This window comes from Vibrio sp. YT-19(2023), from assembly GCF_033337395.1.
The window spans coordinates 57,672-115,342 of record NZ_JAWOQN010000013.1; the positions used below are offsets into that span (position 1 = coordinate 57,672).

The 57,671-nt window shown below is 44.9% G+C and carries 47 protein-coding genes (1 of these 47 only partly in view); 22 read left to right on the plus strand and 25 right to left on the minus strand.

From position 1 onward, the window contains the following. On the plus strand, positions 1-845 hold the 3' portion of the coding sequence (locus R7E78_RS11785) for a GntP family permease (RefSeq protein ID WP_005375369.1). 649 nt of this gene lie to the left of the window's left edge; only the last 845 of its 1,494 coding nucleotides appear in the window; its start codon lies off the left edge, out of view; it ends in the stop codon at positions 843-845. A gap of 266 nt (positions 846-1,111) precedes the next feature. Here R7E78_RS11785 and rcnR read toward each other — a convergent pair whose 3' ends face one another. Next, positions 1,112-1,384, minus strand: a complete 273-nt coding sequence (gene rcnR, locus R7E78_RS11790) for a Ni(II)/Co(II)-binding transcriptional repressor RcnR (protein WP_005375370.1) — start codon at positions 1,382-1,384, stop codon at positions 1,112-1,114. A 135-nt stretch (positions 1,385-1,519) separates the two neighbouring features. On the opposite strand from rcnR, the gene R7E78_RS11795 reads away from it, so the two are divergent. Together R7E78_RS11795 and R7E78_RS11800 are read left to right on the plus strand one after the other, a co-directional pair. Continuing rightward, positions 1,520-2,596 (plus strand): nickel/cobalt efflux protein RcnA, encoded by a 1,077-nt coding sequence (locus R7E78_RS11795; protein ID WP_171344147.1) that lies wholly within the window; start codon positions 1,520-1,522, stop codon positions 2,594-2,596. A gap of 550 nt (positions 2,597-3,146) precedes the next feature. After that, the gene (locus tag R7E78_RS11800; RefSeq protein ID WP_017635256.1) at positions 3,147-4,706 is read left to right on the plus strand and encodes a methyl-accepting chemotaxis protein; all 1,560 of its coding nucleotides are present in this window, start codon (positions 3,147-3,149) and stop codon (positions 4,704-4,706) included. A gap of 147 nt (positions 4,707-4,853) precedes the next feature. Here the strand turns inward: R7E78_RS11800 and R7E78_RS11805 are convergent, their stop codons facing one another. Beyond that, complete coding sequence (locus tag R7E78_RS11805) at positions 4,854-5,753, minus strand: LysR family transcriptional regulator (protein WP_005375376.1); 900 nt, start codon at positions 5,751-5,753, stop codon at positions 4,854-4,856. Between the two features lie 141 nt (positions 5,754-5,894). Here R7E78_RS11805 and accD point away from each other — a divergent pair, with 141 nt between their 5' ends. After that, positions 5,895-6,758, plus strand: a complete 864-nt coding sequence (gene accD / locus R7E78_RS11810; RefSeq protein WP_005385089.1) for an acetyl-CoA carboxylase, carboxyltransferase subunit beta — start codon at positions 5,895-5,897, stop codon at positions 6,756-6,758. Between the two features lie 31 nt (positions 6,759-6,789). Here accD and R7E78_RS11815 read toward each other — a convergent pair whose 3' ends face one another. Further along, on the minus strand, positions 6,790-7,767 hold the full coding sequence (locus tag R7E78_RS11815) for a hypothetical protein (protein WP_203345624.1): 978 nt from the start codon (positions 7,765-7,767) through the stop codon (positions 6,790-6,792). Positions 7,768-8,214: 447 nt separating this feature from the next. Between R7E78_RS11815 and R7E78_RS11820 the strand changes: the two genes are divergently transcribed. Together R7E78_RS11820 and R7E78_RS11825 are read left to right on the plus strand one after the other, a co-directional pair. Next, entirely contained in the window at positions 8,215-10,641 is a 2,427-nt protein-coding gene (locus tag R7E78_RS11820; protein WP_203345625.1) for a M9 family metallopeptidase, read from the plus strand. A 283-nt stretch (positions 10,642-10,924) separates the two neighbouring features. Then, positions 10,925-11,155 (plus strand): PAS factor family protein, encoded by a 231-nt coding sequence (locus tag R7E78_RS11825; protein WP_005375384.1) that lies wholly within the window; start codon positions 10,925-10,927, stop codon positions 11,153-11,155. Between the two features lie 77 nt (positions 11,156-11,232). Here R7E78_RS11825 and R7E78_RS11830 read toward each other — a convergent pair whose 3' ends face one another. Next, positions 11,233-11,610: a carboxymuconolactone decarboxylase family protein gene (locus R7E78_RS11830; protein ID WP_042521541.1), complete on the minus strand. Its 378-nt coding sequence runs from the start codon at positions 11,608-11,610 to the stop codon at positions 11,233-11,235. 58 nt (positions 11,611-11,668) lie between these two features. Next, on the minus strand, positions 11,669-12,025 hold the full coding sequence (locus tag R7E78_RS11835; RefSeq protein WP_203345626.1) for a MerR family transcriptional regulator: 357 nt from the start codon (positions 12,023-12,025) through the stop codon (positions 11,669-11,671). 520 nt (positions 12,026-12,545) lie between these two features. Here R7E78_RS11835 and R7E78_RS11840 point away from each other — a divergent pair. Next, positions 12,546-13,895 carry an alpha-amylase family protein gene (locus R7E78_RS11840; RefSeq protein WP_203345627.1) on the plus strand — a complete coding sequence of 450 codons (1,350 nt, stop codon included), beginning with the start codon at positions 12,546-12,548 and terminating at the stop codon, positions 13,893-13,895. A 108-nt stretch (positions 13,896-14,003) separates the two neighbouring features. On the opposite strand, the gene R7E78_RS11845 is transcribed toward R7E78_RS11840, so the two are convergent. Next, a complete protein-coding gene (locus tag R7E78_RS11845) occupies positions 14,004-14,297 on the minus strand; it encodes an ArsR/SmtB family transcription factor (protein WP_047101698.1) in 294 nt (97 codons plus the stop codon). Positions 14,298-14,542: 245 nt separating this feature from the next. On the opposite strand from R7E78_RS11845, the gene R7E78_RS11850 reads away from it, so the two are divergent. Then, positions 14,543-14,836, plus strand: a complete 294-nt coding sequence (locus R7E78_RS11850; protein WP_005375389.1) for a hypothetical protein — start codon at positions 14,543-14,545, stop codon at positions 14,834-14,836. Between the two features lie 92 nt (positions 14,837-14,928). Here the strand turns inward: R7E78_RS11850 and R7E78_RS11855 are convergent, their stop codons facing one another. The 3 genes from R7E78_RS11855 to R7E78_RS11865 all read right to left on the minus strand — a co-directional run bounded on the left by R7E78_RS11855 (position 14,929) and on the right by R7E78_RS11865 (position 18,099). Further along, positions 14,929-16,893, minus strand: a complete 1,965-nt coding sequence (locus R7E78_RS11855) for a monovalent cation:proton antiporter-2 (CPA2) family protein (protein ID WP_005375390.1) — start codon at positions 16,891-16,893, stop codon at positions 14,929-14,931. After that, entirely contained in the window at positions 16,890-17,507 is a 618-nt protein-coding gene (locus tag R7E78_RS11860; RefSeq protein WP_318057893.1) for an NAD(P)H-dependent oxidoreductase, read from the minus strand. Before R7E78_RS11860 ends, R7E78_RS11855 begins: the two co-directional genes overlap by 4 nt. Positions 17,508-17,673: 166 nt before the next feature. Then, entirely contained in the window at positions 17,674-18,099 is a 426-nt protein-coding gene (locus R7E78_RS11865; protein WP_005375398.1) for a universal stress protein, read from the minus strand. 445 nt (positions 18,100-18,544) lie between these two features. On the opposite strand from R7E78_RS11865, the gene R7E78_RS11870 reads away from it, so the two are divergent. From R7E78_RS11870 to R7E78_RS11900, 7 genes are all read left to right on the plus strand, one after another. Continuing rightward, complete coding sequence (locus R7E78_RS11870) at positions 18,545-20,116, plus strand: ABC-F family ATP-binding cassette domain-containing protein (protein ID WP_318057894.1); 1,572 nt, start codon at positions 18,545-18,547, stop codon at positions 20,114-20,116. Between the two features lie 206 nt (positions 20,117-20,322). After that, positions 20,323-22,482: a prolyl oligopeptidase family serine peptidase gene (locus tag R7E78_RS11875; RefSeq protein WP_186585163.1), complete on the plus strand. Its 2,160-nt coding sequence runs from the start codon at positions 20,323-20,325 to the stop codon at positions 22,480-22,482. Positions 22,483-23,011: 529 nt separating this feature from the next. After that, on the plus strand, positions 23,012-23,803 hold the full coding sequence (locus R7E78_RS11880; RefSeq protein WP_005375405.1) for a hypothetical protein: 792 nt from the start codon (positions 23,012-23,014) through the stop codon (positions 23,801-23,803). A 90-nt stretch (positions 23,804-23,893) separates the two neighbouring features. Next, on the plus strand, positions 23,894-25,036 hold the full coding sequence (gene vmeP, locus R7E78_RS11885) for an efflux RND transporter periplasmic adaptor subunit VmeP (RefSeq protein WP_140112298.1): 1,143 nt from the start codon (positions 23,894-23,896) through the stop codon (positions 25,034-25,036). 10 nt (positions 25,037-25,046) lie between these two features. Further along, a complete protein-coding gene (vmeQ, locus tag R7E78_RS11890) occupies positions 25,047-28,187 on the plus strand; it encodes an efflux RND transporter permease subunit VmeQ (protein WP_318057895.1) in 3,141 nt (1,046 codons plus the stop codon). A gap of 120 nt (positions 28,188-28,307) precedes the next feature. Then, complete coding sequence (locus R7E78_RS11895; RefSeq protein ID WP_318057896.1) at positions 28,308-29,393, plus strand: OmpP1/FadL family transporter; 1,086 nt, start codon at positions 28,308-28,310, stop codon at positions 29,391-29,393. Positions 29,394-29,555: 162 nt separating this feature from the next. Further along, positions 29,556-30,350: a hypothetical protein gene (locus R7E78_RS11900; protein WP_130545832.1), complete on the plus strand. Its 795-nt coding sequence runs from the start codon at positions 29,556-29,558 to the stop codon at positions 30,348-30,350. 47 nt (positions 30,351-30,397) lie between these two features. Here the strand turns inward: R7E78_RS11900 and speG are convergent, their stop codons facing one another. Further along, positions 30,398-30,937 (minus strand): spermidine N1-acetyltransferase, encoded by a 540-nt coding sequence (gene speG, locus R7E78_RS11905; protein ID WP_005375417.1) that lies wholly within the window; start codon positions 30,935-30,937, stop codon positions 30,398-30,400. 246 nt (positions 30,938-31,183) lie between these two features. Here speG and R7E78_RS11910 point away from each other — a divergent pair, with 246 nt between their 5' ends. Next, entirely contained in the window at positions 31,184-31,336 is a 153-nt protein-coding gene (locus R7E78_RS11910) for a hypothetical protein (protein WP_005375418.1), read from the plus strand. A 111-nt stretch (positions 31,337-31,447) separates the two neighbouring features. Here R7E78_RS11910 and R7E78_RS11915 read toward each other — a convergent pair whose 3' ends face one another. From R7E78_RS11915 to R7E78_RS11945, 7 genes are all read right to left on the minus strand, one after another. Then, positions 31,448-32,497 (minus strand): sensor domain-containing diguanylate cyclase, encoded by a 1,050-nt coding sequence (locus tag R7E78_RS11915; RefSeq protein WP_053303796.1) that lies wholly within the window; start codon positions 32,495-32,497, stop codon positions 31,448-31,450. A 282-nt stretch (positions 32,498-32,779) separates the two neighbouring features. Beyond that, positions 32,780-33,631, minus strand: a complete 852-nt coding sequence (locus R7E78_RS11920) for a carbenicillin-hydrolyzing class A beta-lactamase CARB-42 (protein WP_005375420.1) — start codon at positions 33,629-33,631, stop codon at positions 32,780-32,782. Between the two features lie 326 nt (positions 33,632-33,957). Beyond that, on the minus strand, positions 33,958-34,524 hold the full coding sequence (gene copI, locus R7E78_RS11925) for a copper-resistant cuproprotein CopI (RefSeq protein ID WP_318057897.1): 567 nt from the start codon (positions 34,522-34,524) through the stop codon (positions 33,958-33,960). A 77-nt stretch (positions 34,525-34,601) separates the two neighbouring features. After that, positions 34,602-37,781 carry an efflux RND transporter permease subunit gene (locus R7E78_RS11930; RefSeq protein ID WP_318057898.1) on the minus strand — a complete coding sequence of 1,060 codons (3,180 nt, stop codon included), beginning with the start codon at positions 37,779-37,781 and terminating at the stop codon, positions 34,602-34,604. 2 nt (positions 37,782-37,783) lie between these two features. Next, a complete protein-coding gene (locus R7E78_RS11935) occupies positions 37,784-39,502 on the minus strand; it encodes an efflux RND transporter periplasmic adaptor subunit (RefSeq protein WP_318057899.1) in 1,719 nt (572 codons plus the stop codon). Positions 39,503-39,648: 146 nt separating this feature from the next. After that, positions 39,649-41,040, minus strand: a complete 1,392-nt coding sequence (locus tag R7E78_RS11940) for a TolC family protein (RefSeq protein WP_104029242.1) — start codon at positions 41,038-41,040, stop codon at positions 39,649-39,651. A gap of 135 nt (positions 41,041-41,175) precedes the next feature. Further along, positions 41,176-41,598, minus strand: a complete 423-nt coding sequence (locus R7E78_RS11945; protein WP_005375429.1) for a hypothetical protein — start codon at positions 41,596-41,598, stop codon at positions 41,176-41,178. A gap of 315 nt (positions 41,599-41,913) precedes the next feature. On the opposite strand from R7E78_RS11945, the gene fdhF reads away from it, so the two are divergent. Both fdhF and R7E78_RS11955 read left to right on the plus strand, forming a co-directional pair. Beyond that, positions 41,914-46,152, plus strand: a complete 4,239-nt coding sequence (gene fdhF / locus R7E78_RS11950; protein ID WP_318057900.1) for a formate dehydrogenase subunit alpha — start codon at positions 41,914-41,916, stop codon at positions 46,150-46,152. Positions 46,153-46,550: 398 nt separating this feature from the next. After that, a complete protein-coding gene (locus tag R7E78_RS11955; RefSeq protein ID WP_005375433.1) occupies positions 46,551-46,922 on the plus strand; it encodes a hypothetical protein in 372 nt (123 codons plus the stop codon). Positions 46,923-47,031: 109 nt separating this feature from the next. Here the strand turns inward: R7E78_RS11955 and R7E78_RS11960 are convergent, their stop codons facing one another. The 4 genes from R7E78_RS11960 to R7E78_RS11975 form a co-directional block, all read right to left on the minus strand. Further along, the gene (locus tag R7E78_RS11960; RefSeq protein WP_017635233.1) at positions 47,032-48,129 is read right to left on the minus strand and encodes an ABC transporter permease; all 1,098 of its coding nucleotides are present in this window, start codon (positions 48,127-48,129) and stop codon (positions 47,032-47,034) included. Then, the gene (locus tag R7E78_RS11965; RefSeq protein WP_054701300.1) at positions 48,129-49,055 is read right to left on the minus strand and encodes an ABC transporter ATP-binding protein; all 927 of its coding nucleotides are present in this window, start codon (positions 49,053-49,055) and stop codon (positions 48,129-48,131) included. The genes R7E78_RS11960 and R7E78_RS11965 overlap by 1 nt, the downstream gene beginning before the upstream one ends. Positions 49,056-49,059: 4 nt before the next feature. Then, a complete protein-coding gene (locus R7E78_RS11970) occupies positions 49,060-50,010 on the minus strand; it encodes an HlyD family secretion protein (protein ID WP_411913756.1) in 951 nt (316 codons plus the stop codon). Positions 50,011-50,217: 207 nt separating this feature from the next. Next, complete coding sequence (locus R7E78_RS11975) at positions 50,218-51,009, minus strand: PhzF family phenazine biosynthesis protein (protein ID WP_017821512.1); 792 nt, start codon at positions 51,007-51,009, stop codon at positions 50,218-50,220. 187 nt (positions 51,010-51,196) lie between these two features. Here R7E78_RS11975 and R7E78_RS11980 point away from each other — a divergent pair, with 187 nt between their 5' ends. Next, entirely contained in the window at positions 51,197-51,730 is a 534-nt protein-coding gene (locus tag R7E78_RS11980; protein WP_017821511.1) for a YbhB/YbcL family Raf kinase inhibitor-like protein, read from the plus strand. A 19-nt stretch (positions 51,731-51,749) separates the two neighbouring features. Next, positions 51,750-52,529, plus strand: a complete 780-nt coding sequence (locus R7E78_RS11985; protein ID WP_318057901.1) for a helix-turn-helix domain-containing protein — start codon at positions 51,750-51,752, stop codon at positions 52,527-52,529. Between the two features lie 36 nt (positions 52,530-52,565). Here the strand turns inward: R7E78_RS11985 and arsB are convergent, their stop codons facing one another. Together arsB and R7E78_RS11995 are read right to left on the minus strand one after the other, a co-directional pair. After that, positions 52,566-53,621, minus strand: a complete 1,056-nt coding sequence (gene arsB, locus R7E78_RS11990) for an ACR3 family arsenite efflux transporter (RefSeq protein ID WP_318057902.1) — start codon at positions 53,619-53,621, stop codon at positions 52,566-52,568. An 85-nt stretch (positions 53,622-53,706) separates the two neighbouring features. Continuing rightward, on the minus strand, positions 53,707-54,048 hold the full coding sequence (locus R7E78_RS11995; protein WP_005375451.1) for an ArsR/SmtB family transcription factor: 342 nt from the start codon (positions 54,046-54,048) through the stop codon (positions 53,707-53,709). Positions 54,049-54,318: 270 nt separating this feature from the next. On the opposite strand from R7E78_RS11995, the gene R7E78_RS12000 reads away from it, so the two are divergent. After that, positions 54,319-54,903, plus strand: a complete 585-nt coding sequence (locus R7E78_RS12000; protein ID WP_005375454.1) for an NAD(P)H-dependent oxidoreductase — start codon at positions 54,319-54,321, stop codon at positions 54,901-54,903. Positions 54,904-55,070: 167 nt separating this feature from the next. After that, the gene (locus R7E78_RS12005; protein WP_005375456.1) at positions 55,071-55,436 is read left to right on the plus strand and encodes a winged helix-turn-helix transcriptional regulator; all 366 of its coding nucleotides are present in this window, start codon (positions 55,071-55,073) and stop codon (positions 55,434-55,436) included. A 195-nt stretch (positions 55,437-55,631) separates the two neighbouring features. On the opposite strand, the gene R7E78_RS12010 is transcribed toward R7E78_RS12005, so the two are convergent. Further along, positions 55,632-56,315: a hypothetical protein gene (locus tag R7E78_RS12010; protein ID WP_054578682.1), complete on the minus strand. Its 684-nt coding sequence runs from the start codon at positions 56,313-56,315 to the stop codon at positions 55,632-55,634. A 512-nt stretch (positions 56,316-56,827) separates the two neighbouring features. Continuing rightward, positions 56,828-57,367 (minus strand): redoxin domain-containing protein, encoded by a 540-nt coding sequence (locus R7E78_RS12015; protein ID WP_318057903.1) that lies wholly within the window; start codon positions 57,365-57,367, stop codon positions 56,828-56,830. Positions 57,368-57,671: the final 304 nt, after the last annotated feature.

Below are 57,671 nucleotides of genomic sequence, written 5' to 3' on the forward strand. Positions count from 1 at the left end.
AGCAACTGATTAATGATCACAAAGAGTACATTGCAAGTAAAGAAGCGAAAGACCTACCATCTTTAAGTAAATCTATCGCTCCAATTATTATCCCAATTTTACTTATACTTGCGAAATCAGTGATGGGTTTATTAGAGGGGACTTTCGGTTTCGAAGGGCTGACTGCAACAACATTTGGTCAATTTATCGCTTTTATCGGCAGCCCTACTATTGCACTATCAATAGCGACGTTACTAGCGGTTTACACATTGGGTAATAACCTTACCAAAGAAGAAGCGAATGAAAAGATGGAACAAGGAATCTCCACTTGTGGCATCATTTTGTTAGTAACAGGAGCTGGTGGCGCGTTAGGTGCCGTATTGCGTGAAACGGGTGCGGGCGCAGAGATTGCCAACCAAGTTGCAGGGCTTCCTATTTCTGCGGTTATGATTCCATTTATTATTGCGACGTTAGTTCGTATTATTCAGGGCTCTGGTACAGTCTCCATGATAACCGCTGCTTCTATATCTGCCCCAGTTTTAGTGAATATTCCTGACGTTAACCTTTTATTCGCAGCGACGGCAGCTACGATGGGATCTCTATTTGCTGGCTACTTTAATGACTCGCTATTCCATATTGTTAATCGATTAATGGGGGTGACTGAGGTTAAGAAACAACTCATTATTTGGACTATTCCAACAACAATTGCTTGGGCTATTGGTGGTTCATTAGTCATGATTCTTAACTTATTCTTCGGATCTCATGGTTCAATCTTTGATCCTGTGTTACCACTTGCTGTACTTTTGGGGTGTGTTGCATTTACAAAATCTTACAGCGCTAAGCACGTCGAATTACAAGAGGTATAAAGGTTTACTTGTACTCTTCCATAAAGTAAAAACCTATCACAATATGTATTTTTATCAGATAGTTTAGAGTTTTTTAATAATATGAACGGCCCTATGTTTGGGCCGTTTTAGTTCTTATAAATAAACTATTTAAATTGAACCGATATAGGTTCCGTTTTCAACTTAATCAATATGAAATGGAATTGTTATTTCCCGCTTAGTAAGAGATTACCTATAAAGGTTCTATTCGAGTTTAACTCTAGTGATTTTACTCTAGCGAAGTAGGGTTACTTTATATAAGAGTCCAGTACTTTTAATACGACTTCCATATCTTTTTCACGTTGAGTTTTGTCTTCCTCAAGTACGACGTGTTCAAGTAAGTGACCTTTAATTACTTCTCGCATCAAACCATTTACTGCTCCCCGAATAGCGGCAATCTGCTGCAACACATCTTGGCATTCATGCTCTTCTTCCAGCATTTTTTTAAGTCCATTTACCTGACCCTGTATTTTACTGACTCGAGTGTTGAGCTTCTTTTGATCTCTGGTTGTATGCGACATGTCTTATCTTCTTTAAGTTACGGGCCGAGTTATTCTAACTGATAATGTAGCACTCAATTTATACTGGGGGGTAGTATTTAATACTAGGGGGGAGTATAGTTTGCGATAAATTAGAATCAACAACAGAGAACAACAATGGATTTTGTCGCGTTACTACAACAAGGTAATGGGTGGTTCTTTATTCCCAGTGCCATTTTGCTTGGCGCCTTGCATGGTTTAGAACCTGGGCACTCTAAAACGATGATGGCGGCGTTCATTGTCGCGGTGAAAGGAACGGTCAAACAAGCCGTGATGCTGGGTTTAGCTGCCACACTTTCTCACACTATAATTGTATGGTTAATCGCTGTTGGCGGGATGTATATTAGCCAGAAATTCACCGCTGAAGCGGCTGAACCATGGATGCAACTTATCTCTGGGGTCATTATCGTGACAACCGGCGTATGGATGTTTTGGCGGACATGGAGCGATGAGCGAGCTTGGAACAAAGCTCAGGATCATGCTCGCGACTGGACGACGCAAGTTGTGGATACAGGACATGGGCATGTTTCGCTTTCGATTACACAGGAAGGGGAGCATCACCGTTTCCAATTGCGAACACTCAGCGGTAAACCTTTAACTGCTGAAGGTATCAAGGTTTCGGTATCGAGTGATGGTTATCAACCTGCTGATATCTATCACTTTATAGAGCGTGATGGATACTTGGAATCGGCGTCTTGCATTGAAGTCTCTAATGGACTTTCTGTCACTTTGATCATCGGGCACCATGATCATACCCATGACTTTGATGTACATTTCCGTTCTGGTTCTCATTTAGAAAGCGAAGATAAGGAATATCAAGATGCTCACGAACGCGCTCACGCTTTAGACATTCAAAAACGCTTTGAGAATCGAGACGTGACGAATGGGCAAATTCTGCTGTTTGGATTAACGGGCGGTTTGATTCCATGCCCTGCTGCGGTAACGGTTTTGCTTATCTGTTTGCAGCTTAAGGCAATGACTCTTGGTGCGACTTTAGTTGTGTCATTCAGTATTGGCTTAGCCTTGACTCTGGTTGCTGTTGGCGTTGTGGCAGCAGTGGGCGTGCAAAAAGCGACATCTAAATGGAGCGGTTTGAATGATGTTGCACGTCGAGCTCCTTACTTATCGGGCGTCTTGATCAGTGCAGTTGGTTTATACATGGGTATGCATGGATACATATCGCTGACAAGTTAAACTCTGTGGTAAAGATTTTTTTCCTTTCTTTTTTTATGGGCAATGGCTTCATGCCTTGGTTTGCCTATTTTGCTGCCGATTCTTGATTGAGAATCACTCGATCTGACATCGCTGCCATATCTACAAACCAAGTCATTCTCGCTTCACCAAGCATCTCGGATTACAACCGCTGCAATTGTGGCTCTAATATCTGAACCTGAGATACTAAATGATAAAACGGGAGCACTGACCACAGTGCTCCCGACGGTCAAAACGCTAATTAGAAGTCTTTTCTTTAATGTTCGATACCAATTTGGTCGCATAGTTAAATTTAACTATGCAAACGTTTCCTTTTGCGTACTCGTCCCTTCGCCAAACCTCGTAGAAATGTGACGTTTTGAAGACTTTTTTTCCTTCTGTCTAAAGTAATCGGGAACCAAGCAGATACATAGTTATAAAGTTATGTCTTGCTCTGCCAAACAGATCCAAAATGCAGTTTGGTTGGTTTTGGAGAAGAAAGGCTTAGCGCTCGATTAATGAGCATCAATTGAATTGTATTGAGACAATTATAATGAAAAGAATCATCTTATTAGCAGTCTGCGCCATGTTTGGTATTGCTGTCGTGGCGAGTATGGCATCAACGTACCTAATTTCGAGTCAGAAAATCGATGACATCATCTTAAACAAATCCCAAGTTCAAGCTGAGTTTCTAGCGGGAAATGCGAGTTATATTTTGGAGAACTCAGCTAATCCAATGCAAGATTTACAATCGCTTGTTGAGGGGCTGAAACAACGTTCAGACGTGAGCTATGCCGTTGTAATTGATCGTAACGTGACGGCAGTAGCCCACAGTGATAAGCACAAGCTGAACAAAACCTATAACGATGAATATACTGTTGAAGGCGCGACGAGAGGTGTTCAACAGTACTCAAAGTGGTATGCCGATGTCCAGAAAGTATGGGTGTTTGACATCATGGCACCAATTTATGTGGATGGTCAGTTATACGGTACTTTTGATATCGGTATTCCTATTACTGAAGTGAGCCAAGCGACGAATGGAATTATTACTTACCAGTTGATCTCTATGGTGGCGATCTTCGTTATGTGTGTTTTGATTCTGTCACTTCTGCTAAATAAACTGATGAGACCGCTTTCTGCGCTTAAAGACGCTCTACAAGACATCTCAAAAGGAGACGGAGACTTAACCGTTCGTTTGCCAGCGAAAGGTAATGACGAAGTCGCGCAAATTTCTTCTGCTTTCAACGTTTTTGTTGGGAAAGTACATGAGATTATTACACAAGTTGTAAATACTGGTGTGGAGCTTAATAGTTCAGCTGTCGCTTTGCGTGGGCAATCTCAACAAGCGCTCACAAGAGGGCAAGAGCAGAACGAGCAAACCATGCTGGTTGTCACATCCATGAACGAAATGATTGCGACGGTCAATGAAATTGCCTCCAATGCTGCCGGAGCGGCAAATGCTGCGAGTGCAGCAAGTAATGAAGCGCAAGATGGCTACACGACGCTAGAAAGAACCAAAACGGCGATGACTAATCTTGAAAACGAGATGAACAGCACTTCCAACATTATCGTGAGTCTTGCTGAAAATACTCAGTCGATTGGTAGTATTCTAGAGGTGATTAGAGGTATTTCGGAGCAAACCAATCTATTGGCTCTCAATGCGGCTATCGAAGCGGCACGCGCTGGTGATGCCGGCCGAGGTTTTGCAGTAGTCGCTGATGAAGTTCGCAACCTAGCGACTAAAACGGCTCATTCTACCGATGAAATTGACAATATGATTCACCAGCTACAAACTGAAGCTCAAAGTGCGGTGAATTCAATGAGTAATAGTAAGACTCTTATTGAAGAAGGAACGGCAGAAACTGAGTTAGCTCGACAGGCTTTGGAAGCAATAGCTGCACAAGTGACGACTATTTCAGATATCAATACTCAAGTAGCAACCGCAACAGAACAGCAATCAACGGTAGCAAACGAAATTAATATGAACATGGATACCGTCAGCCACTCAGTGAAAAGTGCGCTAACAGCGAGTGAGCAACTAGAAGAATCAAGTCAACAACTCGCGGAGCTATCGCGAACACTCGATCGTCACGTAGGAGCGTTTAGAATCTAAACGCCAACTGACCCTCTTTAATAAAAGCCAGTAAATGTTAATTGCTGGCTTTTTTATTTGAAAAAATCGAGTCTCAAATCGCTTAGCGGTGTTTGTCCTTTCTAGACGATAAAACAGAATACGATAAATTAGTTGAGTAAAGCTTAGCTAGGCGTTAAGTTTTGCGTTTTGCTTTAAATGTTCAACAAACATAGATATTTTCTTAGCTACATGTTTTCTTGACGAGTAAAAGGCGTAAAGCACTAAATCCTCAGGTTCGTACTCTAGAGTGACGATTTCTAGCTCACCATTTTTGATCTCATTTTGGCATGACTCAATTGGCAATATTGCGTATCCAAGCCCTAATAACGCGCCATATCTGGCGAGATGACCGCTGTTTACTTTGAATGAAGATTGCACAGTTTGAGTAATATGGCCCCCAACAGGGTTTCTGAATACCCATGGTGCACCATTTACTGCGGTAAGCGTCGTGATGCAGGGAACATGACTTAGATCCGTAATTTTGTAAGGGGTGGCGTATTTCTCAATTAGTTGAGGCGCGGCTAAAATGGCACTGGGCCAGCGTTTTATCTCTCTCGCCACCCAGTTACTGTCTGACAAAGTCCCTCTATGAAAACTCAAAATGACATCAAAGCTGTCAATAACATCATCTTTAGGGTTTAGCGTTGTATCGCAAGACAAAGAGATTGACGGGTATTGCGTGCAAAAGGTGACAACCGCTTTGGCCAGTACAGGTGTGTCTGGCATAAGAATTCGCAGTTCCCCTGTTACCGTGTGCGAGTGGCGCGTTACCGTTTCTAGTGCGGCGTTGAGTTGCTCCAATAACGGACGAGTGCTGCTATAGAGCTCTTCTCCAGCCTCGGTAGGCGTCATTCGCCTTGTTGTTCTATTGAACAACCTAATGTTTAACTTTTCTTCAAGCAGGGCAATGTGTCGGCTGATATTTGATGTTGGTATATTCAAACACTCAGCGGCTCGCTTAAAGCTGTTGTTCTCATAAACACAGTGAAAACTTTTTAACCAGATTTGGTCAACGTTATCAAACATTTCATTATCCCACTTTATTGGATTATCAAGCCAGCATATCGCACTTTATCCCTGTACTAAGTTACATACAATTTTATTTACAAGTTTAAGCGAACAAACAACGAGATATCGCGCTAGAACGTAATCAATAGTGGTGAATTTATGAGCTGGTTAGAACGGTTATTTGAGAATAAAAATATAATAGGTTCGCGCAAAGCGTCTATCCCTGAGGGCGTTTGGACAAAGTGTCCTGAGTGTGAACAAATACTTTATCGTGCCGCGTTAAAAGAAAATTTGGAAGTATGCCCTAAATGCTCATATCACATGAGAATGGCTGCGCGTCAAAGGTTGATCTCTTTTCTGGACCATGGAACACAACAAGAGTTGGCAAGTGAGTTGGAGCCACAAGATATTTTGGGTTTTAAAGACTTAAAGCGATATAAAGAGCGAATTGCTTTAGCGCAGAAAACGACTGGAGAAAAAGATGCGTTGGTGGTGATGCAGGGCAAGTTATTGGGGCTGCCTGTTGTTGCGTGTGCATTCGAATTCTCTTTCATGGCAGGCTCGATGGGCGCAGTGGTTGGCGAGAAGTTTGTCCGAGCAATTGAAAGCGCAATTAATACAAAATCTGGGTTAGTATGTTTTTCCGCTTGCGGAGGGGCGCGCATGCAAGAGTCTTTGGTGGCACTCATGCAAATGTCAAAAACCAGCGCCGCGTTAAACCACTTATCTGAGCACAGATTACCCTATATCTCAGTATTGACGGACCAAACTTATGGTGGCGTCTCGGCGAGTTTAGCCATGTTAGGAGACATCAATATTGGTGAACCTAAAGCAAGTATTGGCTTTGCGGGAAGACGGGTCATTGAGCAAACGGTACGTGAAAAGCTACCAGACGAGTTTCAGCGAAGTGAATTTTTACTAGCGCATGGTGCGCTAGATATGATTGTCGATAGACGTGAAATGCGCGATCGCGTTGGCCGCTTACTGGCTAAGTTAACCAACGCGAGGGTGGTCTCAGAATAGGTTGTATTAAAATTAGACTTAGTACTTGCGTTTATTGAGCCGTAATCATTACAAACCGTTCATTTTGCCCCCATCTTGGTTCCGCATTCATTAGGCTGAGATCCAACGCCGTTTGGTATGGGTCAACAGCAAAATGGTTGCTTACTAACCCCCAGAGCATCCAGTTGATTGCGGTTTCATTCTCGGTAAGCTCTTCGAGTGGCGCTTGGAGGAAAAAGTACTCATCTTCGCCATCGTAACCGAGCCGATCATAGATAATGTTGCGTAGCTCTCGATCCAAATCATGTTGGAGGTTGATTGAGCCGTACAGTTGCTCTTCTGTTGGGCCATTCTCATGGTGATAAACATTGCGTTTTGACTCTTTGTGTAAAGTACCTGCGCCAGTTTCAATGCTTACTTTCTTTTGCGAGTGTTGCTCAAGAACTTGAATGATTTCATCCTCTAGTTGATCGAGTTTACTCAGCAAAACTTGATTGTTTATGTCACCAGCGGGGGAGGCCATCGTTTGGAAGGCTTTCACTCTCTCGTAGACTGCTTTCCCGTGAGGAAGGGCTGCAAAACACTGTTCTTGGAGCGCTTCATTGGCTTGCCAAATGCCCGAGTATAGCTCGTAATCATGTGTATATGGTGGAAGCTCTTCAGTATCTTCCCCTAATAATTCTCGCCAGTGCTTTTGCCACTGTTCTTCTTTTGCGTGTTTTACACGCGCGTATTGCTTAACCCAGCGGTTACGAAGTTTTACCCCAAAAATGGCAAGTCCCCATGGAGCGAGCAAATAAAAATAATAGTGAGAAGAGTTATCCCAAAAGTAACCGTAAACGTAAACACCAAAAGCAAGCACCCAAGTTCCAATAGTACAAGCAATAACCCCGGACATTATTGATGATTGGCGCTTTGTTTCTCTTAATGTATTACCTTCAGAACATAACCAAAAAATGCCGCCAAAAACAAAGGCAAACGTTGTCATGAAGTAGGCAATCCCCGCTCCCCAAAATCCCCAAAGTGACATGTATTATCCCTAGCCAAATATCTGCTTTATTCACTCATCAATGACTGGAGGAGTAAATGTGTTTGATTTGGCGGAGAATTTACCATTAATGCCAACCTTTTGATATGCACTCTATGACTTATTGGGTATGAGTCACAAATAAAAATAGATGGTATCAAGCATCAAAATTTAATTTAGAACCTTTGATTGTCGTGAACTCTATCTGGAAGAGTTAAGGGGGCGTTTAAGGGCAATTTTCCTCATAAAGTCGTTATTTAGAAAAAGGTAAATTAATGTTTTTATTGATAATTGTGAGTTTTTTTGGAGTGGGATTGCTCCCATTTAATTAGAGTAAAAGACCTATTTTTGGGAGCGGTTTCATAAATTTTATGATACTGATTTCACTGTTTGAGCTGTAAAGAATATAAACCCCCACTCAATGTATGTTAATAATCAATGAGTGTTGTTATGTCTCATATCCGTTTTTTCCCGCGCCATCGTTTGGCGCTTGCTTGTATGCTAGCGAGTGTGTCTGGCTTCTCTTTTGCACAAAATCAGTGTGCTGTTGCTGATTTACAACAATCGCGAGATCTGGCTACTGCCGTTTCTGGTGCTGAGTATGATTGCTACCACGCTTGGTTTTCAGCACCTTCAGAAACGCTGAATGATATCTATAGTGAAGCGAGCCTAAGCCGTATCCAAGTCGCGCTGGATCAAGAAATCGCTCGCTATCGTGGTGAAGCAGATCAAGCTCGTATTCTAGAGAACCTAGGCGAATTTATTCGAGCGGCCTACTACGTTCGCTACAACGCTGGTACTGGTACACCTGAGTTTTCGCAAGCGTTGAGTCAGCGTTTTGCTCAGTCGACGAACCTATTCCTAAACAACCCTCATGCTTTGGATCAAGGTCGTGAACAAGTTGGTGCAATGAAGAGCCTGACTTTGATGGTTGATAACGTTAAGCAGTTGCCGCTGACCATGGATAGCATGATGGCCGCGTTGATGCACTTTAATCGTGAAACCGCGCAGGACACGCAATGGGTCGATGGTTTAAACAACTTGTTCCGCTCTATGGCAGGCCATGCGGCGAACGATGCGTTCTACCGATACATGGCAAACAATACACACCATATTGATACGTTGGTGAAATTCGCATCTGATAATGCTTGGGCATTAGATACGGATGCAAGCTTTATCGTTTTCAATGCATTACGTGAAACTGGTCGTTTGCTCGCGAGCCCAGATCAGGAGACCAAACGCAAAGCATTGGCAGTAATGCAACAGGTGATGCAGCGTTATCCACTGGGTAGTGAGCATGACAAACTATGGCTTGCTGCCGTTGAAATGATGAGCTACTACGCACCAGAAGGCCTAAATGGTCTGAATATTGAGCAAGCCAAGCAAGATTTAGCTGCACGTGTAATGCCAAATCGTTTTGAATGTCAGGGACCTGCCATTATTCGCTCTGAAGATCTGACTGATGCTCAAGCAGCGAAAGCGTGTGAAGTGCTAGCGGCAAAAGAAGCCGACTTCCATCGAGTTGCGAATACGGGTAATCAACCTGTCGCTGATGATTTGAATGATCGTGTTGAAGTGGCGGTATTCGCGAGTAACGCTAGTTACGTTGATTACTCTTCATTCCTATTTGGTAATACAACGGACAACGGTGGTCAGTACCTAGAAGGTGACCCTTCAAAAGCGGACAATACTGCCCGTTTCGTCGCTTATCGCTACGCGAATGGTGAAGATCTCTCTATCTTGAACCTAGAACATGAATACACGCACTATTTAGATGCACGATTTAACCAATACGGTTCGTTCAGCGATAACTTGGCTCATGGTCATATTGTTTGGTGGCTAGAAGGTTTTGCTGAATATATGCATTACAAGCAAGGTTACCAAGCTGCGATTGAGCTGATTGCAGATGGTAAACTGAGCCTTTCCACTGTGTTTGATACCACGTACTCTCACGATACCAATCGTATCTATCGTTGGGGTTATCTAGCTGTTCGATTCATGTTAGAAAATCATCCACAAGACGTCGAAAGCTTGTTGGCATTGTCGCGCTCTGGCCAGTTCGAACAATGGGCACAGCAGGTGACGTCTTTAGGTCAACAATACGATGCTGAGTTTGAACGTTGGTTGGACACATTAAAAGTGGAACCTGAGCAACCTGGTACAGACCCAGAAGAACCAACAGAACCAACAAGCCCTGAAGCAAAAGTGACTGAATTGACGGCGAACCAAAGCCTTCAGCTCAGTGGCGAAGCATACAGCGAAAAACTGTTCTACGTTGATGTTCCAGCCAACACCGTTAACTTCAATGTATCTATTGAGGGTGCGGGTGATGCGGATCTTTACATGAGCTACAACAAAGTCGCGCATTACTATGATTTCGAAATGAGTCAATATGCTGATGGCAGCAATGAAGAGATTGTGTTTGAACCAGAGCAAGATGGTTACGTTAAAGCGGGTCGTTACTACATCAGCTTAACTGGACGTGATAGCTATGACTCAGTGAATCTTGTGGCTGCGTTAGAAGTGGAAGCGCAAACACCGCCAACCCAAGTGCAAGATGATTTAGCACCTGTGGTATTAGAGTCTGGTGAAGCCAAAATGCTTACCGTTCACAAGCAGCGTTATGCAGCAGTTTATGTGCCTGAAGGTGTTGAAGAGGTTCGTGTATGGCTAACGGCTCACTCTCAAACTGGTAATGTCGATCTATACGCGAGTAGGGAGCATTGGCCTACAGTAGAGCAGCACGAGTATGCGTCCAACTATGCAGGCAGCAATGAATACCTTGCGATTCCTATTACTGAAGCAGGGTACGTGCACTTCGCTCTTCAGGCTCCAGAGCAAGGCGATGACGTTGAAATGCTAGTGCACTTCAACTAAAAAAAATTCGATTAACTAAAGTCGAGATAAAACGTCGCTGATACAGCGACGTTTTTGTTTATATCGGACACGATTATAAACAAACAGCGGCGAATGCTAGTTAATCGGCTGATCTATCGAGTTATCAGTTGTCCTTTTTCTAAACGACTTTAAGTTTGTATTGCAATTTACCGAGTACATAAACTTTTTTAGCGACGCGTTCTGTGACCTAGCTTCTGATTTGTGCTTCCCAAATGGATACAATATATATGCACCCCGTGCAATAAAGTGAAAAGGGAAAGACATGAAAACGCTTATTTATGAAACGTTGATTAGCCTTGCTAACCAAGAACCAGAACAACATGCAAGAATCCGACAAAATCTCTATGAACAGTTGGATCTGCCGTTCGATAAGCAGCTGGCTTTGTATTCTTGTGCCCTTGGTCCTGCAAGTTCAGGCAAGTTGGAGAGCAGTCAAGGCATTAACAACGCGGTAGATTGCGCGGTTAAACTGCTTGAAACTCCTGAGCGCTAATTCACTCGTTGTTTTAATCACGGCCCGAACCCCAAGGGCCGTTTTTAATTGCGGTTAAATTGATTTCAACGTCGTTATTACTCTGCTCTTTCCGCTAGCACTTCTTTGAATGCAAACATGCCGTTTAATGCCGCGGGAAAACCTGCGTAGACGGACATCTGCAAAATGATCTCTTTAATCTCATCCTCGCTACATCCTACATTCAGCGCTGCATTTAAGTGCACTTTTAGTTGCGGCGCGCAATTCCCCATTGCCGTTAGCGCGGCGACGGTTGCGATTTCTCTCGATTTTAGGTCTAAGCCCGGGCGAGCATAAATATCGCCAAACGGATACTCAATGGTGTACTGAGCTAAATCAGGACAAATATCTTGTAAGCTTTCGATGACATTATGACCAGCGTCGCCATCAATTTGAGAGAGTAGTTCTAATCCTTTGTTAAAGCGTGATTGTTCCATTGGTATGTTCCTAGTGAATAAATGTAAACACACCTTAATCGTTAGAGTTAACTCTAAGTCAATGAACTTTTCCGTTTTTATACAAGGCAATTTTTTCTTCTAGAGCCGATAAGTGCTTTTTCTGCTGATCAATGTGGCGTTTGAGGTTTTCTTGGTGTTGTTCTAACAGAGCTTGACGTTGTGGTACAGATTGAGAGCCGACTTCCCTTAATTTGGCATACTCTAGAATCTCTTCAAGTGGCATTGCAGTTTCTTTTAAACGTTTAACAAAGCTTATCCAGTTTAGATCTTTCGAACTATACATTCGATGTCCACTCGCGTTTCTATGGACATGTTTAAGTAAACCGATTTTTTCATAGTATCGAAGAGTATGAGCAGATAGCCCGACGAGGTCAGAAAATTCTTTGATATTCATTATTATCCTCCAAGGTAGAGCATACCCCATAGAGATAAGCTAAGTTTCGCATTTTGAAGTCATTTCGGGACAGATACAAACAGAAATCTTTAGTCTTTTAACGCTAGGTATGGTGATTTACTGGATTTTTGAAACGCGCCAAACGTGATCCACCTGCCAGTTTCGTTTTATTAACAATTGATTACTCAACGGGTTGGCTTGGCTATTTTTATCCTTTGGGCCTATTTTAGGGCGTACGTAGGTCTTATATTTTATCTTTTTCAATTGAAATTTTTGTTAAATAAAACAATGACTTAGTGTTTTGTTGGGCTGTTTGGGGTGTATGTTGTGTGCCCGTTATTCACTCAGAACGATTTATCGCTGTGCAATGGATGAGTCGCTACGCCTTCGATTTCAGCCTTGAGTTAGTGCTAAAAGGGTGAGTGCCTCTGATGAATAGCTTTTATAATTTCGATTATTGAATTCACTCACAAAAAAATGCAAACAAGTAATCGTGAGTGGAAACGAGCAGGAGAACAACATGAGTGGCTCACAGGAAACACAATCATTCGGTGCAAACGTTATCTTACATGCGTTTGATTGGAAGTATGCTGACATTGCCCAACGAGCAAAAGAAATCCGCGAGCTTGGTTATGGCTCTGTGTTGGTTTCGCCACCAATGAAAAGCGCACACGATGAGCGCTGGTGGCAGCGTTATCAACCACAAGATTATCGTGTTATCGATAATGCCTTGGGTGATACCAAAGATTTTATTCATATGGTTCGTGAACTGGAGCAAGTTGGTGTGTGGGTTTATGCCGACGTAGTGTTTAACCATATGGCAAATGAGGCCCACCTTCGCAGAGACCTTCAGTACCCAAGACAAGAGGTCTTGGAGGAATACCAGAACGACAAACAGAAATATCAGTCGCTAGCGTTGTTTGGCGATCTATCTCAACCACTTTTTGATGAAGAGGACTTTGTTGAAGCATTCGGCATCAAAGACTGGAAAGATAAGTGGCAGGTTCAAAACGGACGTATCACAGGTGGGCCAACCGATCCTGGCTTGCCAACTCTTCGTGTTTGTGACCATGTCGTTGAGCAGCAGCGAGCGTACCTAAAGGCGCTGAAAGCTATTGGTGTGAAAGGTTTTCGTATTGACGCTGCGAAACACATGACGTTAGAGCATCTTAAGCGTGTTTGGACAGACGACATCACGCGGGATGTGCATATATTTGGTGAAATTATTACCGATGGCGGTGCGACGGAAGAAGAGTATCAGCTGTTTCTTGAGCCGTATCTACAGGAAACTCGCCTAGGTGCGTACGATTTCCCTTTGTTCTCAACCATGTTTAAGGCGTTTGCTAAAAAGGGCAGCTTCAAGTCTCTGATTGATCCCTATTGTTTTGGTCAGGCTCTGTCCCCCGGTCGTGCGATTACATTTGCTATCACACATGATATTCCTAACAATGATGTCTTTCTTGAGCTCATCATGGACGAGGAAAACGAATGGTTAGCTTATGCCTATATTCTAGGCCGAGATGGTGGTGTGCCGTTGATTTATACCGACTTAAACACTAGCGGTATTAAAGGTAAAAATGGTCAGCCAAGATGGCAGGGTGCATGGAGCGACCCGAGAATGGCAAAAATGATCCAGTTCCATAATATGACGCATGGCGAGCCGATGAGTGTTCTTGAAGGTAACGATGACATGCTCGTACTTAAGCGAGGTGACAAAGGTATTGTGGTGCTTAATAAATCACAGCGTCAACAGTCTTTGACACTAAAAATCGATGGTGATTGGGTTGATTTGATGACAGAACAAATCATTCCAAGTGACGGTAAGTTAATCGTACCATCTAAGTCGTCGATGTTACTCGTCGCGAACTAGAAGATGTACACACCGAGGTTAGCAATTTCGGTGTGTATGTTTATCATCGTCATTCACGTTCTGCTGAAATTCAATATAAACTCAAACTCTCTCGTTTTTGCTAGAAATTTATGAGCACTCGTTAACGCAACATTCTGCTTTTAAAAAAACAATTACGTCATCTAAGCACTGATATTCTGCAACACAAAAAAGGGTTCTACCCTCTCGGCGCTGGGTGAGAAGACCAGCTGAAGCAAGGCTCGAGATATGATGAGAGAGAGTGGATGCTGGAATGCCAAGCTTTTCTTGTACGCCGCCTACCGCGATACCTTTGTATCCCGCTTTGACGACTTCTTTGTAAATACTTAAACGAGTCGGATGCCCTAACTCTTTTAGTGCTTTAGCAACGGCTTCAAGCTCCATACTGACCTCTAAAGAATGACCACAGTAATTTTGTTTCGATAATAGGGAAAGTCTCAGTAAATGCCAACTATTACGATCTCAGAACAATTTAAATCAGATGAGATTCATACTGGCTCATGCCTTCATGACAACAGTTGTCTGTTCTAATGAGACAGATCAATCTTCATTATTATTTCACGCCACGTTCAAAATCCCTCGTCTACACTCAATGTTGAGTTGTCAGTTGGCAGACCAAGGAGGCGGCCATGATTGCGGTTCATAGAGATTATTGTTTGTCTAACAGTTCGGAGTTACATGCCCACGTTAAAGTCAATCCTGTCGGTAAATTAGAAGTTGAGATTGTTGAACTTCAAGAGCGCCACACCACAGAGTTTGATGATTTGTCTTTTGAGAGTCGTGGGTGTGAAACTCGAATCTGTGGTAAAGAAGACACAACTCCGTGGCAGTTCAATCTTGCAGTTACTGATGCGTTAGAGCTTTCTCATTTAGTGGAAGAAGCAAACGAAGAGTATGAGATTTTAATGAATGATCTTATGTAATATCGAGAAGATCATTTTATCCTGCACGGCGTGTGGCTCTGTACTGAAAAAATAAAAACCTCCCAAGCGGGAGGTTTTTAATATGGAGTGCGTTATCGTTGGATAGGCTCTTCTCTTGGTGGTGTTAGCTCTTGGACGTTATCTTCATTAAAGTCATCGGCGTAACCTTTAGGTGGCGGTGTCCAACCACGTTCTGACCGCGATAGTTTGTCATGACGATCTTTTTGCATCTCTTCCGCCATTTTCTCCTCTAACTGAATAAACAGTTGTCGGAAATTGTTGTCATAGCGTTCACCTTCAGAATCATCTTCCCAAGCTTTGTAGAGTATTTCTGACTTACGTGCTTCAACACGCTTATATGTCGCCTTCTGCTGTTCAACAAAGAAGGGGTGAATGCCAAGGGCTTTCATTGTGTGACCGCCCATCTCCAATGCAGAATGGTAGGTCTCTGATTCAATAATATCAGCCCCCGCTTGACGCAAAAGATAGCCATGTCCACGGTCAAAGGCACGTGCAATCACTGTTACTTTTGGGTACGTGTGCTTAACGTACTTCACCAGTTCTACACTCGATTCTTGGTTATCAATCGCCACAACCAACGCAGCGGCGTGCTCAATGCCGGCTGTATGTAGCATATCTGGTCGAGTCGCGTCGCCAAAATAGGCGCGAGTGCCAATCTGGCGCATGTTATCGACTTGGTCAGATTGATGGTCAAGTACCACGGTAGTCACGCCGTTTGATACCAACAGGCGATTCACTATTTGTCCAAAGCGGCCGATGCCGGCGATGATCACCGTGCCTGTTTCCTCAATCGTATCGCTTTCGCGTTCATTTGACTGGCTTTCAAAGCGCGGCAGAATCACTCTATCAAACAGAATAAACAAACCTGGTGTCAGGAACATCGAAATCGCAACCACTAACGCAAGAGTTTGTGAAAGTTCAAATGGGATGACGTGGTTTTGCACTGAAAAGCTTAGAAGCACAAAGCCGAATTCACCTGCTTGAGCCAAGCTTAGGGTAAACAGCCAGCGGTTGCTGCCTTTCACCCTAAATATCAGTGCAAGAATAAACAGCACCAAGGCTTTCAAAACCATCACGCCAATGGTCAATGCCATGACCAACCAGAAATCACCAAAAAGGACCGAGAAGTTGATCCCTGCGCCAACGGTAATAAAGAACAGACCTAACAATAAGCCTTTAAATGGTTCGATGTTGGATTCTAACTCGTGGCGGAATTCACTGTTCGCCAATACAACGCCAGCCAAGAAGGTTCCTAAGGCAGGAGATAAGCCCACTAAGCTCATCAGCGCAGCGATACCAATGACCAGCATGAGTGCAGTTGCGGTAAAGATTTCTCGCAAACCAGAGCTAGCCACATAATTGAGCAGAGGTCGACTTAAAAAGTGTCCACCAACGACGACGATTGCAATCGATGCTGTGATTACGATGCCGTATGCCCAGCCGGGCAACCCCGCAACGAGGCTTAATTCTTCATGGTGCGCTGCGGCTGTTTGAGCCGCGGACTGTGCCTGTTCAATTAATTCAGGTAAGGCCAATAGAGGAATGAACGCCAACATTGGTATCACTGCAATATCTTGAAAAAGCAACACGGAGAAAGCGTTTTGTCCACCTTCCGTCTTCGTTAATCCTTTTTCGCTAAAAGTTTGCAAAACAATCGCAGTAGAAGAGAGGGCGAAGATCAAACCTATGGCTAAGGCTATGGTCCAAGGCTGGTCAAAGTACAAGGCAATACCCATAATCGCCGCGACGGTACCACCGACTTGCAGACCTCCTAAACCCATTAAGCGATTGCGCATCGCCCACAACATTTTGGGTTCGAGCTCTAAACCAACGAGAAACAGCATCATCACCACGCCAAACTCGGCAAAGTGCTGGATTGTTGTTGTTTCTTCACCGACTAAACCGATAATTGGGCCAATGACCACACCTGCGATGAGATAGCCTAAAACGGACCCAAGTCCCAAACGCTTAGCAAGTGGGACTGCAATTACAGCAGCAATCAAATATACGAAGGCTTGTAAGAATATCCCTGTCATGAAGCCTCCTTAATGAGCTCTGGCAATGCGCTGTTAAGCTTGATTAATGACGCCGCAGCTTCAACATCCAACCTATCTTCGACTAAAGCTGTTAGCAGGCTCTTGTACCGCTCAACATGACGAGGGATTCGCCCTTCTTCATCTGCTGTACGTGCGCCAAACATCGCGAGAGGGGCAATGTAGTTCATGCCTGTCAGTGCGGACATTTGTTCAATAGGCGCAAGCAGTTGACGAATCGTAAAGTGGTTGTAGCCTTCTGCCTTATAAGCTTCTTCTTTGCCCCCTGCAGACAGCACACAAAGCATGGTCTTACCTTGCAGTGCTGTGCCATCTGTACCGTAAGCAAAGCCATATTCCAAAACCAGATCTTGCCACTCTTTTAAAATCGCAGGCGTTGAATACCAATATAGTGGGAATTGGAAAATCACCACGTCATGCTTACGTAAGCGTTGCTGCTCACGGTCGATATTAATATCGAAACGAGGGTATTCGCCATAGAGATCAACACATGTCACGCCTTCAATTTTTTGAGCTTCTTTGAAAAGTGGAGTATTCACTTCTGAACGATGCTGGGAAGGATGAGCAAAGAGAATGAGTACTTTTTTATTTGCCATAGGGATCCTTGCTATCTAAATAACCATGCCCAGTAGGAGCGCGGGTTGGTTAGAAAATGTAACTCATAAATGATCGCCAAGCTAGTTTGGAAAACTGTTTAAGCTGTTTCAATATCAATAAAAAACCACCAAATAAATTGGTGGTTTTGGGAAGCGTTACGTTTTACTAATCATGAATAGGGACGACTAGAATATCCACCGGTGACTTGTTAATTAAGTGTCTGGAGTAAGAAATAATCTTGCTCCAGAAATCTTGGTGGTGACCACAAATCAGAAGATCCACTTCTTGCTCTTTAATGGTAACCTCTAATTTATCAGCCAAGTCGCCAGTACCTACGAAGAAATGTTTAAGTGGGTAATCCATGTAATCACTAAATGTTTTTAAACATTCCATTGAATGCTCATTCAACGGCCTTTGATCCGGGTTTTCTTTGATGTCTACAAGCTCACGATAGATTTCTCCGTGCGTACCATCAATATGAATAAAGGATATATCGGAGTCGAGATAGTTTGCCATTGATACCGCTCTGTCGATAAGCACGGTGCTTTCATCTGACAGTTCGAGTGCAACAAGGATATGTTTGTATTTCATAACCACGCCCTTATGTGGATTATCTTTACTCTAAGCATAGTATGGCTTGGATAAAAATTGTGTTGCTAAGATCTCGAAATTGTTCAAAGACTTGTTAAAAAGTTAATGTGATATAACAACTTACTGTGAAACTTTCTTTTTGTTCACATTTGGTTAGAAAGCTTGCTTTTTGAACAAAAAAGCGGCTACACTCTGCGCATCATTTCTCTAGGAGATTACGCCAACATGAAGAACTAAACCTGTCATCCATATTTTTACTTATTTTTTGGATCTGCAGGGTTAGTAGGCGTAGCTCACTTTCCGATATTTCTTTGCAACAAGACGACTTTTTGATTTGACGTATATCGTCGAACTTTACATAGAGCTTAATGCGTTTGTGCACGCGTTTTGTTGCAATTTCAAATCATAGCTACGGCTGTTGTCCCTGTCATACAGGAGGCAAATTATGCCGGTTTTACAAGCTTTTAATGTTAGCCATCAGTTTGATAATGGCGATACGCTATTCCAGTCTATTTCTTGTTCCATGACTAAACGACGTGTTGGTTTGGTTGGGCGCAATGGCATCGGCAAGTCGCTTTTGGCTTCCATTTTAGCGGGAGAAATTCAGCCTGCCAGCGGTGTTGTGACTGCTCCCTCTTCTTTCATGATGTATCGCCAGCAGCCGTCTGATCTGCTTTCAGGTCAGCAATCGATCGCCCAATTTCTGGGAACAGACTCGGCCTTACATGCTTTGAAGCAGATTGAACAAGGTGATGTTTCTGAGCATTGGTTCGAACTGGTTGGCGAACAGTGGGATATTGAACAGAAACTCAAACAGCAGCTTGCTGCGATGGGCTTGCCGCAAGACCCTGATTTCTCTTGTGCTCGGCTCAGTGGTGGTCAGTTGGCGCGTTTGCAGTTATGGCAGTTATTTGAAAACGAAACGGATCTTTTGATTCTCGACGAACCATCCAATCACCTCGATACCGAGGCGAAACAATGGTTGATAGAGTCTATGACGCATTTCAGCGGCGCGATTTTACTCATCAGTCACGATCGTGAGCTGCTGCGAGAGATGGAGGAAATTTGGGAGCTATCGGGCCTAGGTTTACAGGCTTTTGGTGGAAATTACGATGTGTACGCCGAGAAAAAACGCACTGAACTGCAAGCGGTTGAGAGGCAGTTAGCGCAAGTCGATAAACAGAAAAAACGGTTAGCCGAGCAAGCCCAGAAAAATCGCGAAAAAGCAGACCAACGCGCCGCGCAAGGGAACAAACTGCGCAAAGACGGCAGTCAGCCCAAAATTTTGCTTGATGGAAAAAAGGATAGCGCGACCGCCAGCGCTTCAAATCGCAATAAGAATGAGCAACTCAGACAAGCGCATTTACAAGCCAAAGAACAGGCGTTGCAATCGCGACATGAGCAACTCAAGGCGCAAAAGCTTTATCTTACAGATAATCCGAACCGTTCGCGAAAAGTGTTGTCGATACAAGAAGGTATATTACCTTTTGGGAATTCTACGCCTATCACGTTGCAGATTTTTGCGAACGACAAAGTCCATCTCAAAGGGAGAAATGGCTGCGGAAAATCAACCTTGTTAAAGACGTTGCTTGGCGAGTTATCGTTGCAGAGTGGTGAGTTGCAAGTGAATACGCCTTTGTACTATCTCGACCAACATTTTGGTGCAGTGAATCCAAATCTTTCGTTACTTGAGAACGTAATGGAGAGCTGCCAAGAGATGACGGAAAGTGAAGCGAGGACCTTATTGGCCGGGATCGGTTTTCGTCGAGATGCTGTGTTTCGATTGGGGCGCCTACTGAGCGGTGGCGAGAAGATGAAGCTCGCGATGCTGATAGTCAGCAACCAAAATTCTCAGCCTTTGCTGCTGCTTGATGAACCAGATAACCATCTCGACCTCGAGTCAAAAATAATGCTTAGTCAGGCGTTAAATGTATACAAAGGTGGATTTGTTCTGATTAGTCACGACCAAGATTTCGCTTCTGAGTCTGGGGTTTTGCGCCAAATCGAGCTGACTTAGACGAAAGAGAGTAAACGCCATCGTGGCTCTTCAGTATTGTTCCCAAGTTCTACACTTCCACTTACTAGTTTGTAGAACTGGAAGGAAATGAGGGAGTTAGGATGGCTTTCACAACTCGTTTAATGAAATTAGATTCATTTTGTCGATATATAGTAGAGTTCTGATGTATTGCACAAAAAGACAACAGAAAAATAAAAAGGAATTTCATGAAAAAGAACACCCTAGCACTCACAACGGCTCTCGCACTCGGAAGTGTGTTGTCGGTGGCGTATGCAAATGAAGCGGCGCAATCGTCGGTTGAACAGGTAACCCCGAAAACCATCACGTATCCAACCACACAAAAAGTGGATGTTGTCGATGACTACTTTGGTACAAAAGTGAGTGATCCTTATCGCTGGTTGGAAGACGATCTCAGCCCAGAAACCGCAGAATGGGTTAAGGCACAAAATGCAGTGACGTTTGATTATCTGGCGAAAATCCCTTACCGCGAGCAGATTGAAGAGCGCATTACTAAGCTCATGGATTACGAAAAACAAAGCCAGCCGTTCAAAGAGGGTAAGTTCACTTACTTCTACAAAAATGACGGGTTACAAAACCAAGACGTGCTTTATCGGCAGCTAGGTGATGGTGAAGCAGAAATTTTCCTCGATCCAAATACTTTTAGTGAAGATGGCACCACATCGTTAGCGGGAGTGAGCTTTTCACGAGATGGATCTTTGGTTGCATACAGCATTTCGGAAGGCGGTAGCGATTGGCGCAAAGTCATTGTGTTAGACACAGAAACCAAAAAGCCCGTCGGTGAAACGCTGGTGGATATTAAGTTCAGTGGCATCAGTTGGCTCGGCAATCAAGGCTTCTATTACTCAAGTTATGACAAGCCAAAAGGGAGTGAACTTTCCGCGAAGACAGACCAACACAAGCTCTACTTTCATAAACTAGGGACGAAACAAAGTGAAGACCAATTAATTTTCGGTGGTGTAAAGGACGAAAAGTATCGCTACGTTGGGGGTTACACGTCGGAAGATGAACGCTACTTGTTTATCTCAGCCAGCGTATCGACGTCGGGCAACAAACTGTTCTTCAAAGACCTGAGTAAGCCAAATAGCCCGCTGAAAACCATTTTAGATAACACCAGTTCTGATACTTGGGTGATAGACAACCAAGGCACGAAACTGTACTTGGTTACGAACCTTAATGCACCGAACAAACGCGTCGTGACGGTGGATGCAAGTCAGCCGCAGCCCAAAAACTGGAAAGATTTGATTCCTGAAACAAAGAACGTGTTACGTGTTTCTACCGCGGGTGGCAATTTGTTTGCGAGCTATATTGTTGATGCGATCTCGATGGTGAAGCAATACGACATGAACGGCAAACTCATCCGAGAAATCAAATTGCCTGATATTGGCAGCGCATACGGTTTCTCGGGTAAAAAAGATGAAACCGAAGTCTACTATTCTTTCACCAACTACAAGATGCCAAGCACTACCTATCGTCTGAACATCAAAGATGGTGATAGCGAGGTGTACTACAAATCTAAAGCGCCATTTGATCCCGCTTTGTATGACTCTCGCCAGGTGTTTTACACCTCAAAAGACGGAACAAAAGTGCCGATGATCATCACCTATAAAAAAGGGACACCGATGGACGGCAGTGCACCAACCATCCTATATGGTTATGGCGGTTTCAACATTAGCCTCACGCCATCTTTTAGCCCGACACGTGCGGCTTGGTTAGAGCTTGGTGGTGTTTACGCGGTAGCGAACATTCGTGGTGGTGGGGAATATGGCAAAGAGTGGCACAACGCTGGCATTCAAATGCAAAAGCAAAATGTGTTTGATGACTTTATTGCTGCGGCTGAATTCCTAATTGATGAAAAGGTAACGTCATCAAACAAGTTAGCCATTAACGGTGGATCGAATGGTGGCTTGTTAGTGGGGGCCGTTATGACGCAACGTCCAGAGCTGTTTAAAGTGGCGCTGCCAGCAGTCGGCGTACTGGATATGCTGCGTTACCATACTTTTACCGCAGGTGCTGGTTGGGCGTATGACTACGGCACGGCAGAGCAAAGTAAAGAGATGTTCCAATATCTGAAAGATTATTCGCCAGTGCACAATGTAAAGGCGGGGGTGGAATACCCAGCAACATTGATTACAACCGGTGATCATGATGACCGTGTTGTTCCTGCTCACTCATACAAATTTGCTGCTGAGTTGCAATCGAAGCAAGCGGGTTCAAATCCGACCTTAATTCGCATCGAAACCAATGCAGGACATGGTGCAGGCACACCAACGCGTAAAATAATTGAGACAAATGCAGATATTTATAGTTTTGCACTGTTCAATATGGGAATAGAGAAACTGCAATAGTGCGAATTGTTTGCGTTTTAGTTATCGAAATGCATCGGCGCTTTATCGCTCGATAATAAAAAGGGAATCACAGAGAGTGATTCCCTTTTTATTTATTATAGGGCTACTATTCTAATCTGATGCGAGGCTAATCAAACTAAGGTTTTTTAAATTATTATAATGTTCTAATTAATCTGAAGAGTGTTGTACGATCGAAATGAAACATTGATCGCGATCACCTAAATCCATTGCACTCTCTATTTATATGGTAAGATTAATTAATCATTCGTTCTAATGATAATTGAATTTTAATAAGTTTTAATATTTCCTTCTTCGTTAGTATTACCAAATTTCAAGTTATATAAGATATAAGTAGCGGTGATTGAACTTTTACGATGCTTTATTTTATTTTAATTAAAACGTCGAATGTTTCGTCATTATTGAATTTGCTTTGATAATTTATGTTATCCAAAGCGAGTTGTGTTGCTTGCTATTTATGATGACCTCATGACGTGAATAATTTTATAATCATTAAAATGGATACAGTTTTATGAATTTAGTGAAACCGTCTGTTGCCATTATGGTTGCAGCCCTACAACTCGCGTCTTCTGCCTATGCGCAGACAAACAATAACGAAGAACTACAAGATATGTCTGACCCACTTGCGGTATACACCCAAGCTGGCTTTGGTATTACTGATAAAGGCGCGAACATCAAAATCGGTCAAACTTACCAATCTAGCCAGCCTGGTACCATGGCGATGAACATCATTGAAATGAAAGGCATTGGTGGTGAGCTATTTGGCATTCGCGACAATGACGATCCAATATATGCCAACGTTGATGACAGCATTGACTCTTTCCGACTACGTAATTTCCAAGTAGAAGTCGCAAAAGGTCTAGGCCGTCAATTAGATGTAAACTACGACGTTGATAACGATAAATTAGATGCATCTTATAGCTTTATTCAAGGTCTACCTAAGTTTGGTATGTTGCAGCTATTTCCTTTAGCTGGTGCGGGTGTCACTATTGCTAATGATTTTAGTGGTGATGACAAAGGTTATGAAATTCCAGGTACTTTCACTGTTGTGGGTATGTACTCAAAAATTGAATTAACCGATAAAATCTGGATTAACTACAACCCAATGTATATGCATACGTTGTCAGGGTCTAGTCAATATAAAGATACTTATTATGCAGGTGAAGATAATATCTTGGCTCATGAGTTTGCGTTGTCTTATCAAATTAATCCTCGCGCAAATATTCGTTACTTTGCAAACTGGAATGATCACGTTAATTTCGGTGATGGTGATCACCGTATCGAATTTAACTACCAATTCTAACTCCCTCGTTTATTTCCAGAATAGAAAGTGTGTTTATCCATATATTTAAATATTTAGGCTAGGGCACTTTCTAAATAAAGTAGGTTTATCATGAAAGCCAAATATAAATTTGCGTTGGTATCTATTGCTATATCTTCTGCATTACTATCAGGATGCAAAACTGGCGATATCGCAACGAAAACTGCCCAAGCACCCTCTGTTGAAACCGTTACCCTAACCGAAACAAAAATCACTCCTTATCATACTTTTATCGGTCGAACTGAAGCGGTAAATGACGTTGATATTATGCCTCGAGTCGGTGGCGAATTAACCGCGATTCATTTTAAAGATGGCGATATGGTCGAAAAAGGCCAATTGCTGTTTGAAATCGACGACCGTCCTTACAAAGCGGCACTGGCGTATGCAAAAGCGTCGTTGCAAAAAGCAAAAGCACAACTCGTTCAAACTACGCGTGATGCAGAACGTGTGAAGAAACTCATCAGAGATAAAAGCATCAGTGAGCAGCAATACGATGACGCCATTGCCGCGCACGCCGCAGCGATTGCTTCGGTAGAAGAGGCGAAAGCGACGCTGGTTTCAGCAAGGCTCGATCTTGAATTTAGCTCTGTGCGTGCTCCTTTCTCTGGCCGCGTGGGTTTCAGCAACTTCCGAGTGGGTGACCGTATTTCGAAAATTCAACTCGTTCCTCTTGTTTCGATCACTCAAATCGACCCAATTCGCTTTGGCTTTGATGTGGATGAGAAGCTCTACCGCCGCGTAAGAAGTGCGATTGATGTGGCTCATCGTAACGATGACAAACTGGATGTTGATTTAACACTGACGCTTTCAGACGGTTCATTGTATCCGCTTGATGGCAAGATCTACGCCGTTGGCAATAAGATCGATTTAGAAACAGGCTCAATTCGAGCAGAAGCACAATTCGATAATCCAACTTACGCGCTTATGCCGGGTGAATATGGCAACTTGACCATCAAGCTGCGCAACAAAACCATTGATGGTTTGCTTATCCCATCGGCGGCTGTTCAACAAGACCAAGCGGGTGACTACGTCATGGTGGTTGGTGATGATCACGTGGTGTCTCGTCGTAACGTTGAACTCGGTCAGACCTACGGTGTGAAACGTGCTGTGCTGACTGGTTTGGCGGCTAACGAAAAAGTCATCGTCAATGGTCTACAAAAAGTGCGTCCGGGTGCAACGGTGAAAGACGTTGAGCTACAGAGTGAACAAGGCTGAGTGAGTACTGATGTTAAGTAAATTTTTCATTCACCGGCCGAAGTTTGCTTTGGTGATCTCACTGGCGATGACATTGATGGGTATGATCGCCCTGAAAGTCTTGCCAATTTCTGAGTATCCTCAAATCTCTCCAACGGTAATTACGGTGAGCACCATGTATCCGGGTGCAAACGCGGACGTGGTTAAAAAGACCGTAGCACAACCGATAGAAGCCAAAGTTAACGGCGTTGAAGACATGATTTACATGTCTTCTGTGATTGGTAACGATGGCTCATACACATTGCGTATTTACTTCCGAGTGGGCGCAGATGGCGATATGGCGCAGGTTCGTGTGAACAATTTGGTGGCACAGGCGACGTCGTCTCTACCACAAGAAGTAAACCAAATCGGTGTGACGGTTAAGAAGAAATCTTCCGACATGCTGGGCGTTATCACACTGCGTTCCCCGAAACAGTCTTACGACAGTATCTACCTTTCTAACTACGCGGATCTCAATATCGTTGAGCGTCTAAAACGTATCGAAGGTATGAGTGACATTACGCTGCTGGGTAAGAAAGACTACTCAATGCGTATTTGGTTGAACCCAAATAAACTGGCTACCTTGAAGCTTTCTGCTAGCGATGTTATTGGCGCAATTAAAACGCAAAACATCCAAGTGGCGGCGGGTAAGATCGGTGGTATGCCAGCTCCGGGTGACCAGCAATATCAATATGTTTTGCAAACCAAAGGCCGCCTCACTTCTGCGGAAGAGTTCGAGAACATCATCATTCGTGCGAGCAAGAAAGGTTCTTTGATTCGCTTGAAAGATGTGGCTCGTGTGGAAGTTGGTGCACAAGGTTACGAAGCTGATGGTCGTATGAATAACGAACCAGCCGCCGTTCTGGCCTTGTACCAGTTAACGACCGCGAACGCGCTAGACGTGATGGAACGCGTGAAAGAGGCCATGACAGAGTACGAGAAATCGTTTCCTGGTGATTTGGTCTACGATATCGCGTATGACTCTACCGAATACGTAGAGACATCGATTGATGAAGTGTACGAGACGCTGGTGATTGCAGTACTTCTTGTCACCTTCGTTGTGTACGTTTTCTTGCAGAACTGGCGAGCGACCATCATTCCAACCTTAGCGATTCCGGTTTCCATCATTGCGACGTTCGCAATCATGGGCGTGATGGGCATGACCATTAACACGATCTCGTTGTTTGGCTTGATCCTCGCCATCGGTATCGTGGTGGACGATGCGATCATCGTGGTAGAGAACGTGGAGCGGGTTATCCATGAAGAGCATTTAGACCCGATTCCGGCCACGATCCAAGCTATGAAAGAAGTGACGGGGCCAGTATTGGCAACAACGCTTATTTTGTTGGCGGTATTTGTACCGGTTGCGCTATTGCCGGGTATTTCTGGTCGAATGTTCAACCAGTTCGCGGTCACCATCTGTGTGTCGGTGCTGATCTCTGCGATCAACGCATTAACGTTAACGCCAGCGCTTTGTGCGTTGATGTTGAAATCTACTCACTCACAACCTATTGCGCCTTTGCGTGCGTTTAACCGCGGTTTTGAAGCAATAACGCGTAAATACCAAGGTTTAGTTGGATTCTTGAGCCGTCGTATTGTGCTGAGTATCGGTGTGTATGGCGCGCTTATTGCGGTGCTGGCATTTGCGTTCATGACCGTACCTTCTTCTTTCGTACCGAACGAAGATAAAGGCGTGTTCATGGTCGAAATGCGTTTGCCAGACGCAGCAGCATTGCAGCGTACTGCACCATTAATGAAGAAGTACGTTGATGAACTAAAACAGATGGAAGGTGTGGAGAACGTGGTTTCGGTTGCGGGCTTCTCGGTAATTAACATGGCGTCGATTCCAAACTCGGGCATGTTGATCATCAAACTGGATAACTGGAGCAAACGTAAAGACCCTGAGCTACACCAACGCGCATTGATGAATAAAGTTAACCAAATGCTGAACTCAACGCCAGATGCCGCTTCGTTCGTTTTCGCGACGCCGGCAATCAAAGGTATGGGTGCGGTAGATGGTTTCAACCTTGTGCTGCAAGACAACTTGGGCCGTTCTCCACAAGAGTTGGCAAAAACAACCGCTGATTTTGTTGCCCAAATCAACCAACTGCCTGAAGTGGCGCGTGCGTTCTCGATTTTCCGTGCGAATATTCCGCAACGTTACATCGATATTGATCGCGATAAAGCGATTTCGATGGGCGTACCGTTGAATGAAATCTTCAGCACACTGCAAGCACAGTTGGGCAGCGCCTACATTTCTGACTTCAACTTGTTTGGTCGTTCGTACCAAGTGAAAGTGCAAGCAGAAGAGCAATACCGTGACAATATCGACGACATCAACCATCTGTTTGTTCGCTCAAGCTCTGGAAAAATGGTGTCACTGGCAACGCTAGTGAAAGTGAAGCCGATCTTCGGCCCTGATACTTTGTCGAACTACAACATGTTCAGTTCTGCAACCGTGAACGGTGCGCCAGCGCCAGGCTACAGCTCGGGTGATGTTGTAAAAGCCATTGAAAAACTGGCTGCAGAATCTTTGCCAAGTGGTTACTCGTACGAGTGGTCCGGCATGACTTACCAAGAGATGAAAGCAGGCAACATGGCACCAATCGCGTTCGCATTGTCTTTGCTGTTCACCTACTTGTTCTTGGTGGCTCAGTACGAAAGTTGGACCATTCCTGCTGCGGTAATGATGGCGGTTCCAGTCGCGATTCTCGGCGCAATGGGCACGCTACTGCTGGTGGGACAACCGTTCGACTTGTACGTGCAGATTGGTGTGGTCATCTTGATCGGTATGTCCGCCAAAGTGGCGATTCTTATCGTGGAATTTGCCAAAGTTCTGCGAGAAGAAAAGGGTTTATCCATCATTGATTCTGCCAAAGAAGCTGCTCGAATCCGTTTCCGTGCAGTACAGATGACCGCATTCGCCTTCATCTGGGGGGTATTCCCGTTGGTGATTGCATCGGGTGCCGGTGCGGCATCTCGTCACTCACTGGGCTTTGCAGTATTCGGCGGCATGATTCTCTCTACGTTTGTAGGCACGTTACTGACGCCAGTGTTCTTCGTGATGATGCAATCTCTGCGCGAGAAGTTTAAGCGAAAGAAACCCACTGAACTTGAGGTGAGCGAGCAATAACGCTGATTTCAACTGACTGACTCCACAACACCCCCACGCTGTGTGCGATTGGCCAATGCCTTTCATTGATATACAACCACCGTCGCAGCGTGGGTTCCCCTAACAATAATAGGTTTTAGCATGAAAAATCTTTCAAAAATCGTCGTAGCGAGCTCTCTACTGACGTGTGCTGCTGCGCAAGCGGGTGGGTTATACCTTTACGAAACTACAGCATCGGATATTGGTTTGGCATCCGCTGGTATGGCGGCTCGTGCGCAAGATGCCTCAGTAATGGCAGCAAACCCGGCTGGTCTGGCGAATGTTTCTGGTAAATCTTTCTCTGGTAACCTGATTGGCCTTTACGGTGACGCGCAATTGGACACGATGACTGGCGATGCGGGCAACGTGATTGGTTTTGTTCCTATGGCGTCGGCATTTTACAGCCAACAAGTGAACGACAAATGGACGCTGGGTATTGGTCTGTATGGCAACTACGGCCTTGGCCTCGAGTACGAAGGTCTTTTGGATAATCATTTAGATATTCCTACAGCAACGACGCAAGCCTTAACCATTCAACCTTCCGCTTCTTACCGCATCAATGATCACTGGTCTGTGGGTGCGGCGCTTGGCATTCAGTACGGTATGTATGAAGTAGAAACGAAGGGAGCCTTGAACTTCAATGACGAAGACCAAGACACACAGGTTAACGGCCGAGTAGGTGTGCTTTATGAGGCAACACCAGGTACGCGTCTCGGGTTGTCTTACTCTTCTGAAACCGAATTTGAATTCGACAATAGTAACTCCATTGCTCCACAACAACTGATCTTCAGTGCTTACCATGAAGTGAATGATGACCTAGCGGTGATGTGGAACGTGAACTGGCAAGACTGGAGCGAATACACAACCACGCTGAACGTAGAGACACAAGACACTTACCAAATCGCATTGGGTACTCAGTACAAACTGAATGAAAAAATGATGTGGAATGCAGGTTTTTCATTCGATACTAGCATGTATGAAAGTCAATCAAACGGTGACATTACCGTTCCTACTGGCAAGGCGTACCGCATTGGTACAGGCATTGATTACAAATTGGATTCAGAAAACTCAATTGGTTTCGCGTTTGAAGCGATCTTGATGGAATCGTCAGAAACGCCACGCTTCCAAGCGGGCTTTGATGAGCCTGCGCTGTACTTCATGAGCATGGGCTACAACTGGAAAAACTAACAGCTGCGTATGAGTATTCTGCTCAATAGTGCAGTCGTCGTATTCATTACTTATATGAATGCTACACTTTACCTAGGTAATACGGTCTGTGTTGCTCTCTAGTGGTGGACGAGAAATTTTACTAGGAAAAGCATGAATAGTCTGCGTATCAAAGGAAGATAAATGAATAACAAAACAACGTTGTTAATGTGTGCTTCGGTACTTATAAGTTCATTAGCCCATGGTGCAGAACAAACAGTAAAACAAAACAAAAATAAGTTAGCGGACGATCCAACAAAGGTAATTACGAAGGTCGGAGTTTCATATTCAGATAACTACGACGTTGAAGATGGTAACTTATCGTTTTCTGGCTCCATTGCTCTAGATGAAGCACGAAAAATTAACTTTCGCCTTAATGATGACGCGAGCGAGTGGCGCATTGGTGGCTCGTGGTTGTTTCCGGTCGGTATCGTGAATTTCAACTTTGGTAAAAATGAATACGTGAACGGCGCGGATCAAACCAACTACAGCGTTGGTACCTTTATGCCACTTAGTTACTTTGGTATTGAGCCTGCTGGTTTTCAAATATTTCCTATGGCAGGTTACACGTACAATGACGGTAATACGCCTGTTTGCGATGGGGTCAGTGAGTGCGCCGATATTAATTTCTCTGGTGATGTTAGCCCAGAGAACGGCTTTGGCATGATGAACACAACAAATAGTAGTGGTTATCTTGGAGCTTTCACCTTAAAACCATTGTCTGAAAGTTTGACTCTCATGGGGTTTGCTGCAGGATCTTATGGCTCGAAAAATGATGAGGATGAAAACTATAAGGGCTTTTTTGGAGGGATAGGACTAGGTTACCTATATCAAAAAAGACATTCTTTTAATCTAATGACATTTATGATGGATAATAATACGTACTTAGATGAGCCAGATGAAAGGATACTTTTATCATATACTTATCAATTTGAATAAATAAAAACGCAGCTCAAATAGCTGCGTTTTTACTTTGATAGAATGAACTAGTGAATTGAGTTGTTTTCTTCGATCTTTTTCTGGTACTGGTGTTTTAATATATACATGCGCTTAACATCGCTGTAAGCGCCGTTAATAAAGTATTCTTCTACAAGGTGACCTTCTTCAATAAAGCCGCATTTTTTGTATAAGTGAATAGCGACCTCGTTATCCACTGCGACTAATAAGTAGATTTTACGTAGATTAAGAATTGAGAATGAGTAATCTAACGCACGATTAATCATCTCTGTCGCATAACCTCGGCCTTGATGCTCTGGGGCGATGATTATCTGAAATTCCGCGCTGCGGTGAATGTAGTTAATCTCGATTAGCTCAACTAAGCCAATTACGATGCCGTCTTCATCTTCGACGACAAAACGTCTTTCAGCGTCATCATGTATATGTTTTCGATAAAGTTCTTCGAGCTCGTCATAAGACTCGTAAGGTTCTTCGAACCAGTAGGCCATGATATTTCGGTTGTTATTCAGTTCATGAATAAAGCGCAAATCAGAACGCTCTAATGCACGCATTTTTAGGCCTTTCTTCATCATTTTTCTCCAATGAGGGCGGAGAATACCTCCGCACTTGATGCTAGAAAATATTACCGTATTTCACAAGAATAGCGCATCTTTTTTTGGAAAATATCCTGTGATTTTCAATGTGGAAACTTAGAGTTCACGACAAATATAAATTAATCTTTACGATAAAAAACTCGATTAGGTGCTTTGCCTAATATCGTATTAAATACCGCGCAACGACTTAGTGTCTTAATCTAAACAAACAAGGTATTCAATATGTTTTCAATCGGTGACGTAGTAGTAGCGACTAAAGGTATCGATCTTGGCGAAATGGTTGTTACAGGTTTAAGCAGTGGCGGTTTTTACACACATGTAAAAGCAGGCGAAAAAACACTAACTTACCCAGCTAAAGATCTTAAGAAAGCATAATTAAATTTGCTCATTCTTATTTTTAACTGGCTTAAAGTTCGTATTAGTTATTTTAAGCGGGTTAGAATCGATAAAAGGTAGCGCAATGAGTCGCTACCTTTTTTATTTTTTCTACCTTTCTTCACCAATATGAAACTCAACGCGATTTCTTCCGGTTTCTTTTGCCTTGTAAAGTGCTAAGTCGGCGCGTTTAACGAGTGGTTCAAATGAGTCGTCGAGACGACAGACTTGAGTTACCCCAATACTCGCGGTGAAGCTCATATCACAACCTGAATGTTGAACGGTCGTCGTTTCTAGTGCATTACGAATCGTTTCTAATGTGTCTAGAGCTTGCTGTGATGAGCGACTTCTTAATACGATGGCAAACTCTTCACCGCCAACTCTGGCAAGTAAGTCACAATCAAGTAGATGACTTTTAATAGTATTAACTGCATGGATCAGTGATTTATCGCCTGCGTCATGACCAAATCGGTCATTGAGGCTTTTAAAATTGTCGAGATCTAAAATAGCAACATGGAAGTCAATGCCCTGGGTTCGGTATTCATTTAGGCGGCTTTCGATTTGTCGCATGAACTCTCTGCGGTTTGGAATACCTGTTAGATCATCCGTCGTGGCGAGGTGTTCCATTTTCATAATCTGTATATGAAGGGCAATGTTTAAAGCAATCCAATTAGCGATGCACTGAAGCTGTGCCGCTTGTTCGTTTGTGTAAATGTGCGTTTGATGATGCGCAACATTAAGCGTTCCTAGGCAGACTTTACCGTGCATTAAAGGCGCGTCCATACACGTACCCATACCATTGGATGCGAGCATCACACAATCAATCTCATCAGATTGTGTAACATCATCGCAGATCATCAGTTGTTGTTTTTTGAACACTCGGCCAACAAACGCTTGATGAATGGGCACTAAAAATTCAGCGGGAATCGCTTTACTACCAGAGAAAGAGTAGACCTTTAAATGATCATTGTTTTCATAAAGTGTGATACTCGCACGGTCAGAATTAAATATACGATTTATCCATTCTGCCACCGTATCAAGTACTTGCTGTAGTGTTTCCGATTGAGCTAAAAAGTGAACAAACCCTATCGGCATACATATCGGACTTTCCATGTTTTGCATCGATAAGTCATCAGGGTTAAAAGTTCTTTCAAGTCTCAATAGACATCTCCTTGGCAATGTTGCAAATACCAACAATAAATTACGTGAAGCTATTTTGTAGAAAATGTGCTTCTTGGTAAGAGTATGGTTTAATTATCGCCATTTGTGTGAATTTGGTTGCTTAATGTGGGCGTTAACTCACCCTAAATAAGTAAATCTTATACCCATTTATAAGTAAGTCATTACTCAATAAGTGGTGTTTTTAAGATGGAAGTACAGAATGAGCCCTTCTGGAAGAGAAGGGCTAGAAAAGGATACAAATGGGGTCAGGTGAGTAGAGACTTAATTGTCTTTGTACTTTTGTAAAATCAACTGACTTATCTGCGCAACTAGCTGGTCCCTAGCTTGAAGTGAGAGCTCGGTTTCTGTGACATAAATACTAATGTAAACAGGTCGATGATTTTCCTTCCATATAATCGCGTTAATGCCACGCGAACCATGACCACCCGCACCAGAACGGTCTGCAATAGACCAACCTGTTGGTAATACAGAACGCATTAACGAGTCTGAAACTTTGTTGTCCTGCATCCAGATTTTTAATTGTACACGAGACTCATAAGACAACGTTTCGCCTTCGACCAAGGTTCGTAGAGTGTTTAGTATGGCGTTAGGTGTGGTTGTGTCGCGGCTGTCGCCTGGTGTGGCTTCGTTCAAGCGAGGTTCTATTCTGTCTAGGCGCGTTGCTTTATCTCCAATTGTTCGCAGAAACATTGTTACGGCCTTAGGGCCGCCAATTTCATTTAATACTAAGTTGGCTGCGGTATTATCACTCATTAACATAGCGGCTTCACACGCGTGCTCTATGCGTGTGTTTTGGCCTGCGAGCTTATCCATCACCGGAGACCATACAACGATACTGCGCTCATCGACTTTTGCTGTCGCATTTTTACTTAGCTTACCGCTGTCCATATCACTTAGCATTTTGGCACAAGCTAGAGTTTTGAATGTGCTCATGAGTGGGAAGCGTTCATCGCCGCGGTAATCCCAACGCTCGTCTGCTTGGGTATCCCAAACTGACACCCCAATTCTGCTTGAGGTTTGTTGCTCGAGGAGAGAAATGTCCTCATTCAGTTGGGACGCGTAACTTAGGGTTGAGCAAACCATTAGCCCAGCCAACAAAAATAACTTTTTCATGGATCGTGTTCTTCAATTTTAGTTTTAGTTCGCATGGTAGCGATGTCACGTAAACTATAACGAGCCAATACTCTAAACACTGTTAAATCTATGTCTATTTTATGTAGGATTCTTTGCAATACGCTTAAACGGTCTCAATATGGGGAGAAGAGTGTTGCTATCAAGGCCTGTAGTTTGGCTTATATATTACGTCAGTGATTCGGTCACAAAAATATCTTAGCGTGAGACACTGACTCAGAATTTCTTATCATGAGCTAACGAATAGTTTGATCCAGAGAAATAAAAGGAGCTGAATCATCAGCTCCTTTGTCTAGTTGGATAATTACTTACAGTTCAATCTTTTTAACCATGCCTGCTTCTGCATGGCCCGGAATGTTGCACGCGAACTCAATCTTGTTGTCACCGTGGAAATGCCACAATAACTGCTTCGCTTTGCCCGGTTCTACCGTAACTGCGTTGCCTGAGTCATGCATGTGATCGCCGCTCATCGTCTTCATCATTTCGCGATGTTCTAGCTGCTCTTTAGCCGAACCGATTGTGAACTCGTGGTTGATCTTACCTGTGTTCATGACCACAAATTGCACCACATCGTTTGGTTCAATCTTTACGTCTTTCTTGAACTTGATGGTCATGTCATCACCCAAGATAACGTGTACCACCTTGTCTGGTTTTGCGCCTTTTGCTGGCATACCTACTGCCGACATGCCCGGCATATCCATCATGTTTGAATGGTCCATTTTACTGTGGTCCATCTTCATGCTGCCGTGGTCCATGTTTTCATGCTTCATGTTGCTATGATCCATGTTCGCGTGGTCCATGTTTGAATGATCCATTTGAGCAAACGCAGTCGTTGTTGTTAGGGCTAGAGCAAGAGTAATTAGTGTCTTTTTCATTTTTATATCCTTGTTTTATTTCATTAATAACTTGGTCGCTTCCCCTCAAAACGGCATGTTTGAGGGGAAGGTAGGGATTAAGCGTTGTTGTTTACATCACTAGCTTGAGTGCTAGCTTGGTGATTAGTCGCATTGCTATGACGCAACTCACGTTGTTTCCACAGCTTGAAGATGGCTGGAAGCACCAACAGCGTCAGTAGAAGTGCCGATGCCATACCACCAATCATTGGCGCGGCGATACGTTGCATTACTTCTGATCCTGTACCTTCGCCGTACATGATTGGCATCAGACCAATAATGACCGTCAGTACCGTCATCATTACTGGGCGAACACGCAGGCCTGCACCTTCGCGAATGGCATCGGTTAGGTCTTTCGCCTCAAGCTTCTGTTGGCTCTCTTCTGCATCCAGCTTTTTGTAGTGCCACGCTTGGTTGAGGTAGACGAGCATGATGACCCCAATTTCCACCGCGACACCTGCTAGGGCAATAAAGCCGACCCCAACAGCAATCGAGAAGTTGTAGTTGAGGAGATGCATGAGCCACAAACCACCAACCATAGCGAGCGGTAGGGTAAGCATGATGATCATCACTTCGCCGACACGACGGAAGCTGAAGTAAAGCAGTAGCATAATGATGGCGATGGTGATTGGTACCACGACACTCAAGCGGTCTTTCGCACGCTCCATGTATTCGTATTGACCAGACCAAGCCAGCGAGTAACCCGCAGGAAGTTCTAGTTGATCAGCCACGACTTGCTGTGCTTCCACAACGTAAGATCCAAGGTCACGACCATCGATATCGACAAACACCCAGCCGTTAGGACGCGCGTTTTCTGTCTTGATCATTGGAGGACCGTCTTCGTAACGAATGTCCGCTACATCAGCCAGCGCAATACGAGCGCCATTTGGTGTCACCAATGGTAGGTTTTGCAGTTTAACCACTGAGTCGCGGTAGTCTTGTGGGTAACGAACGTTGATTGGGTAACGCTCCAAGCCTTCGATGGTTTCACCTACATTCATGCCGCCCACCGCAGTGGAGATCACCTGCTGAACGTCTTTGATGCTCAAGCCGTAACGCGCTGCGGCGCGACGTTTAATGTCGATTGCGACATAACGACCACCTGCTACACGCTCTGCATAAACCGATGCTGTACCTTGTACGCCATTAAGAATTGGCTCTAGCTGAGAACCGATCTTCTCAATCACTTTCAGATCGGGTCCGGCGATCTTAATGCCGATAGGGGTTTTGATACCCGTTGCCAGCATGTCGATACGCGTTTTGATCGGCATTACCCAAGCGTTAGTAAGACCAGGGAACTGAACCAGATTGTCGAACTCTTTGCGCAATGACTCGGTTGTTACCCCTTTACGCCATTGATCGCGTGGCTTCAACTGAATCACGGTTTCAATCATGGTGAGTGGCGCTGGATCTGTTGCGGTCTCAGCTCGGCCAATCTTGCCCCATACGGTTTTCACCTCTGGAACGGTTTTGATCAGCTTGTTGGTTTGTTGTAGAAGCTCACGCGCCTTACCAATCGAGATACCCGGATAGGTCGTTGGCATGTACATCAAGTCGCCTTCATCCAGCGGCGGGATGAACTCGCTACCCAGTTTACTGGTTGGGTAGTAAGCCGACGCCATTAGACCTAATGCAATAACAATCATGGTCTTAGGGTATTTTAAGCTGGTGTTCAACAGCGGACGATACAACGCGACCAAGCCACGGTTAACTGGGTTTTTGTGTTCCGGTAACACCTTACCGCGAATGAAGTAGCCCATAAGTACAGGCACGAGCGTGATTGCCAAACCTGCTGCCGCTGCCATGGCGTACGTCTTAGTGAACGCAAGCGGCGAGAACATCTTGCCTTCTTGGCCTTCCAAGGCGAACACCGGTACGAAGCTAAGAGTAATGATCAGCAACGAGAAGAACAGCGGTGCGCCAACCTCTTCTGCGGCTTTGCCAATCACTTGCCAGCGGTTTTTATCGGTCAGTGGCGTTCGTTCAATGTGCTTGTGAACGTTTTCAATCATCACGATCGCACCATCTACCATGGCTCCGATGGCTATCGCAATACCACCCAAGGACATGATGTTGGCGTTGATGCCTTGCCAATGCATTACGATAAACGCAGTGAGAATGCCAACCGGTAGACTCAGAGCGATGACCAATGAAGAACGAATGTGGAACAAGAACAGCGCACACACAATCGCAACGACGATGAACTCTTCTGCAAGCTTCTTCCATAGGTTTTCTACCGCTGAATCGATAAGGGTAGAGCGGTCATAGGTTGCAACAATTTCCACGCCTTCTGGCAGGCTGCGTTGTAGGTCTGCAAGTTTGTCTTTGACTTTCGCAATCACTTCACTGGCGTTTTCACCAAAGCGCATCACGATAACGCCACCGGCCGCTTCACCTTCGCCATTCAGCTCTGAGATACCACGGCGCATTTGTGGACCAAGGTTAATGTCTGCGATATCACCTAATAGCAACGGAGTGCCTTTCTCGGTGACTTTTAGAGGCAGTGATTTGATGTCTTCAATGCTGGTTAAGTAACCCGTGGTACGAACCATGTGTTCGGCTTCCGCAACTTCGATAACGGACGCGCCGGTTTCTTGGTTGCCGTTTTGGATTGCCATGTTCACTTGTTGCAAAGTGAGGTTGTAAGCACGCAGCTTGGCAGGATCAATCTGTACTTGGTATTGCTTCACCATACCGCCCACGGTAGCGACTTCAGAAACGCCATCAACGGTTTGCAACTCGTACTTCAAGAACCAGTCTTGCAGGCTGCGAAGATCAGCCAAATCATGCTTGCCGGTTTTGTCTTGTAATACGTAGCTGTAAACCCAGCCTACGCCTGTTGCATCAGGACCTAAGGTTGGTTTTGCGTTCGGTGGGAGTTTTGGTGCTACTTGGCTTAAGTACTCCAAAACGCGAGAACGTGCCCAGTACATGTCGGTATCATCGTTGAAAATGATATAAACGTAAGAGTCACCAAAGAAGGAGTAGCCACGAACTGTCTCAGCACCCGGCACGGCAAGCATGGCGGTGGTGAGTGGGTAAGTAACTTGATCCTCAACGACTTGAGGAGCCTGACCCGGATAGCTTGTCTTGATGATCACTTGCACATCAGAAAGATCCGGAATCGCATCAACAGGCGTATTCTTTACACTGTAAAGTCCGCCTAATACAAGGGCTAAGGTCGCGACCAACACTAGGAATCGGTTGCTCAGTGACCAACGAATAATAGCATTGATCATAATTAACCCTCGACGGCTGTTGTTGCAGGAACTAGCTGTTTAAGAACGTAGTCAGATCCTTGTTTTTCAACTAGAAACCGAACTTTCTGTCCTTCTTCAAAACCCGATAGATCAACGTCTTCACCCACAGAGAAGTTCATCTCGCCTGCATCCCAGTTCCATTCTGCAACCGGTAGGTGGTTTAAGGTGATCATGCCAAAATCAGCCATCAGCATGCTAATGTCACCAGTTAGCCAAACCTCTGCGGCAATGACGCTGTTGTCTGCCTTGTAGTCGATGATTTGGTACTGACCGGACTCCGTCTTTTGCATTTCAAATTCGATAGCCTGACCTTTTTTCAAGTCACCCATCTCAACGCCATCTGCGAAAGTGAAGTTCATTACCATGCCCGGCCAATCCCATTCTGGTACAGGCTGGTGGTTGATGGTCAGCATGCGGTGATCTTTCATTACGTCTGTGACCTCACCTTTGGCCCATGCTGTTTCTGCCGCTGCTTCTACACCATTGATGCGAGACAGATCCGCCGACTGGCTTGATTCAGAATCGAGCATGAAGTGAGATGAAGTAACGATCTTATCGCCTTGTTTAAGTCCTTGTAATACTTCGATTTGTTCGCCAGCTTCACGGCCAACTTCAATTCGAGCTGAGCGGTATTTGCCTTCGCCCTCAGCCAGAACAACGCGAGTCATACCGCCAGAGCGAATAACAGATGACTTAGGAATCGTTAATACTGCGTCGTCAGTAACAGGCTGCAAGGCAATATTGGCGAACATGTTTGGCTTCAATGCGCCATCTGGATTAGGGAATTTAAGACGCACACGCAACGTACGTGTTTTCGGATCGAGGATTGGGTACACGTAATCTACGACACCTTGCCATTCATTGCCCGGAATCGCATCAAGGGTCATCGTGGCTTGAGAACCCGCTTTCATCCAGTGTGCTTGACGCTCAAAGACTTCTGCATCAACCCAAACATTGTCCAAAGGACCGGCACTGATCACCGCTTGAGCAGGGGACAAATAGCCACCTTCACGCACGTTTAAGCTCGCGATAACGCCATCAGCAGGTGCTTTGATTTCAATGGTTTGCGATGCTTTACCTCTACGAGTAATGGATTTGATTTGAGCACGGTCAACCCCAAGCGTTACCAAGCGTTCGGTCGCGCCTTTTACAAGACCTTTGCGGCCAGTGCGGTACGCATTCAGCAATTCTTCTTGTGCTTTAACCAGTTCAGGAGAGTAGAGCGTGAAAAGCACATCGCCTTTCTTAACTTTCTCACCCACGGCATTGATGTAGAGCTTTTCTACCCAACCCGCCACACGAACGTTGGTTTGCCATAACAGACTTTCATCAAAGGCAATATAGCCAACCGTTTCGATGCGTGGTGATAGCTGTTGTAGTGTCGCGTTTGCGGTTTTGACCCCGAGGTTGTTTTCTACTGAAGGGTCAATAGTCACTGTACCCGGTGCGTCTTGTTCACCGGATAGGTCTTCTGCGTAAACCGGAATCAAATCCATGCCCATTGGGGATTTACCCGGCTTGTCGCGTTTGTAGTTCGGATCCATTGGGGCAACCCAGTAAAGCGGATCATTAGAGCTTGCAGCAGATGCGCCACCCATCGCACTCATGTCGTGAGCCGAGCCCGTAAGAAAATGATTAGCACCAAACCCTAAAGCACCACCAACAATCAGCGCGATGGTTGCAATCTTAAATGTTTTCATTGTTTTACCTTATTTTCCCCTTCACATTTGACGCTACAGCGTTGTTGCCTGCTCTCGTTCACCCAAATCACATAGCAGATCTATGCTCATGGGATTCTCTCGTTTGCCGCCTAGCTGTAGCCCCAACTGTCTTGGGGAATCACAAATTAATATGTCGAAATAGAGCGAGCTTCCGGTGAAGCCACTTGGTAGTCGAAACCACCGAGTAGGGTGGCTAAATTGCTGTTTGCGATGTTGAGATCGGTCAGTAGACGTTGTTGCTCTAATTGCAGAGCCAACTCGTCTGTGGTGGCAGAAATCACATCGTTAAACTGCGCTGTGTTGTTTTGATAACCCCGCTCAACGGCTTGAATGCGCGCTTTCGCTTGAGGTAATAAGGTGGATTGATAACGTTCTAAGCGTTGGGTTAAGTTGCCGCGATCAACCAGCAAAGTGTTCACCTTGGCATTCATCTGCGTTAGTAAGGTGTCCTTTTGTGATTGTGCCGCGCCAACTTGGTATTGAGCGGCCGCGAGATTGCGATCTTGGCGGTCACCCGTAAACAACGGAATGTCCATGGTGAGGTAAGCGCTGACCAAATCTGATGCTGGCTCACCCATCATGTTGTCGGCTTGGCGGTAGGCGTACATTACCTCGACGCCAAACTGCGGGTTGTAGGCTTGCTCAGCAATTTCCACCTGCGTTTTATTTGCAGAAATGCTGACGTCGGCCATCTTAACCATCGGGTGTTGGCTGAGTTGCTGATAATGCTTGGTGGAACCCTGACTGGCAGCAAGTTTGCTGTTCAGTGTGTCCCAATTAAGTTGATTGCTCGCGTGCAGAGCCTCTTCGTTTGCCAACCAGTCTGACCCCAACCATTCGGAGAGTTGAGAGATAAGACGACGTTGCATTTGTGCGTTGGCTTGCAGTTTCTCATCCAATTTACTGACTTGAAGTTGGGCGTTGAGCAGATCTTGCGCTTCACTCTTACCAATCGAATAGTTGGTTTGAATAAAGCTTTCCATCTCCTTCATCAACTTGCGATTCTCAAGCATGATTTGCTCAGCGCGTTGCTGGTAACCAAGCTCTAACCAAAGTTGAGTCATGCTGTTGGCTACCTCAAGCTCACGAGCATGCACTTGAAGCCCAAGGCCATCGGCTTGTTGGTTGGCTTTCTTCTGTTGCAAATCAAGCGTAGAGCCACGCTCAAACTGTTGCATTAAACCAACGGAGATGTTGGTCATTGGGTCTTCATCGAATTTGAAGCTGTCGACAGGCAAGCCACCAAAACCCACTTTCAGTTTTGGGTCCATCAAGGTCGCACTCGCGACGCCCGTTTCACGCATGGCAGCAGATTGCGCTGAGTATTGCTTACGATTGCCATCGTTACTCAACGCGACGTTGATCAGTTGGGCAAGCTTGGTCGTTGAAGCTCGCTCACTTGATGCGGAATTTTGCGCTGCGTGCGTCTCTTTACCTGCGGCGTTAACCAAGGTTGGCGCAGCGACCAGAGCTACCATAAAAATAGGTGCAGCTAAGCGGTATGGTTTGATATCCATAATCTAAATCCAGTGTTCGCCGGATCGATGGAGGTGCGGATTTTATTGCGGGAACAGTAAAGCCTTGTTACCTCATCGTTCAGGCGCATTAAAACAACCTGCGATACACGCGCAGGGTCGAATGCTAGGACGGATTTAGGCTATAGGAGGTCGGTATAGGTCGCGGCTTACGTGTACGACAGGGGAAGCAACTTCAGGAGTAATAGTTGCGCGATAGACAACGGGCATTGGGCTATTGATAGGATTCGGTAGGGGGACGAAAACTATCGTACACGCGGCAGTACAGCAGGTATGAACCATGCCGGAGCCTCCACCACAGTTCATGCTGGTTTCTCTTGCATCGCCATCTTCGGACATAGAAGCGTCATTCATGGAGACGTCCATCATGCCAGGCATACTGCAGTGTTCGCTGTCACCCATCATAGAAGGATGGTGAGCCATGCCAGTAGACATCATTTGAATATTCATCAACGGCTCACTGTTCGCCACACTAGATACCAATAGCACTAGCGTCGTGAAGAGAGTTAACCAGATTGTATGCAGCGATTTTAAGTGCATACCCTTTCCCATGTGTTTGATGAAAATGATGAAAACCCTTCGATTCTAAAGGTTAACCTAAGGGTAAGGTCAATCATTTATTACTCTTATTATCAAAATAGTCCAACCCTTCAGTTTGCGCACTTTTGAGGGAGTAAAACGTTTGTTAAACACCGAGTGTTGAAAGTTAGCGAAAGAAGCTCTCGCTTTTTATGACACGTGAAAAATGTGGTTTATAAGTTTTACATCACACTAACTTGTCTTACAAATGATTATCCTTATAGAATGTATGGTTTTACTTGTGCAGATTTGGATTTGCTTTGCTGCGGGGGTTGCATGATAGAAATTGTCATCGATGGAAAATATAGAATTGTAGAAGAGGGTCTAACCCTTTTAGAAGCAGCAAAAGTGTGTGGGGTCGAGATCCCATCGCTGTGCGGAATGAACAAAAGTAATGAAAAAGTACCGTGTGACTTGTGTGTAGTTGAAGTCGAAAGTGGCGGTACTAAGCGTGCGTGTGAACTCGAAGTTTACCGCGGCCTTAATGTGGTCACGCAATCAGAACAACTAAGCGAGCACCGCAGAAAAGCACTTAACCGCATCATGACGGACCATTACGCCGATTGTGAAGCGCCATGTAAAACCGCATGTCCAGCGGGCGTGGATATCCAGTCGTACCTTTATCACATCGCACAGAACGATCATCAAAAAGCGATTGAAGTGATTAAGCGTACGCTGCCTATGCCGTTATCGATTGGCCGCGTATGCCCAGCATTTTGTGAAAGTGAATGTCGCCGTTCGTTAGTCGATGAGCCTATCGCAATTCGTCAGCTAAAACGTCATGCCGCGGATGCGGATTTGTCTGCGCATGAAGCCTACGTACCAGAAAAGAAACGAAGCAAAGGTTTGAACATTGCCGTCGTCGGCAGTGGCCCTGGTGGTCTAACGGCTGGCTATTACCTATCGAACGAAGGCTATGACGTTACGGTCTTTGAATCCATGCCAAAAGCGGGTGGTTGGTTGCGTTATGGCATTCCAGAATACCGTTTGCCAAAAGACATTCTCGATAAAGAAATCGAACTGATGTGCCGCAATGGCATGCAAGTTCACACCAATCAAAAGCTGGGTGTGGATTTCACGCTTTCTCAATTGAGCGAAGAATACGACGCGGTGTGTTTGGCTGTCGGTGCGTCTCAAGCGGTTGAAATGCACTACACAGGCAGTGACCTTGAAGGTTGCTACTTAGGCGTTGATTACCTCAAAGATTACGTTACCGAGCAAAACTACGTCACGGGTCAGAAAGTCGCGGTGATCGGTGGTGGTAACACGGCAATTGACTGTGCTCGTACTGCGCGTCGTGCTGGTGCAGACACCACGTTGATTTATCGTCGTACTCGTGACGAAATGCCGGCAGAAGACTACGAGATTGTCGAAGCGGAACATGAAGGGGTGAAATTCCACTTCTTGACTAACCCTGCAGAAAACCTTGCCGATGAAACCGGACGAGTGAGTGCGATTCGTCTAGAGCGCATGGCGTTGGGTGAGCCGGATGCATCTGGTCGTCGAAGCCCTAAACCAACTGGCGAGTTCTTTACCGAAGAGTTCGACACCGTGATTGCAGCTGTATCGCAAAAGCCAGATCTGAGCTTCCTCGAAGGTGAAGATTTGTCGATTCCGCTTACGCGCTGGAACACCTCTGATGCAGATGTAAAGACCATGCACACCGGCACGGGTAACATCTTCAGTATTGGTGATTTCCGCCGTGGTCCAGCAACGGCAGTTGAAGCGGTGGGTGATGGTCGCGTTGCGGCAAAAGCCATTGACCTGTTTTTGAATGGCGATATGGCGGATATGCCAAAGGCGGCGTTCAACTCGCGTAAAGAGAAGAAACTCTCTCAAGTCGATCCGCTTCACTTCGAGAACATCCAAAAGGTCGCTCGCTCTATCATGCCTGAGCTGACTCCAGCACAACGCGAGCAAAGCTTCGCTGAAGTGGAGTTGGGCTTTGATAACGAAGAAGCGATGAAGGAAGCGGCGCGCTGTCTAGAATGTGGCTGTCAGGCAAATACCGATTGTGCGCTGCGTGATTACTCCACCGAATATGAAGCTGAGCAAAGCTTTGACTTCTCCTTGCAGATTAAATCACACCAAGATTGGTTAGATCTTCGTGCGAAAGACTTGCGTCATAAGTACGAAGTTGACCGCAGTTCTGAGTTTATTGAGTTTGATGCTAACCGCTGTATTAGCTGTGGTCAGTGTATCCAAGCGTGTCGCGACAAAGCCGTGCACGGTGTACTGAACTTTGTGTGCGATAAACAAGGTCGTCCCGCATTACGTCCTGATGATCGTCCACACTTTGGAAGTAACAAGAATGGCTTAACCCTAATGGGCGATTCGAACTGCGTGCAATGTGGCGCGTGCGTTCAAGTGTGTCCAACGGGTGCGATGGTCGATAGTCGTGACCGTTCGCAAGGTCGTACTGAAGATCTGAAAGCGGTCGAGACCATTTGTACATACTGTGGTGTGGGCTGTAAGTTGACTATGTTCGTGGACGAAGCAACCAATACGATTCGTTACGTGAAAGGCGGTGACTCGCCGGTGAACCAAGGCATGCTGTGTGTGAAAGGGCGCTTTGGTTTTGACTTCATTGGCAGTGAAGAGCGTCTTACCACGCCATTGATTCGTAAAGACGGTTGGTTGCAGCCTGCAAGTTGGGAAGAGGCGATTCAACTTATTGCAAGTAAGTTCTCTGGCATCAAGCAAGATTTTGGCAGCAACGCATTAGCGGGTTTCTCTTCAGCGAAAACCACCAACGAAGACAACTACGCGTTCCAAAAATTTGTCCGTCGTGAACTGGGCACCAATAACGTCGACCACTGTGCGCGCTTGTGTCACGCATCGAGTGTAACCGGTCTTGAGGCATCACTCGGTAGTGGTGTAATGACCAACGACATTCCAAGCATTAAGCACTCTGATGTGATCTTTATTATTGGTTCGGATACTACATCGGCGCACCCGATTATCGCTTCACACATCAAGCAAGCAATTCGTCACCATGGCGCACGTTTGATTGTGGCTGACCCGAAACGTGTCGATATGGCAGAGCATGCAGAGCTGTATATGGCGCACCGCCCGGGTACGGATGTGATGCTCCTAAATGGTGTCATGCAGCAGATCATCAAGAACGGTTGGTACGATCAAGAGTACATCGAAGAACGTGTCGACGGCTTTGATACCTTGTTGCAAGAGGTGATGTCGCCAGCTTACAACCTCGATAAAGTGGAGTTGGTTACGGGCGTAAAAGCCGAAGACATTCAAGCAATGGCGCGCATGATCGGTACGGCAGATCGTACGGCTGTTTACTATTCGATGGGTATCACTCAGCATACGACAGGTCATGACAACGTGCGTTCTATCGCTAACCTGCAATTACTGTGTGGCAACATCGGTATTGAAGGTGGTGGTATCAACCCGTTGCGTGGTCAATCAAACGTGCAAGGCGCGTGTGATATGGGTGCTTTGCCAAACAGCTTCCCGGGCTACCAAAAGGTATATAACCCAATTGTGCGTCAGAAGTTTGCGATTGAATGGAACGCACCAAATCTGCCTTCTGAACAAGGTCTAACCCTGACAGAAATCATTGATGCGGCTTGCCATCGTGACGTTCGTGGTATGTACATCATGGGTGAGAACCCAGTATTGAGCGACCCGAACCAAGCGCATGTGATTGAAGGTTTAGAAGCACTCGATTTCTTGGTGGTTCAAGACATCTTCCTAACGGAAACTGCGCAATACGCGGATGTAGTTCTGCCTTCTTGCTCGTTTGCAGAGAAAGCGGGCCACTTCACCAATACGGAGCGTCGTGTTCAGCGTGTGAATCCGGTCGTAACGGCGCCGGGTGAAGCGAAAGAGGATTGGTGGATTATTCAAGAAATCGCCAATGCCATGGGCAGTGATTGGGATTACCATTGCGTGTCTGATATCACCAATGAAATCGCACGAGTGACGCCTCAATACGCGGGTCTTCGTTGGGATGCCATTACGCCAAACGGTGTGCAATGGCCGAGCAACAAGAACAACCCTGCCGGTACTCGCATCATGCACCAAACCCAGTTTACTCGTGGTAAAGGGCAAATGGTGGGCGTACCGTTCCGTTATGCGGCTGAACTGCCAGATGAGGAGTATCCGCTTGTGTTAACGACTGGTCGTGTGCTTGAGCAGTTCCACACCGGCACCATGACGCGCAAAACCAAAGGGTTGGATAATCTTGCTGGCCCTCGTGCGATGGTGAGTGTGGAAGACGCAGAAGCGCTTGGCATCAGTAATGGTCAGCGTCTGACGGTGTCTACACGTCGCGGCAGCATTGAGATTGATGCTTTTGTGACTAAGCGTATTCAAAAAGGAGTGGTGTTCATTCCATTCCACTTTGTTGAATCGCCGGTGAACCGTTTAACGACAACGGCGACTGACCCGCATGCGAAGATCCCTGAGTTCAAGGTCGCTGCGGTTAAAGTGGAAGTGAGCGAAAAGACAACGCAGACAGAGTCTCTCGAAGATAGTTACCAACACGTTTAAATTCGGCGAGTCACGTTGTTGTGGGCACTGACAATTTGAGCCTAGTTGATGGGCGGATAATCTACTCTTGATTTCCGCTCTCACTACATTCACTCGGATTGTCTTTTTCTTCAAACTCCTTTTACTTTTCTGTTATCACCGCGCTCCGGTTAGTTTTCCTTTCTTACTTCTTACTTCTTACTTCTTACTTCTTACTTCTTACTTCTTGCTGTCTCTGTGGCGTATTTTTGTTCAAGCCCATGATGAGAGTGCAATAAAGTTTGTTGTTGAGCTTGTCATAGAATTGACTGTCTCTGACTGTCCCCTGTTATTTGGGCAAGTTCTATAACCTAAACTTTGCTCGCTTCCTATACTGAATTAACGAAGCAAGATTTTTATAACAACAAGAGGAAGCTTGTATGACAAGAACAACCTCATTTGCACTCGTTTTATTACTTATGTGCGCATACTTTGGTTACAACCGTTATTATGTATACCCCCAGCAGTTGGAAACACAGGCGAAATCGATGCTAATACAAATGGCAAATCGCGAAGAGTGGGTAGATGTGTTTGAGATGATGAATCGCGTAGACGCGCATAAGGGCCATTTGGAACTTGTTGCTGACGTGACATCCTCTGATGGTCAGCGAGCGTACAGTGAAGGTATTATCACGTACACGGATCGCGAAGGCGTTGTCTGTAAACAGGTAGTGTTCAACTTTAAAATAAACTCTTTGAAAAACTACAATATTTCCGATTTACGAGATTGTTCCTACGGTGAGTACTATTAATATTGTCTGAGAGTTGAGCTCGATAGCACAGTGTATGAATACACAAACAAAAAATAGCCCTTCGTTGGGGCTATTTTTGTTTTTAAGGAATGAACGCAATATCGTGGGATTAGTCGAGTGATTTTTTGAAGCGAAATGAAGCGACAATAAGGCCGATAACAGTGAATCCAAGTAACCAGACTGTATCTCGCCATAGCTCCATTAAATCTGCACCGCGCAGTACCACACCACGAATAATGCGCATAAAGTGAGTGGCTGGGAGGGCTTCTGATATCCATTGTGCCGCGACGGGCATTCCTTCATAAGGGAACATAAATCCGGACAGAAGAATCGACGGCAAAAGAATAAACACCGTCATCTGCATGGCCTGAAGCTGTGTCGTTGCAATGGTGGATATCACCAAACCTAAGGTTAAACTCGCGGCGATAAACAACAGTGTGCCAAACAGTATCTGACTAATGGCGCCGTTTATCGGCACGCCAAATATCCAGTGACCCAAGCCTAAAATGATAAACACCTGTATCAGACCAACAAAGATGTAGGGAATGATCTTCGCCACCATGAGTTCGATGGAGTGGATGGGTGTGGTAATCAGTAACTCTAAATTGCCACGTTCTCGTTCTCGGACAATGGCTGCACTGGTGAACAAGATCATCGTCATGGTCAGAATCACACCCAACAAACCAGGGACAATGTTTACCGCCGAGCGCCGACTCGGGTTGTAATACAGCGCAACTTCAAAGGTTTTGGTTGGGGCAGGGCGTATCTCAAAATCAAAATCCGTTAACGGCATGGTTTGTAGTGAGAGAATCGCAGAACTGATCATGGTGTCTGAACCATCCACAATCCACTGCCCAAGCTCTCTGCCTTGCACCATACGTTGGGTTAAGTCGCTAGGCAGAATTAAAGCCGCTCGCACCAAACCGTCTTGAATGGCTTGCTCGGCTTCTGAAGCGGTAGCGAAGGTTTCGACCACGTCGACCACTTGCGTGACTTTGACGGACTCGGTGATCACACGCCCGGCAGTACTGCCACTTTGATCGACGACGCCAACGGGAATGTTGCGAATATCGGTATTTATGGCAAAGCCGAACAGCAGGAGCTGAATCAACGGGATCATCACGACCATGCCAAAGGTAATGCGGTCACGTGAAAGCTGACGGATCTCTTTGATCATTACCGCTTTCATACGGGCAATAGATTTCATCATTGGCGACCTTCTCCCGTAACGCTGACAAACACATCTTCCAAGCTAGGACGAGCAATGTTCATCTCGCAGCCATCAAGCTCAGGAAAGGTCTGGGTTAACCATTCGATCGGTTCTTCGATGTGCTGGTGGATTAAAATGCGTAAGCGAATGCCGAGCTGTGCGGCTGAGCGTACTTCTTCGCGTCGAATGACTTTCTCTTTTAGCTCGCGTAAATTATCCGCTTTGACTTCGACGATGTTAACGCCCATTTGCGCCATGAGTTCTTCTGGCTCACCATCGGCGCGGATTTCGCCCGCTTCCATAATCGCCAGACGATGGCAGCGTTCTGCTTCATCCATGTAGTGCGTAGTGACCAAAATCGTCGTACCTTGGTCAGAGAGATCAAACAATTGCTCCCAGAAATCGCGTCGGTTTTCTGGGTCAACCGCAGATGTGGGTTCATCGAGAAACAATAGCTCTGGTTTGTGCATAGTGGCTGCGGCGAGAGACAAGCGTTGTTTCTGGCCGCCACTCATTCCGCCGACGCGCTGTTTACGCAGTTGGTCGAGCCCGTAGGTGGCTAGTTGTTCTTCGATGCGAGCTTTCAGAGTCTTGGTTTCCATACCAAAGATTTGTCCAATAAACTCAAGATTCTCTTGAACCGTCAGGTCATCATAGAGGGAAAACTTTTGTGTCATGTAGCCAATCTTGAGGCGCAGAAGCTCAGATTGTTTTGGGATCTCTAGCCCGAGTACATCGACATTGCCCTCGCTTGGGCTAAGCAAGCCCGTCAACACACGAATGGTTGTCGATTTACCGCAACCGTTGGGGCCAAGAAAACCATAAATACTGCCTTTGGGCACATTAAGCGTGATGTTGTTGATGGCGGTGAAGTCACCAAACTTTTTCACTACATTTTCAGCTTGAATCGCGTATTCGGTCATTGGCTTACTCCACCAAATCCACTTGCGCTGTGATACCTGAAGGCAAGGATTGTGCGGAGTCTTGAAGGTCGACTTCTGCTAAGTACATCAAACGCGAACGTTCTTCCTCGGTAAGCGCGAAATAAGGCGTGAATGAAGGCTCAGTTGCTACCCAACGAACGGTGCCGCTATACGGTTGCTCAACGCCATCTACATGCACGTTAACCGTTTTACCCGGCACAAAGTCGACTCGATAGTTAGCAGGAACATAAACGCGAGCGTATGGGACGCGGCTGGCTTGAATTACGGCAACAATACCATTAACAGGAACGCGTTCACCAAGGTTAAACGGTAGGTTATCTAACAAGCCATCTCGCGTGGCCGTGATGGTGAGTTCTGCCAGCTTTTGTTCTTGCAGTGCTACATCGGCTTTTGCAGCCATGAGTGCGGCTTTCGCTTGTTCAATATCTTCAGGGCGAGAGCCAGCCGTCAGTTTACTGAACTCTTCTTGTGAGGAGTCCAATTCAGCGCGGGCAGAATCTCTGGCTGCTAAAGCGGTGTCTTTTTCTGATTGGCTGATGAGTTTCTTGCGGACTAACTCCGCTTTACGTTGGTAGTTCTTTTGCGCTTCAACCAATTGAGCTTCCGCTCTGGCAACGCGTGCTTGCGCTGCGGCAATGTCTTCTGGTCGCTCACCATTGGTCAATTTCAAAAGATAGGCGTCAGCCTTGGCTTGTTCGGCAACTGCGTGAGCTAAAACGGCTTCTTGGTTCTTTGTATCGAGCTGAACCAGCACTTCTCCTTCGGTGACTTGGCTGCCTTCCTTAATGGGTAGGGCACGAATTATCTCGCTAGAGGTGGCAGTAAAGGTTACGCGGTCACGTTCTAATGTGCCAAGGGCTTGCTGTCCGTCATCTTTGGAACAGGCAGTTAAAAGAGTCAGGGCTAGGGTGCCAAGAATGATTCGCTTCATCATGCGACGCTTCCTCTAAGAAGGTGAGCTCGAACTCGTATCAAGCTATAGAAGAGTATGGGACTGCATTCAGTGTAACGTGAGTCAGTTTTGTCCGGCTAGGAAGTTAATTCCTTCAATATTCATCAATTGATTAATTATTGAAGCTGGCTTGATCCTGCGGAAGCCGTGCTTTACTTGGCTCTTTTAAGTTGATTACATGAAAATCATTTAAACAAAAATCTTGCCTTTCATGTAGAGCACGCCGTCGCCAGATACTCTTACTTGTTCGCCAGTAACTTCACAGTGCAAAATGCCTCCGCGCTGAGAAGCTTGGTAAGCGACCAGTGATGTTTTGCCTAACGCTTCTGCCCAGAACGGTGCTAACCCAGCGTGAATCGAGCCAGTTACGGGGTCTTCGTCACCACCATTTGCAGGCCAAAAGTAACGAGATACAAAGTCTTGTTGATCGCCTTTTGCGGTAACGACCACATCGTAAGGAGCGAGTGTCTTGAGGTGCTCTGAACGGTATTGAACCTCAAGTACCTCCTGCTGGTTGCCGACCACCACGAAATACGCTTGAGGGCTAAGCAGTACGCGTTCCACATCGCAACTTAGGCCTTCAATCAATGCCGAGGGAATATCAGAAACGGCTTTTGGAGGACGAGCAGGGAACGTCATCTCGATCTTACCTTGCGCATTCTTCTCTACGGTGAGGGTCCCTACTTCCAGAGTATGAAATTCAATCGTGCCATTAATGCCAAACTCATCAAACAGAACTAACGAAGAGGCCAGTGTTGCGTGTCCACAGAAATCGATTTCAGTAATCGGAGAGAACCAACGAATCTCATATTGGTTTGCGCCAATGGACTTTAGGAAAGCCGTCTCTGATAAGTTGTTTTCTGTCGCGATATTTTGCATCAATTCTGGGGCTAGCCATTCCTCTAACGGTATCACCGCTGCTGAGTTGCCTTTGAATTGCGTATCGGTGAAGGCGTCCACCACGTAGATATCCAATTCCATTTTCCTTCCTTGTTCCGTGAGCGATTAATTAGCATAAACCAAGTGCAATTAAGAGAGTAAGAAATTTGTGTTAGAATCTTAAAGTGTCAAAATTATAGATTATTTTGTGTTTTTTGATACTTACTGACAAGGATTCGGACTGCTGGGTACTTACACTAGTGTTGAATTCATTGAAAGGAAGAAAAACATGAAAGCGATCTACAAATCAGTTTTGGCATTGAGTGTTTTTGCGGTCGGTTCTGCCCATGCATTTGAACTCGTGAGTAGAGATATTCAAGAAGGCCACCCGATGGCGAAGACATTTGAATACTCTGGTTGGGGATGTGATGGCGGGAATCAATCACCACAATTGATGTGGAAAGAAGCTCCAAAGGGCACAAAAAGTTTTGCGATCACCGTGTATGACCCCGATGCGCCAACAGGCAGTGGTTTTTGGCATTGGATAGCGTTTAATATTCCATCCACCGTTAGCGAGCTGCCTCGAGGCATTGATATGAACAAGTTAGGCGGCAAAGAATCTCGTATTGACTACGGCACAACGGGGTTCGGCGGCGCGTGTCCTCCAAAGAATGATGGGATGCATCGTTACCAGTTTACGGTGTGGTCATTGCCAACTGAAGAACTGAATTTGGCTGAAAACACGCCTCCAGCCATTGTAGGGTTTACTTTGAATAGTGTTGCTTTGGGTAAAGCGACATTAACCACGACTTACACGCGATAATTGAATATAAGGGGAGAGAATGGGTCACCAATATCAGGTTACGCTGTTTCGTGCGGAGCAGCAGCAGAAGCTTCGTAATGTCAGGATTCACTCCCCAAGCCTTATTCAGATTGTTAAGGGGAGTAAACATCTTTTCTGGAAAGATGAAGTACTCGACATCCATCATCCAAATATCATGCTTTGTGAAGCAAATGCATCCCTAAATTTTGAAAATCTTCCTCTACAAGGGCGATTTCTTTCTCGAATGTTCAGTTTTCACTGTGTGCCTAGCGATGAAATGTTGGAGCTAAGCATGAGCAACGCATTAGGAAACTATGTACCCGTTGTTGAGACAGATAAAGCATTGCAAGCGACGTTAAATGCTTTGTTTTCGTTTGAGCGGGAAAGCTTAAGTGAAGCGACACAACGCTATTGGATTATGGGCCTATATCAGCAGCTAGCTGAGAGAGGGTTATTGCATCGGTTGTTCTCGAGTTCACATATCTCTTTTAGTCAGAAACTTAGTCGTTACTTATCGCGCTCTCCAGGGGAGGAGCATCCATTAGACATGGTCGCGGGGCATTTTGCTATGAGCCGAGCAACATTGATACGCAAATTGAAACAAGAAGGTACCCAGTATCGTGAAGTATTGGCAGAAGTGCGCTTAAATCACGCACTTTACTTGATGCAAAATGGCTCGTATAACGTTACTATGCTCGCACAGTTGTGTGGTTATCAGTCAGAGGGGCGTTTTAGCCAACGCTTTAAAAGTAAGTTCGGCCTAACGCCCAGCGAGTATATTAAAACGGTAGTGAGTTAATGTTTTACCGCTTTTGTATTTTTTGTGCTTTTTAGGTTAGCCATAATATTTGGTTTTCATTCGCAATGCTACGTTCACCAAAGCAATCAATACAGGCACTTCGATCAGCGGGCCAATGACACCAGCAAAAGCTTGGTCTGAGTTTAGGCCAAACACCGCGATAGAAACCGCAATTGCCAATTCAAAGTTGTTGCCCGTTGCCGTGAAGGCAATCGACGCATTTTTGTCGTAGTCGATACCCATTTTCTTACCAACGAAGAAGCTGACAAAGAACATCAATACGAAGTAGATAGCCAGTGGAATTGCTACACGGAATACATCCATTGGCAGTTCAAGAATCATTTCACCTTTCAAGCTGAACATCAGTACGATGGTCGCAAGTAGGGCGATAAGCGTAATTGGTGAAATGCGTGGGATGAACACGTCGTTGTACCATTGTTCACCTTTCGCAGCGACCAGCCATTTACGGCTTAGGAAGCCCGCTAGGAATGGGATACCAAGGTAAATCAGAACGCTTTCCGCGATGTCCATCATCGAGATATCAACCACGAAACCTTCGTAACCAAAGACTGGTGGCAACACAGTGATGAATAACCATGCCATCACACTGTAAGTCACGATTTGGAAAGCGCTGTTTAGTGCAACTAGGGCTGCGCCGTATTCTTTGTTACCGCCACCGATATCGTTCCATACCAATACCATCGCAATACAACGAGCAAGACCGATCAGAATGATACCAACCATATAACCCGGATGATCACCTAGGAAAGTCAATGCAAGGATGAACATCAAAATAGGGCCGACAATCCAGTTCATGACCAAAGACAGCGTGATCGCTTTTTTGTCTTTCGTCACTGTGCCTAGCAGGTTGTAGTTCACCTTTGCGAGTGGCGGGTACATCATCAAAATCAAACCAATCGCGAGCGGTACGTTCGTGCTGCCGACTGACATTGATTCGTTCCACTCAGCAACTTGAGGGAACGCTGCGCCAATACTTACACCGATTGCCATTGCGACAAAAATCCACACCGTTAGGTAACGGTCCAAGAAGCTCATTTTGTCGCTGGCACTATTTAAAACTTGAGTAGTCATAGTGTTCTCTTATTCGTTTATCGTCGAAAGGCGATGGTTGAAGGTATAGTTTATCTCTGCACGCCTGACCAGCGTGCAAAGGGAATTAATCAAATAACTTGGAAAAGCCTAGATTGAACTGATCAAACGCGTCGCGTTGAATGCGGTAACACACCTTAGGTGGGTTTGGCTCGGCGCTGATAAAGCCTGCTTGCTTGAGAATACGCAAGTGCTCGGAAACAGTAGATTGCGCAAGACCCAGTTCAGAAACCAAATCACTGTTCAAACAACCGCCCATGGTATCGAGCGTGTGCAGGATATGCAGAATGCGCAAACGTGCTGGATGCGACAAAGCTTTTGCTTGTGCTGCGAGAGTTTGTTCTTTCTCGAGCTGTTGTTGCGTTGTCTGAAAAACAACTTCGCACGTGTCCTTGCACTTATCACTCATTCGCTGGCCTTAATAGTTAATCGTCGAACTGCGATAAAGTGTACGCCTGCTCTGTGGAAGATGCAACAACTCGATGAAAAAATTAATCGTAAAATAACGATGAATAAAAAATTGAAAAAACATATGTTTTAAAAACAGTGATATAATAAAAAATTAAGTAGGTTACTAAAAGTTAACTAATTGCACTATATTTCTAGGTTACCATAATAAACCACATCCGACGCACAATGGTTACTGCGTCATCTTGTGAACTTATTTAAAGGTAATCCCATGAGCAACGTACTGATCATCAATGCACACGAACCATCACCATATTCAGAAGGTCGTCTAAATGCTTCTCTTGTCGACAAAGCACAGACGCTTTTGCAAGCAAAAGGCCATGAGGTTCGCGTTGTGACAATGCAAGATGAGATCAACGTAGATGAGCAACTCGCACACTTTGAGTGGGCTGATCGCGTGATCATCCAAAGCCCAATCAACTGGATGTCTGTGCCTTGGTCATTCAAAAAATACATGGACGACGTGTTTACTGCGGGTATGGGCGGCGCACTATGTGCATTCGATGGCCGTAGCGCAGAAGAACCAAAGAAAAACTATGGTACAGGCGGCACTCAAACCAACAGCAAATACATGCTGTCACTGACATTCAACGCGCCAGAAGAATCGTTTGATGATGAGAACGAATACCTATTCCAAGGTAAAGGCGTGGACGATTTGATGTTCCACATGCACGCTAACTTCCGCTTCTTTGGTATGTCAGCATTACCTACATTCGCTTGTTATGATGTGATGAAGAACGCAGATATCGAAAACGATTTTGTTCGTTTCGAAGCTCACATTAACGAAAACTTCTAATCCTTTTAGAAAGATAGTGCGAACTGAATGATGAATTGAGATGGACTGCTGTACGCGGTCCATTTTTATTTGTTTGCGGCGAGGTGACGTTTTTATTACTCTAAAGCACTAAATGTATCTAGCTTACTTTTCGTTACCTAGATTAGGTGCGTATCTTGAGGTGTATTGTGGAAAGCAGAATCAGTGTAGATAGCAAAGGTCGTAAGTCAGTGGCGAACGTATGTGCGGAGCCATGTGCTATCGAGAAAGGGATGCGTTTAATTGGTGGTAAATGGAAAGGTTCTCTGATTTATCATTTGAAAGACGGCCCAGTTCGTTTCAATGACTTAGCACGCATGCTAGGCGGTGCAAGTAAAAAGATGATCGACCAACGTCTTAAAGAGCTAGAAGCGGAAGGTATGGTGGTGCGTAAAGTGATCAGCGACCGCCCAATTGCAGTCAGCTATGAACTAACAGAGTTCGGCCGTACCGCACTTAAGATTCTTGATGATTTGCGAATTTGGTCTGAAAAGCATCAAATTGAGCTTCGTTAAGACCAAAGTAGTTAATCGCAAACGTCACTCTCTTTTGAAAGCTGATTAACAATACATCGCCGTTTATACCCAAGTAACTTAGATGTGCTTCATTCAAATCGTAATTTGTTTCGTAAAACAACGTACTCTTTCGAGTCAGGCATATCGAAGCTACTTGAGCATAATCGTACTTTTTAAGTTTTTGATTTTTAGTTATTATTTTATCATACTTAATAAGTTGTAGAATAAATCACTCACTTCAGTTGAATTTAAAAAAGCACTATTTAATTCCAGTTTCTTTTCAAAATCGGAATATTTATCGAATTCCTCTTTCTCAACTAAACCTATTGGTGAGTTGTCGTTAACGTGGCTTTCATATTTTTTGATGGTATATAATTTAGACCTTTCGTCAAAATATTGAATTATCTTAATGTTAACGTCAGGTCTCTCCGTATTATACGTGATCGTAATTTTTTCATAATCTTTATTAATCGGAGTCGTAAGCCCTGTAGGGTAGATGATTTTAAACCTATTAATGTCATTCTTCTTCGTGCTTTTATAATGTTTTGAGTATGAAAAGTTTTCAATTGCACTTTTAGTGACGATAATTGACTCACCTTTCTTTAAACCGTATTCGGTACATTCATAATCGTCGACAACCGTAGAATTTCTTTTCTTTTCAATCAGGTAGGACATAGTTGCAGATGTCCCTCCGTGTTCCAGTTTTTGTTGGTTTACAGAACAATAGAAATGACCTTTGTCCACCGTCATTGCGTTGACTTGTTCCGGATTTGAAATGGTGGGATGTATATCTTTTGCTGGATCGTTGTCGCTTCCTCCTGAACCGCATCCAACTAATCCGATACAAACGGCCATATAAAGCAAAGAGATTTTATTCATACTGTATTTCTCAATTAAGATGTGTGATTGCAAATAACGATTAATTACATTTTTATAAAGTGAAATGTTTTTTATTTTAATTGAACGGTGTTTTATTGGTAATTTAATCGTTTGCTTTTATTTTGTCTCTTACGGTATCTATGTTTTCATTTATGGTATGAATTATTAGATTTGCACAATTTTGAGTTGCAATAGGATAATAATCGCTAGCCAACTACTTGTGTAGGTACCGTTATGATTTATATATCCGTTAAGTCTAAGTTTTTAGTTTTAATTTCATGTATTTATCGTGAAAGTGACTTAGAAGTAAATAACTAACGTTGTTTGAGGGGAGCCTGGGCTTCACTGATCTTGTTTTTCATCAAGGCGTTGTATAATGAACAAGGACTCTATTTCCAACTTGTTGATACATATCAGATCTCACGGATCTGATATGTATTCCAAGTTATTCTCACTAAGGCAAGAATCCTAGCTTATTTAAGGATAGAAAGTTTACTTGGGTGTAGAAGATATTAGTAATCCAATGTGCCACGGATAGGGTAGTTATTGTTTGGATCGCGAATCCATGCCAATCCGCGTGATGGCGCGCCAAGCTCAGGGCGAACAAACGGGTTGTTTGAAATATCCACCACGTGTAAGTCGCCGTGTTCATTCACCACAAACAGACCTGGTTCTGCGAAATTATGATCGGTTTCCTGTTCAGATCGAGGAATAGATACATACAAGCCTAGCGTTTTCATTTGTTCTTCGGTCAGGCCGTAAGCGATAGGGAAGCTGATTTCGAGTTTCTCTAGATGCCCCTCTAGCTGTGCTTTTGAATCGCCAGAAACGGCAAGAATATCGACGCCAGCATCAGCGAAAGCCTGTTTGTAACTCTCAAGCTCGTTGAGGTACTTAGTACAAAGAGGGCAGTGTTTACCACGATAAACGAATACTGCTTGCCAAGTCGCATCACCTTGCGGCTGACCCAACGTTACGCTTGAACCATCTAGCAAAGTGGCTTGAAGATGAGGGAAGCTGTCGCCCGCTTTAAGTTTCACTGAAGTTGCCATATTGACTCCCGAATTGGTGGTGTATATCCATGAATGCCCCTTTCTCAACAAAGCGATTGGGGGATGAGACTTCAATGTAGACTCTGTTTTGCGGTGTTTCAACTAGTTAACTTTTAGTAACCTGCAATAAGGTAGTAGAGTGCAAAAGATGAAAAAGCAGAACTTAAGATACAACGAAGTGGGGGTGTAGTATCAGGAGCTAAGTTCTGCTTGAGGTTAGGCTATGACCACTGGAACATATCGTTAAGATAAACCAGAGTCATCACTTCTATTTTATTACTCGATTGAGCTAGGCGTTGCTGAA

What these genes read in the sequence shown, in the direction of transcription:
- R7E78_RS11995 (WP_005375451.1), bottom strand. Translation starts at nt 54,048, where the DNA reads ATGAGTGATAAGTGCAAGGACACGTGCGAAGTTGTTTTTCAGACAACG.
- R7E78_RS11800 (WP_017635256.1), top strand. Translation starts at nt 3,147, where the DNA reads ATGAAAAGAATCATCTTATTAGCAGTCTGCGCCATGTTTGGTATTGCT.
- R7E78_RS11795 (WP_171344147.1), top strand. Translation starts at nt 1,520, where the DNA reads ATGGATTTTGTCGCGTTACTACAACAAGGTAATGGGTGGTTCTTTATT.
- R7E78_RS11935 (WP_318057899.1), bottom strand. Translation starts at nt 39,502, where the DNA reads ATGAAAACATTTAAGATTGCAACCATCGCGCTGATTGTTGGTGGTGCT.
- vmeQ (WP_318057895.1), top strand. Translation starts at nt 25,047, where the DNA reads ATGTTAAGTAAATTTTTCATTCACCGGCCGAAGTTTGCTTTGGTGATC.
- rcnR (WP_005375370.1), bottom strand. Translation starts at nt 1,384, where the DNA reads ATGTCGCATACAACCAGAGATCAAAAGAAGCTCAACACTCGAGTCAGT.
- R7E78_RS12010 (WP_054578682.1), bottom strand. Translation starts at nt 56,315, where the DNA reads ATGAATAAAATCTCTTTGCTTTATATGGCCGTTTGTATCGGATTAGTT.
- R7E78_RS12000 (WP_005375454.1), top strand. Translation starts at nt 54,319, where the DNA reads ATGAGCAACGTACTGATCATCAATGCACACGAACCATCACCATATTCA.
- R7E78_RS11865 (WP_005375398.1), bottom strand. Translation starts at nt 18,099, where the DNA reads ATGAAATACAAACATATCCTTGTTGCACTCGAACTGTCAGATGAAAGC.
- R7E78_RS11940 (WP_104029242.1), bottom strand. Translation starts at nt 41,040, where the DNA reads ATGGATATCAAACCATACCGCTTAGCTGCACCTATTTTTATGGTAGCT.
- R7E78_RS11845 (WP_047101698.1), bottom strand. Translation starts at nt 14,297, where the DNA reads ATGGAGCTTGAAGCCGTTGCTAAAGCACTAAAAGAGTTAGGGCATCCG.
- R7E78_RS11975 (WP_017821512.1), bottom strand. Translation starts at nt 51,009, where the DNA reads ATGGAATTGGATATCTACGTGGTGGACGCCTTCACCGATACGCAATTC.
- speG (WP_005375417.1), bottom strand. Translation starts at nt 30,937, where the DNA reads ATGAAGAAAGGCCTAAAAATGCGTGCATTAGAGCGTTCTGATTTGCGC.
- R7E78_RS11985 (WP_318057901.1), top strand. Translation starts at nt 51,750, where the DNA reads ATGGGTCACCAATATCAGGTTACGCTGTTTCGTGCGGAGCAGCAGCAG.
- R7E78_RS11910 (WP_005375418.1), top strand. Translation starts at nt 31,184, where the DNA reads ATGTTTTCAATCGGTGACGTAGTAGTAGCGACTAAAGGTATCGATCTT.
- R7E78_RS11965 (WP_054701300.1), bottom strand. Translation starts at nt 49,055, where the DNA reads ATGACCGAATACGCGATTCAAGCTGAAAATGTAGTGAAAAAGTTTGGT.
- R7E78_RS11880 (WP_005375405.1), top strand. Translation starts at nt 23,012, where the DNA reads ATGAATTTAGTGAAACCGTCTGTTGCCATTATGGTTGCAGCCCTACAA.
- R7E78_RS11870 (WP_318057894.1), top strand. Translation starts at nt 18,545, where the DNA reads ATGCCGGTTTTACAAGCTTTTAATGTTAGCCATCAGTTTGATAATGGC.
- R7E78_RS11805 (WP_005375376.1), bottom strand. Translation starts at nt 5,753, where the DNA reads ATGTTTGATAACGTTGACCAAATCTGGTTAAAAAGTTTTCACTGTGTT.
- R7E78_RS11860 (WP_318057893.1), bottom strand. Translation starts at nt 17,507, where the DNA reads ATGGCAAATAAAAAAGTACTCATTCTCTTTGCTCATCCTTCCCAGCAT.
- R7E78_RS11840 (WP_203345627.1), top strand. Translation starts at nt 12,546, where the DNA reads ATGAGTGGCTCACAGGAAACACAATCATTCGGTGCAAACGTTATCTTA.
- R7E78_RS11820 (WP_203345625.1), top strand. Translation starts at nt 8,215, where the DNA reads ATGTCTCATATCCGTTTTTTCCCGCGCCATCGTTTGGCGCTTGCTTGT.
- R7E78_RS11960 (WP_017635233.1), bottom strand. Translation starts at nt 48,129, where the DNA reads ATGAAATCTATTGCCCGTATGAAAGCGGTAATGATCAAAGAGATCCGT.
- R7E78_RS11900 (WP_130545832.1), top strand. Translation starts at nt 29,556, where the DNA reads ATGAATAACAAAACAACGTTGTTAATGTGTGCTTCGGTACTTATAAGT.
- R7E78_RS11825 (WP_005375384.1), top strand. Translation starts at nt 10,925, where the DNA reads ATGAAAACGCTTATTTATGAAACGTTGATTAGCCTTGCTAACCAAGAA.
- fdhF (WP_318057900.1), top strand. Translation starts at nt 41,914, where the DNA reads ATGATAGAAATTGTCATCGATGGAAAATATAGAATTGTAGAAGAGGGT.
- R7E78_RS11835 (WP_203345626.1), bottom strand. Translation starts at nt 12,025, where the DNA reads ATGAATATCAAAGAATTTTCTGACCTCGTCGGGCTATCTGCTCATACT.
- R7E78_RS11980 (WP_017821511.1), top strand. Translation starts at nt 51,197, where the DNA reads ATGAAAGCGATCTACAAATCAGTTTTGGCATTGAGTGTTTTTGCGGTC.
- R7E78_RS11955 (WP_005375433.1), top strand. Translation starts at nt 46,551, where the DNA reads ATGACAAGAACAACCTCATTTGCACTCGTTTTATTACTTATGTGCGCA.
- accD (WP_005385089.1), top strand. Translation starts at nt 5,895, where the DNA reads ATGAGCTGGTTAGAACGGTTATTTGAGAATAAAAATATAATAGGTTCG.
- R7E78_RS11855 (WP_005375390.1), bottom strand. Translation starts at nt 16,893, where the DNA reads ATGACAGGGATATTCTTACAAGCCTTCGTATATTTGATTGCTGCTGTA.
- R7E78_RS11875 (WP_186585163.1), top strand. Translation starts at nt 20,323, where the DNA reads ATGAAAAAGAACACCCTAGCACTCACAACGGCTCTCGCACTCGGAAGT.
- R7E78_RS11815 (WP_203345624.1), bottom strand. Translation starts at nt 7,767, where the DNA reads ATGTCACTTTGGGGATTTTGGGGAGCGGGGATTGCCTACTTCATGACA.
- R7E78_RS12015 (WP_318057903.1), bottom strand. Translation starts at nt 57,367, where the DNA reads ATGGCAACTTCAGTGAAACTTAAAGCGGGCGACAGCTTCCCTCATCTT.
- R7E78_RS11830 (WP_042521541.1), bottom strand. Translation starts at nt 11,610, where the DNA reads ATGGAACAATCACGCTTTAACAAAGGATTAGAACTACTCTCTCAAATT.
- R7E78_RS11970 (WP_411913756.1), bottom strand. Translation starts at nt 50,010, where the DNA reads ATGATGAAGCGAATCATTCTTGGCACCCTAGCCCTGACTCTTTTAACT.
- vmeP (WP_140112298.1), top strand. Translation starts at nt 23,894, where the DNA reads ATGAAAGCCAAATATAAATTTGCGTTGGTATCTATTGCTATATCTTCT.
- R7E78_RS11945 (WP_005375429.1), bottom strand. Translation starts at nt 41,598, where the DNA reads ATGCACTTAAAATCGCTGCATACAATCTGGTTAACTCTCTTCACGACG.
- R7E78_RS11850 (WP_005375389.1), top strand. Translation starts at nt 14,543, where the DNA reads ATGATTGCGGTTCATAGAGATTATTGTTTGTCTAACAGTTCGGAGTTA.
- R7E78_RS11920 (WP_005375420.1), bottom strand. Translation starts at nt 33,631, where the DNA reads ATGAAAAAGTTATTTTTGTTGGCTGGGCTAATGGTTTGCTCAACCCTA.
- arsB (WP_318057902.1), bottom strand. Translation starts at nt 53,621, where the DNA reads ATGACTACTCAAGTTTTAAATAGTGCCAGCGACAAAATGAGCTTCTTG.
- copI (WP_318057897.1), bottom strand. Translation starts at nt 34,524, where the DNA reads ATGAAAAAGACACTAATTACTCTTGCTCTAGCCCTAACAACAACGACT.
- R7E78_RS11930 (WP_318057898.1), bottom strand. Translation starts at nt 37,781, where the DNA reads ATGATCAATGCTATTATTCGTTGGTCACTGAGCAACCGATTCCTAGTG.
- R7E78_RS11895 (WP_318057896.1), top strand. Translation starts at nt 28,308, where the DNA reads ATGAAAAATCTTTCAAAAATCGTCGTAGCGAGCTCTCTACTGACGTGT.